Origin of the sequence: Actinoplanes cyaneus, assembly GCF_016862095.1 — a bacterium.
Classification (GTDB): domain Bacteria; phylum Actinomycetota; class Actinomycetes; order Mycobacteriales; family Micromonosporaceae; genus Actinoplanes; species Actinoplanes cyaneus.
This window is the reverse complement of record NZ_BOMH01000063.1, coordinates 1-56230: the sequence shown is the minus strand read 5'-3', so window position 1 is coordinate 56230 and position 56230 is coordinate 1. Positions and strand designations below refer to the sequence as shown.

The following is a 56230-nucleotide window of genomic DNA, read 5'->3' as shown; positions in this document are numbered from 1 at the left end:
CGACGGCGCTGGAAGCCGAAGCCGAGCGGTTGCGGCTCAGCGCCCGGACTGCCCGGCAGCAGCTGGCCGCAGGCCGCCCCGAGTTGGGCCCAGCTCTCGGCCGCACCGCCGCATTCCCGAAGCTCGGCAGGCTGGCATGAGCAACAACGACAGCGAGGAAGCCACGAACAGCACGGCCGCCCGGAAGCTGGAGCGGCGTTACCGGCGGGTGCTGCGGGTCTATCCCGCCGGCCGACGGCGGGAGGAACTGCTCGACACGCTGCTGGAGATGGCCCCGCCGAGCCGGGCGTGGCCGACCACGCGGGAGACCGCCGACCTGGTGCGCCGTGGACTCCGTGCCCGGCTGGGCCGACCCGCCAGCAGGGCGGTGGTCGTCGTGGCCGTCATGGTCGCTCTGGTCACCGGTTACCTCGCCGCCGCCTTCGCGGTGCGCGGGGCGTGGGAGGCCGTTCCCGATTACCCCAGCGGCGGGAAACTCGCCGAGATCACCGGCACGGTCTTCCCCGGCCTGCAGGTCGACGGATCCCGCGACGCCGGCGGGCTGTTCCACGACCTCGACGAGCCTTCCACGCTCGACGTCGTTCGCCATGGTCACGAGGAGGACTTCGGTTACGCCGAGTACAACTTCGCCCCGGCCGCCATGTACATCGCCGACGATTACCACACCTGGATGACGGAGACGGCCCGGCGGCTGACCGAGGCCGGCTGGACGGTGCAGGACGTGTCGCCGACCGGCGCGACCGTGATCGCCACCGGCAAGCTGGACGAGTCCGGGACGACACTCACGGCCGACCGCGGCAACCTTCACCTCTATGTCGGAGCGGAGACCGACGTCGTGGGCACACCAGTCGGCAGTTTCTATGCCGACGCCAACCTCACCCGGATGCCCGCCTGGTACGTTCCGGCAGCCGGCGCCCTCGGCTGGCTCGCCGGCGGCCTGATCGGCTGGCTGCTGACCGGCTGGGCCAGCCGCCGCACCGAACGCGCGGCGAGCAGCAGAGTGCGCGCGCTCACCACCGCGTTGACCGGTGTCGCTCTGTTCTTCCTGTTGCCGCTCGCCATTCTGGGTCTCCTCGGCTTCGTCGACGAGTTCTGGATTACGCGGTCGCCGGGCGCCGGGCCGTTCTGGTCGCTGGGCGTCACCTGGTTCTATGGCTGTCAGCAACTCGGCACCCTGCTCGGCCTGGTCGCGCTGGTCCTCGCGGCTTTCGCCCGGCCCCACCACAGCCTGCTGCCGGACGAGACCACCAAGACCACCAGCAAGATCAAGAACCAGTCCCCGGCACGGGAGTAGAGCGTGGCCCGCGCCGCAGGCGACACCGTGACCAGCAGCTCGGCGTCGCCGGCCGTGGCCTCGCCGAGCACCCGGCCGGTCGGGTCGGAGACGGTCAACCGGCCGAACCCCGCGGCGCGGACCACGGTCATCCCGTTCTCCACACCCCTGACCAGCGCCATCCTGCTGTGCAGCCATCCGTCCCCACGGAAGTCGAGCGCGGGCACGAGCAGCGTGGTCGCACCCTTCGACCGATATCGCCGGACCAGCCCCGGGAAGTCGAGGTCCTTGCAGATCGCCACCCCGTCCTGACCGCCGACGATCAGGTCATCGCGCCCCGGCAGCAGCCATTCCTCCAACCCCGGGATCAAATGCTGTTTCTCGTACGTCGTGAGCGCGCCGGACGGTTCCACGACCAGCGCGACGTTGTGCTTCCGCAGCACCGCCCCGACGACCACCCGCGCCCCGACCGGCCGGAAAGCGTCGACCAGCTGCGGCAGCGTCGCGTCACTGACACCGAACACCTTCTCCGGCAGCACGATGGTCCGCGCCCCTCGGCCGGCCAGTCCGATCGCCCGGGCGGCATACCGCAGGAGCAGCTCACGGCCTTCGGGCTGATCGATCGGCATACCGTCGTCGGGCTGTTCCAGCGCGACCAGGCCGACCGAGCCGAGGGGCTGGCTCCGGGCCGTGGGCGAGGTCGTCGCCACCGCTGACCAGGTGGCGACCGCCAGCGCGAAGGCGAGCAGGCAGGCGGCGGCGGGCCTCGGGAAGGTGGACACGGCGGCGAGAGCGATCGGCGCCGCGAGCAACAGGTAGGTGACACCCCAGACGCCGGTGAGCGCGGTCAGCTGGATGACCGGGCGCACACTCGCCTGGGTGTAGGCGAGACTCCACCAGGCGCCGTTCGGCAACAGGCGGGACACCGCATACTCCCCCAGCACCCACAGGGCGGGAGCGACCAGGACGGCGGTCATCACCCGGCCGCGGACAAGAAGGAAGCGGGCGCCCAGGACCGTGCCGGCTGCCAGCCCCGCGCCGAACGCCATCACGCCGCCGACCAGGGCGAGCGGCAGTTGCAGGGTCCCGTGGTAGTAAGAGATCACATTGAGCTGGCCGACGAGCCAGGCCGCCGTGACGGCGGCCAGCATCGTTCGCGGGCGCACGCGGGGCGCGATCAGGAGGAGAGGGAGCGGGGCGAGCCAGGTCAGCGCGGAGATCGGATGCAATCCCGTTCCGCCGAACCAGAGCGCCCCGCTCATGACGGCGGCGATGATTGTCCACATGCCGCAGAGCCTCCTCCCGGGGCGGGCCGGGCGGATCGCCGTACGGAACCACATCGATCTGGTCCTCTGGAGGGAGGCGCCGCGGCGGCGAACCGATCGATACTGCCGGGGTGAAACGGTTAGCCGATCCGCTCATCGCCCTCGCCGCGGTCGCCGCCACTGTGCTGCCCGCGCTGGCCGGCGGCCCCCACTCCTGGTGGGTGCTGCCGCTGGCGCTGGCCTCGTCGGTGCCGGTGCTGTGGCGCGACCGCGCGTTGCTGCCGGTCGGCCTGATCGTCGGCACGGCGACGACCGTTTCCGCGTCGCTCGGCGCGCCGCCACTGTTGCCGGTCGGCCCGATGGTGTGCCTCTATACCTTCGCGGCGCGCGCGTCGCTGCCGACGCGCCTGCTCGGCCTCGGGGTGACCGGTGCGGGCCTGCTCCTGTCGGTGCTTTACCCCCGTCCCGACCTGGAGGTTCTTCGCTATCTCGCGGTGGCGTACATCTTCGCGTATGCGTTGGGCACCAGCACCCGCGCGCGCCGCAACCAGGCAGCGGCGCTGGCCGAGCGGGATCGGCGGGTCGCCGGCGAGCGGGAGGCGGCCGTCCTGCGGGAACGCACCAGGATCTCCCGGGATCTGCACGACATCGTCACGCACGCGGTCGGCATCATGATCGTGCAGGCGGAGTCCGGGCCGTTGCTGGTCCGCAGCGATCCGGCGCGGGCTGACGCGGCGTTCGAGGCCATCGCGGCGACCGGCCGTGACGCGGTCGTCCAGCTGCGAAGGGCCGTCGGCGGTCTTCGCCTTCCGGACGACGATGCGTTGCTGCAGCCCGGCCTGGTGCAACTGCCCGATCTGGCCAGGCGGGTGCGGGCGACCGGCCTCGACGTCTCGCTGGAGCTGGCCGAGATGGCCGTGGCGGTGCCCGAGGACGTCGGCGTCGCGCTGTACCGGATCGTGCAGGAAGCGCTGACCAACGTGGTCCGGCACGCGGCGGCACGCTCGGTGCGGGTCATCGTGGATTGCACGGGCGAAGCGCTCACCGTGACTGTGATCGACGACGGGCGAGGCACTGCCACAGCCGACCCGCCGGGCTTCGGGATCGTCGGTATGCGTGAGCGCGCTCAGGCATGCGGTGGGACGTTACGGGCCGGGCCCGCGGCGGGAGGCGGTTTCGAGGTCACCGCGTTCTTGCCGATCCCGCTGGCGGCGATGGCGCTCTTCTCGCTCCCGGCGGTCGGTTCATGATGCGCGTGGTGATCGCCGACGATCAGGAGCTGTTCCGGGAGGGTTTCGCGACGATCCTCCGGGCGGAACCGGACATCGAGGTCGTCGCCGACGCTGCCGACGGCGCGGCTGCCGTGCGCGCCGCCGCTGCGCTCAGGCCGGACGTGGTGCTGATGGACATGCGCATGCCGGTCCTGGACGGTGTCGAAGCCACCCGCCAGGTGTGCGCGACCACTGACAGCCGGGTCCTCGCGCTCACGATGTTCGACCCGGACGAGTATCTGTATGAGGTGCTGCGCGCCGGGGCCAGCGGTTTCCTGCTCAAGGACGTTCCCCGGGCCGAGCTGGTGCACGCGGTCCGGGTGGTGGCCGCCGGCGACTCCCTGCTCGCCCCGGCGGTGACCACCAGGGTCATCGGCGAGCTGCACCGGCGGGGTCACCCCGATCACGCCATGGCCGCGGCCGTCAGTGCGCTCACCCCGCGCGAGACCGAGGTGCTCCGGTCAATCGCGGCCGGCCTCACCAACGCCGAGATCGCGGCCCACCATCACCTCAGTGAGCACACGATAAAGACCCACATCGGCAACCTGTTCACCAAACTCGCTCTGCGCGACCGGGCACAGGCCGTCATGGTCGCCTACGAGTCCGGCCTCGTCGTTCCCGGCTCATGACAAACTCCGGGTTCAAGGGGCCACGACCGATCAGATCGCTGATCACGGGGTCGCGGTTGACCGACTCGCTGTTCAGGCCGCTGCGATTGACCGAATCCCCGGTCAGGCCGCCGCGATTGACCGAATCCCTGGTCCGGCCGTCGCGGTTGACCAGATCGCTGCTCGGAGGTTCACGGGTGATCGGATCGCCGTTCGGAGGGCCTCCATCGCCGCATCATCGCAACGTGGAGGCCCGCCGGCCAGCGACTACTCGTCGGCCTGGTACTCCTCGACCTTCTCGACGGGCCAGCCGATGAACTCGGCGATCTCCTCCGGGTCGGCGTCGTCGGAGAGCACCCAGTCCTCCACCGCGTTCGCAAGGCCGTCCGGGATGCCGGGCGCCGACACGTACTCCAAATCCTCGTCCTCGAGGATCCGGTCGTGATGGATAAACTTGTCGTCCGGGTCGAGTTTGCCGGCGGCGGCCTCGTACTCGTCGAGGCCACCCTCGCCGGCCGCCAGGATCTCGTTGGTGCGCCAGTCGATGATGTCCCAGCCGTCCTGGCCGATCTGGCCGCCGGTGATGATCCGGTGGCCCTGGGCTTCGAGTTCCTCGATGCGGCGCCGGGTCTCGGTGACACCGGCGTAGTTGGCCTCGAGCACGTTCTTGACGTGCTCCTTGAGAAGGTCGCTCACGGGCGGGAGCATATTGCCCCTTTAGCCGTTGCGAGCGACCGCCCCGTAGGCGTCGATGAAGTCGCCCTGTGCACGCCACCGCGTGATCGGCACGAGTCCGGGTTCGATCAGGCTCAGCCCGTCGAAGAGGCCGACCAATTCGTCCGGACTGCGCAGAATGTACGGCACCCCGCCGTTCTCCGCGAGCCGCTTCGCCCCTTCGACGACGGAAGGTGTCGTGTTCGTGCCATCCCACAGCACCAGATGACTGCCGGGCGCGGCGACCTCGAACGTGCGACGCACGATCGAGCGCACCTCATCCAGCGACGCCTCGTAACCGAGCACCCCCATGAACATCACCGCGACCGGCTGCGAGAAGTCGAGGGTCTCCCCCGCAGCTGCGATGATCCGCTCCGGGTCGTGGTAATCGGCGTGCACATAGATCCCCGAACGAGAGGTCACCATCGGATCGTTGTCGACGTAGACCACCTTCGCGGCGGGGTCGACACCGGTCGCCACCTCGTGCGTGTTCTGCATGGTGGGCAGCCCGGTCCCGATGTCCAGGAACTGCCGGATCCCGGCCTCGGCCGCCAGGAAACGTACCACCCGGATCAGGAACTGCCGCGACTCGCGCGCCATCACGACGATCTCGGGGTAGACCTGCGCGACGGCGTCGCCGGCCGCGCGATCCGCGGGGAAGTTGTCGACCCCGCCCATCCAGTAGTTCCAGATCCGCGCCGCGTGCGGCACGTCCGTCCGGATCTCAGTCATGGACGGGATTCTATGTACTGGCGTAGGCGCGAAGGAATGCCCGGACCCCTTCGGTGACCAGGTGACGAACCCGCTCGTCGGCGGCCGGGATGACCGTCGACCCGTGCCGGTTCAGCACCACCGCGAACGTCAGCGCGATCAGATGATCCGCCGCCAGCCGCGGATCCGGCGCCTCGAGCAGCCCGGCCTCGGCAAGCACCGCGATCCGGGCTGCCACCGCATCCTCGGGTGCGTCCTTGAACGGCGCCTCGCTGAGATGCCCCTCCCCGCCGAGCAGCTTGAGCAGCGTCGCGTAATCCGCCGAGCCGAGCATGTCGGTGACGATCCGCAGCGAGAAGTCGACGAACGCACCCTCCAACTGATCAGGAGCGGTCACCGTGGCCAGCGTCCCGTCGAGGGTGCGCTGCACGGTGCCGACCAGCGAGTCGGAGATGTCGTTGACCACGGCCTGCAGCAGCGTGGTCTTGTCCCCGAAGTAGTCGTAGACGGTCCGCTTGGACACTCCGGCCCGGGCGGACACCGCATCCACGCTCGTCCGGTCGAAGCCGTCGTTCAGGAACAGGTCACGGGCGGCGGAGAGGATCGCTGCGCGCTTGGCCGCCGATCCTTCCCGGAGGGTCTTCGCAGTTGGCACATCGGCAGCTTACCGCGACTACACTGCACGGTGTAGTGTCGCCTTCATGAAGGCACTCATCTCCGGCGCCAGCATCGCCGGGCCCACGCTGGCCTACTGGTTGCACCGCCACGGATGGGAGGTCACGGTGGTCGAGAGGGCGCCGGCCATCCGCGGCGGCGGCTACCCGATCGACGTCCGCGGCGTCGCCCTCGACGTCCTCGACCGGATGGGCGTGCTGTCCCAGGTCCGCGCCGCACACATCGACACGCGGCGGCTCACGTTCATGACGCCCACCGGCAAGGTCGCCGGGCAGCTCCGGGCCGAGCAGCTCACCGGCGGCACCGAGGGCCGCGACCTGGAGCTGCCGCGCGGCAGGCTGACCACGATCCTGTTCGACGCGGCGCGCGACGACGTCGAGTGGATCTTCAACGACTCGATCGCCACCCTCGACGACCACGGCGACGGCGTCTCGGTCACGTTCGTCTCCGGGGCGACCGGCGAGTTCGACATCGTCATCGGTGCCGACGGCCTGCACTCCACCACCCGCCGGCTGGTCTTCGGCCCGGAGGACCAGTTCAACCGCTACCTCGGCTACTGCTTCGCCGGCTTCACCATCCCCAACGACCTCGGCCTGTCCCACGAGGGTCTGATCTGGTCGGCGCCGGGCCGGATGGCGGCGATCTACGCGCCCGGCTGCACCGGCACCCTGCACGGCTTGCTGATGACGAGCCGCCCGCAACCGCCGCTCGCCGAGCTCGGCGACGCCGACGCGCAGCGCACGCTGATGGCATCGGTCTTCGGCGGTGACGGCTGGCTCATCCCGGAGCTGCTGCACGGCATGCGCGCCGCCGACGACGTGTTCTTCGACGTCACCAGCCAGATCCACATGCCGTCGTGGTCGCGCGGTCGCGTCGTGCTCACCGGCGACGCCGCGCACGCGCCGTCGTTCTTCTCCGGCCAGGGCACGAGCATCGCGCTCGCCGGGGCGTACATGCTGGCTGACGAGCTGTCGACGGCGACCGACCCGGCCGCGGCCTTCGCCGCCTACGAGCAGAAGACCCGCGATTTTGTACGGATGAACCAGGCGCTCGCCGACTCCGGAGGCACCACCCTGGCCCCGGCGACGAGCCGCGCGCTGTGGGTGCGCAACCACCTGCTCCTCAAGCTCGCTCCGCTGCTCGCGCCCACCGGCCTGCTCGGCCGCGCGGGACGCAAGGCCGCGACCGGTCTCGCCCTGCCCCCGCTCCGCACATCGATGGACGCGGCCACCCGGGTGTAGAGGCTCCTGCATCGTCTCCGCACGGTGCCGCAGGCAAGTCAGCTGGTCCTCATGGGCGTTATCCGGGCCGGATAACGCCCATGAGGACCAGCTGGCAACAGCGCGCCGCGCCGCCTCCCCGACCCGCGCGAAGACCGCGCGACTCCGCACAAGGCGAACTCTCGGCGACCGCGCAGAGCTGGCCTGCCGCGAGGCCGCACGGGCAGGCCGGGCGCGCGGTTGTGCGGGGTAGGGCTGGCGCGAGGTTGTACGGGGTGGGCTGGCGCGAGGTTGTACGGGGTGGGTTTCGCGGGGTGGTGGGTCGGCGGGTTCAGGCTTGGCGGCGGTCCCAGGCGGTGGTGACCAGGGTGGCGGTGAGGACGAAGAGCGCGCCCGCCCACAACAGCCGGGTCTCCTGGTGATCCGCGGGAACGGCGAATCCGGCGACGGCCGCGAGCGCTCCGGTGACCGCGGCGAGCGCCAGCCCCAGCAGCCAGCGGCGGGTCGCGAGCGCTCGGCCGGCGAGCGGCAGACGGCCGTACACCTGGGAAAGCGCCGCAGCCGTGGCGGCGCCGATGACCAGGAGCCCGGCGGCGGCCGCGAAGAGGCGTGAGCCGAATCCGAGCTCGTAGCGGATGGCGAGCGCCGGCACCAGGAACAACGCCAGCCACCAGGAGAGTCCGCTGGTGAGCGTGTCGATGCCCGGCCCGGCCGAGGCTTCGCGGGCGCGCAGGCGGTTCGCGGCGATCCGGGACGCGACGAGCACGATCCCGGCGATCGTCGCGCCGAGCAGGTGCTGGCCGATTTTGCCCATGCTGTAGAGCAGTACGCTGTCGTAGAGCGACAGGATCAGGTATCCGAGCGCCGCGGTCGAGGCGGCGAACGCCAGCAGTTCCGCGGCGTCGCGCGGTGCTCCGGCCCCTGGTGGCGCGGACCGCTGACAGCAGACGCGACGCGCGACGAGCACGGTCAGCACTCCGCAGACGGCCCGCAAGGCAAGATCCTGATTGGTGTACGTCGTGTGCATCGCCCATTCGATCAGCCCGAAAGTGATCGTGTACGACGCGCTGACCGCGGCGAGGACCGGCGTGGTGGCGAGCCGCCGGTAGAGGCGCGGATCGAGCCAGTTGAGGACGGTCAGGTACGCGAAGATGCCGAGCGGCAGCTCCAGCAGCAGTGACGGCACCCGGAACACGCTGAGGGCGAGCAGTTCCGGGGCGGGCCAGCGGTCCGCGAGCCACGTCAGGTCGGCGAGCTGGAACCAGCCGTCCGGCACGTATCCACCGAGGTACGACATGTCACCGCCGTGCACCCGCAGCGCGTACACGGTGAAGAGCACCTGGTTGACGAAGAGCAGCACGACCACTCCGGCCAGCCACCAACCCGGCCCGACCGGGCGGCCGCCGGGCTCCGCCGTCGCCGGAGATCGGACCGCGCGCCACGTGACCGGCACTCCCACCAGGACCGATGCCGCCACCGTGGCGTGCAGGGCCAACGCCGTACCCGTCAATGATCTTCCTTAAGTTGCGAGAACGCCCGGTCGCGGCACTCGCGATCGGGCGGGTCACAGTAGATCAGGCGGGCAATCCCAGGATGATCGGGGCGACGGTGGCGCCGGGCTCGGAGCGGATGGTGTCGGGCATCGTCATGCCCCGCGCCGCGAGCGAGGAGTCACGTCACCCGGGAGCACAACCCGATCACGGCGGGTCCGAGGTCAGTCCGGCGCTGGTCCGCCGCCGAGGCCGAGTTCGTTGCCGTCGGGATCGAGGAAGATTGCTTTGCGTACGCCGTTGTCGTAGGTCTCGCGCTCGGCCGGCGTCAGCCCGCGTGCGGCGATGGCGGCGAGCCGCTCGTCGAAGTCGTCGCAGAACAGAGTGGTCAACGCGTGGCCGGCCGCCCGGGGCCGTAACTCGACGTAGACGTACCGGTGCTCGCCGACCTCCCACACGGCTTCCCGGTCGTTGGGCAGGAACGCGGGTTCCGCCCCGAGGAGAAGGTTGTACCAGGTGACGGCCCGGTCGTAGTCGCTGACCGGGATGCCGGCGAACAGGCCCATGGTCACGCGGTGACCTTGGAGACGATCTCGACGAGATTGCCGTCCGGGTCGCGGAGCAGCGCGTTGCGGTTGTTGTTGCCGGTGTCGTGCGGGGGCTTGACCGCGGTGACGCCGGCCGCGGTCAGCCGGGCGAACTCGGCGTCGACGTCACCGGCCCAGAAGACCAGGGCCATCGCCGGACGGCCGGGTTCGGCGTCGACGCCGTGCACGCGTGACGCGGCGTCGACGGTGCCGAGGCCGATGGTGAAGCTGCCGGCGCGGACCTCGACGTGGGACGGGGTGCCTTCGGCCGGGGTCCGGAACGTCTCGGTCAGCCCGAGCAGGTCCCGGTAGAAGCGGACGGCCGCCTCGATGTCCCGCGTGTACAGGTTCACAAGACCATCAGCGAACATGGATCTCACCCTATCCCGGCCAGTGCGCGGATCGCGGCTGCCACGGCATCGGGGTCGACGAGTTGGTGCAGGTGACGGCCGGGCACGTGGATGACGGGCCAGCCACGGGCGCGGGCCAGCGAGGCCTGCTGGTCGTAGGGCGGGCCGAACCACAGGTAGCCGCACGGCCGGTCGTCCCAGCCGGCCGGCACCGGGATCCGCTGGTCGTAGTAGGTGACCGGGAGGCGGGGCTGTTCCGCTTCGACGAGCGCGCGCGTCCGCTGGTCCGGGAAGAGCGGGTCCACCTCGTCCCACCAGGTCGTCCACGGCGGCAGCAGGCCGTCGACCGCCTCGACGGGCAGCGCGTTCTGCCGGGTCGGCGACGAGCCGGTGAGTGACGGCAGGCGAGTCTCGACGAGGACGCAACCGGCGACGGGGCGCGGTGAGGCGTCGACGATCACGGGGACGTGCAGGCCGGCGCTGCTGTGCGCGACCAGGTGGACCGGCTCGGCGGGCGGCAGCCGGTCGATGGCCGCGGCGACCCGCTCGACGACGGCGGGCCAGTGCGGCGGGTCGAGCCCGAGCAGGGACGGCACGACCGCACCGGGCAGCCGGGCCACGACCGGCGACCACGTTCGCGGGCCGAGCAGGAGGCTGTGCAGGAGGACGAACATGGCCTCCACGATCGGTGTCAGGGGGCGGGTGGCTGCGGCGGTGCGGGGCTCCGATCGTACGGGAAATCGGTGATCTTCTGTTTTTTCCTCGGGAGGCGACGCCTGTTTTGCCGGATTCGACAACTACTGATCGAGAGCGATTGCGTGCATTCTGTAACGGGAAGATAACGACCCCGCTCCGTCGGCACGGAAGGAGCTCCGGTGTCGCTCAGCTGGCCCTGGGCCCTGCTCGCCCTCGTGACCGTCCCCTTGCTGCCCGCCGCCCGGTGGTGGTTCGACCGTCGCCGCAGGCGCTCCGCGGTGACCGTTTCCAGCGTCGCCCTGATCCGCGCCGCGGTGCCCCGGCACAGCGCCTGGCGGCGGCGCGTCCCGGTGGCGCTCTTTCTCACCGGGCTGCTCGCGATCGCGGTCAGCACGGCCCGGCCGCAGGCGACGATCGCGGTGCCGCGCGCCGAGACGTCGATCCTGCTGGCCATCGACGTCTCCGGGTCGATGTGCTCGACCGACGTCTCCCCGAACCGGCTGGCCGCCGCGGTCGAGTCAGCCCGTGACTTCATCAGGCGGACCGACCGGGGGATCCGGATCGGGCTGATCGCGTTCTCCGGGACGGCCGGGCTCGCCGTCCCGCCGACGACCGATCGTGATCAGTTGCTCGACGCGGTCGGCACCTTCCGGACCGCGCTCGGGACGGCGATCGGTGAGGCGATCCTCACCTCGATCGACGCGATCGCCGAGTACAACCCGGGCGTCGCGCAGAGCGGGGTGGATCTCGTCCCCGCGTCGGACGGCGGGTTCGAGCCGGACACCATCGTGGTGCTGACCGACGGCTCGAACACCACCGGGGTCGATCCGCTGATCGCCGCCGGTCAGGCCGCCGCCCGTCATCTCCGGGTATTCACGATCGGGTTCGGGACGACGCATCCCGGGCCGATGGTGTGCGATCCCGGGCAGGTCACGGCGGGCTCGTTCGGCGCCGGACCGGATCCGGGCGGCGGTTACGGGCAGTCGCTGGAGATCGACGAGAGGTCGCTGACCGAGGTGGCCGAGACGACCGGCGGCCGCTACTTCCGGGCCCGGGACGCCGGCCAGCTCAACGACGCGCTCGCTGGCCTGCGCAGCGAGATCGGCCTGCACCGGGAGTCGACCGAGACCACCGTCTGGTGGCTGCTCGCCGGGTCGGTGCTGGTCGTCTCCGCGATCTTCCTGTCCCTGTGGTGGGGCCGGCAGCGAACCGCGGCTTCGTCATAGGCTGGGGGCGTGGTCAGGGACGAGTTGCTGCGGCTGCGGGCGAGCGCCGAGGACGAGGCCGCGATCCTGGCACGCGATCTGGAGGCCCTGTTCGCGGCGTCGCGGGACTCGAACGCCGACGACGAGCACGACCCGGAGGGTGCGACGATCGGGTTCGAGCGCGCCCAGCTGACGGCGCTGCTGGCCGCGGCGCGGGAGCGGATCGCCGAGGTCGACGACGCGCTGGGCCGGGTCGACGCGGGGACCTACGGCAGCTGTGCCGGGTGCGGCCGGGCGATCGCCGCGGAGCGCCTCGAGGTCCGCCCGTTCGCCCGCCTCTGCATGGCCTGCGCGTGACCCGGTCCGCGGGTTGCCGCCTCGGGGGCGGTCAGCCCTCGACCTGGGTGGGCGCCGGAGTCCTGGCGGCGCGGCGCGCGGCCCACACGATCAGCCCGGCGCACAGCGCGGCGAGGACCAGAGTCGCCGTCGTCACCGCGTTCTCGAAGGTGTGGATCCCGCCCGGGGTGGCGCCGACGCCGATCAGCGTCCCGCCGAGAGCGGCGGCCACGATCGTGCCGGTGACCGCGAGCCCGACGCTGCTCGCGACCTCCTGGCTGGTGTCGCTCATCGCGGCGCCGATCGAGGTCTGGTCCTCGGGCAGGCCGCGCATCACGGTGACGCCGGCGATCGTGGCGACGACCCGCATGCCGGCCGCGGTCAGGGCCAGGGCGATCGCGATCCAGATGTAGCTCTGCCGGCCGAGCAGGCCGTAGACGACCAGACCCGCCAGGAACGAGGAGGCCCCGAGGACGGCGGCGCGCTGCGTGCCGACCTTGTCGACGAACTTCTCGACGAGCGGGCCGGCCGCGAGCAGCACGATCACCTGCGGCAGGTTGCCGAGCGCGGCCTGCGCCGGGGACCAGCCCCAGACGAGTTGCAGCTGCAGCGTGACGGTGAAGCCGATGACCGCCATGCCGAGGCCGAGCGCCGCCTCGTAGGCCAGGCTCGCCGAGACGGCCGGGCGCTTGAGCAGGGCGAAGTCGAAGATCGGGTGGGCGGTGCGGCGCTCCTGGATCACGAACGCGGCGGCGGCGAGGACCGCGCCGGCGCCGGCCAGCCACGGGCTGCGGCTGTTCCAGCCCTGCTCGACGGCGAGGGTCGCGGTCCAGAGGGCCAGGATGATCGTGGCGGTGCCGAGCAGCGCGCCGGGCAGGTCGAGCGGCGAGCGGTTGCGCTTGGCGGGGTCGTCGGCCGGGATGCCGAAGCGGATGCACCCGATGGCGAGCAGGGCGATCGGCACGTTCATCACGAGCAGCGTCTGCCAGGGCAGGACAGCGAGGACCAGGCCGCCCACGGTGGGGCCGATCGCCATGCCGGTCAGGCCGACGGTCGCGATCAGCGAGGTCGCCCGCATCAGCAGGTTCTCCTGGTCGAACAGGCGGAAGCAGAGCGCCATGGTGCCGGGCGCGGTCATCGCGGCGGTGACGCCGATCGCGGCGCGCACGGCGATGAGCTGGCCGGGGGTGGTCACGGCGAGCACCATCAGGTTGGCCAGGGCGAACAGGCTCAGGCCGATCAGCATCATCCGGCGGGTGCCGTAGCGGTCGGCGATCGCGCCGAAGGCGACCATCAGGCCGCCGAAGAGCAGCGAGTATCCCGAGGTGATCCACTGCAGGGCCGACGCGGAGGCGCCGAGCTCGCGCCCGATGGTGGGCAGTGCCACGTTGAGCACGGAGTTGTCGAGCATCTCCACCAGGAAGACGACGGACAGCCCCAGGATGGCGGGCCAGACGGCCCGCAGTGAGGTGGCGTGCGCCGCCTTCTCCTCGCGCACCTCCACGACGTCGACGCTCATGACGGCCCCCTTCTGGAATGACGTTCCATTGCCTCCTCAGTCTGGAATGCCGTTCCAGTCCGTGTCAAGATGTAGTCATGTCACAGACACGTGGCAGAGGCCGTCGCGCCGATGCCCTCTCCAAGGACGTGGTGGTCCGGGCCGCCGTGGACCTGCTCGACGAGCACGGCGAGCGCGGCTTCACGTTCAAGCTGCTCACCGAGCGGCTGCAGACCGGGGCCGGCGCGGTCTACTGGCACGTGGCGAACAAGGACGAGCTGGTCCTGCTCGCCACCGACAAGGTGATCGGCGATGCCCTGGCCGCCCTGCGCCCCGAGCCCGGCGCGGACGCCGAGACCCGGCTCCGCACACTGCTGCTGACCATGTACGACGCCTTGGACCAGCACTTCTGGGCGGCGCCGCACGTCGTCGCGGGCTCCGCGATGCCCAACGCGATGCTGCTGCTGGAACGCGTCGGCAGCCTGATCGCCGAGACCGCGCTGCCCGCTCGACGGCACTTCGCCGCCGCGACCGCGCTCTTCCTCTACCTCGTCGGCGTCACCGCGCAGGACAGCGCCCACGCCAAGACGGTCGAGCCGGGCGTCAGCCGCGACGAGCTCCTCGGGCAGGAGGCCGCACGCTGGGCCGCCCTCGACCCGGCCACGTTCCCCTTCGTCACCCGCGTCGCCGCCGAGCTCGGCGACCACAGCGACCGCGACCAGTTCATCACCGGGGTCGACCTGTTCCTGGACGGCCTGCGGGCACACGGCTGAGCGATGGCCGGATCCGTGGGAAGGTTGTCCGCACGGACATGGCCGGGAACCGGCGGCGCGACGAGGCTGGGGGCATGACGATGATCGACGTGCCGGACACGAAGCTCGCCCGCGAGGCCACCGAGCTGATCCGCGACACCACCAGCGAGCTGGTCTACCACCACTCCCGCCGGGTCTACCTGTTCGGCGCGCGCCAGGGCCGCAACCGGGATCTGAGCTTCGACCCCGAGCTGCTGTACGTCGCCGCGATGTTCCACGACCTCGGGCTCGGCGAACGGTTCCGGGGCAGCGGCCGGCGCTTCGAGGTGGACGGCGCCGACGAGGCACGGCGGTTCCTGCGCGGACACGGGGTGCCCGACGACAGCGTGCGACGGGTGTGGCTGGCGATCGCGCTGCACACCACGCCGGGCATCCCGCAGTTCCTCGAACCCGAGGTCGCGCTGGTCACGGCGGGCGTGGAATACGACGTACTGGGAATCGAATTCGACCTGATCTCTCCGGAGGAGCGTGCGGAGATCACCGCTCTGCACCCCCGGCCGGCTTTCAAGCGGCGCATTCTGGCGGCGTTCACCGAAGGCATCCGGACCAGGCCGGAGACCACGTTCGGCAACGTGAAAGCCGATGTCCTGGGGCACTTCGTGCCCGATTTCCACCGAGCCGATTTCGTACGGACGATCCAGGACTCCCCATGGCCCGAATGACCCACGTCGTGGCGATCCTGGCCTTCGACGGCGTGCAACTGCTCGACGTCGCCGGGCCGGCCGAGGTGTTCACGACCGCGAACGCGTTCGGGGCGGCGTACGACGTACGCACCTTCTCCGCCGGCGGGACCGACGTGACCACCTCGTCCGGGGTCCGGCTCGGCGCCGGCCCCGTCCCCGACCAGCCCCGTCGTCTCGGCACCCTGGTCGTGCCGGGACGCCAGGACTGGCGCAACGCCGTCCGTGACGACGCGACGATGACCGCCGTGACCGGCCTCGCACCGCGCGCCCGCCGCATCGCCTCGGTGTGCGCGGGCGCGTTCCTGCTGGCCGAAGTGGGCCTGCTCGACGATCGGCGGGCGACGACCCACTGGCAGCTCGCCGGGGAACTGGCCCGGGCCTATCCGGCCGTCAAGGTCGACAGCGACCCGATCTTCGCCCGCGACGGCCGGGTCTTCACCTCGGCCGGGGTCACCGCCGGAATCGATCTGGCGCTGGCTCTGGTCGAGGCCGACCACGGCCCCGCGGTCGCGCGTGAGGTCGCCCGCCAGCTCGTCGTCTTCATGGCCCGGCCGGCCGGGCAGTCGCAGTTCAGCGCCCGCCTCAGCGTCCGCGAGTCCGACCACCCGGTGCTGCGCGCGGCGATGGACGCGGTCACCGGTGACCCCGGCGCCGACCACGCCACCGACCGCCTCGCGGCCCGCGCCGGCGTGAGCGCGCGGCACCTGACCAGGCTGTTCCGCACCCACACCGGGATGAGCCCGGGCCGATACGTCGAGACTGTCCGCGTCGAGGAGGCGCAGGCCCGGCTCGAGGGCGGCGCCGAGTCGGTGGAGGCGATCGCGGCGTCAGCCGGCTTCGGCTCGTCGGAGACCATGCGACGCGTGTTCCATCAGCACCTCGGCGTCTCCCCCACCACCTACCGCGCCCGTTTCCGCAGCACTACCGCCGGGTGAAGGTCAGGTGGGTGACGCCACTCGGGCTGGTCACCGACTCGACGGCGAAACGGTCCTCGAGGCTCTCCAGGCCGTCCCAGAGGCGCACGCCCCGGCCCAGCACGATCGGGACCAGAACGACATGCAAGTGGTCGACGAGGTCCGCGTCGAGGAACTGCCGGACCGTGGTGGGACCGCCGCCGATGCGTACGTCCAGGCCACCGGCCGCCTCACGCGCCTGCGCGAGCGCCTCCTCCGGGCTCGCGTCGATGAAGTGGAAGGTGTTACCGCCCTCCATCTTCAGGGTCGGCCGCGGATGCCGGGTCAGCACGAAGACCGGCGTGCGGAACGGCGGGTTGTCGCCCCACCAGCCCTTCCACTCCTCGTCCTGCCACGGGCCCCGCTGCGGCCCGAACTTGTTGCGCCCCATGATCTCGGCGCCGATGCCGGGGCCCCACGCCGCGGCGTACGCGTTGTCGACACCCTCGCTGCCGCCGTCCTTGCCGTTCATCGCCTGGAACGTGCTGGTCCCGACGAACCACTCGTGGAGCCGCCCGCCGGCGTGCCCGAACGGCGCTTCCAGGCTCTGACCCTCCCCCGTGGCGAAGCCGTCCAGCGAGACCGCGAAGTTGTGCACCCGAACCTTCGACATCGCCCCACTCTAAGCTCGCGTCCCTCCGCCCACTGCCCTCCAGCAGATCGTCCGCGCCCACCTCTCGCGATCCGCGGCGGAACGTGCTCCGGGCCTGGCCGGCTGCACAGCTTCCTCCAGCGGGCCCGGCGTCGAGTGACGATGACGGCCATAGCACGTCGAACTCGCTGAAGTCGGGCAGGACGACAACGGGGATCGATTCCGGTCACGGGTGGGTGAATCCGGGGCTGAGCTGGGGGATCCCCCAGTGGCGTGCGCGGGCCGGTAAGGCCATGATCTAGCGCATGATGGAGACCGAACTTCCGCGCGCCGGGGTGGACGACGTCGACTGGTCGCTGCTGGAGGACGGCTCCGCCGTACGGGAAATGCTGAAAACTCTTGCCGGTGGCGGCCCGGCGGCCCGGACCACCGCGTTGCGCGGTCTCTATCGGCTCGCGCCGGAAGGCGCCGACGTCCGGCCGTGGGTCGCGGCGGCCCTGCCGATCCTGCTGGGCATGGTCGCGACTCCGGAGCAGCCCGACCGGGGGCGGGTGCTGCGGCTGGCCGGTGATCTCGCCGGCGCGGACCGCACCTGGCAGATGTCCGGGGAGACGTTGCGGGCGAAGCGGATCCTCGCCGAGCACGACGGGCTCCTCGCTCTGCTAACCGACGAGGATCCGCAGGTCAGGGAGGCCGCGGCCTACACCGTGCGGGCGGTCTGCCGGCTGTCGGCCGAGCTGGTCGAGCTGCTCTGGGAACGCTACATCGAGGAGCCGGATTCGGCCGTGCGCCTGACCCTGGTCGGCAGCGGGGTGCTCGCCGGGGCGGTCGGCACCGGTTACGAGCCGACGAAAAGGCTGCTCGCCTGGGTTGCCGACACCGACAAGGATTTGCGCGTACGGACGATCGCGCTCGCCGAACTGGTGTCGATGACCAATCCCCCGCCGTTCGACGTGGAGACCGCGCGCGACACCGTGCTGGAGGCCTACCGCGCCGGCCTGAACCGGGAGCCCGCGCACGTGGACGACCTGGTCGCGCCGTTGCTGGCCGGGCAGTGGCTGGCCGCCCGGCAGTGGACGCCCGGATATCCACAGGTGGTGAGCGCTGTCCGCGCGGCGTACCGCAACGACGTCACCCCACAGCTGAACCTGCTCGAACGCATGCTGGAGCTGGACGGCTGGGACGCCCGGCAGGACGCGCTGTACGAGGCACGGTCCCTGATCCAGCGGTTCCGTGGGCCGTACCGGCCGCTCGTCGATCGGGCCGCCGAGCTGATGGGAGATCCCGATCCGCAGGTACGGGCGGCGTCGTTGAGCCTGCTCAGCAGCATCGGTGAACTGGCCCGCCCGGGCGCCGACGCGGTCTGGGCGGATCTGATCGACGGCGGCTACTGGATCAACGAGGGCGGGCAGGGCCCGGTGCTCGCGATGGCCGCGCGGCTGCTCGCCGAGCTGCGCGACGAACGGCTCCTGCCGACCCTGGAACGGATGCTCGACGAGGCCCCGGACACCGGTGACCTGCACAGCGCCATCGCCGGGTACGGGTTCGCGGCGCGCGGCCTCAGCCGGACCCTGCGACGGCGGCTGCGCGGCACCGAGGACGCGACGGAGTACGCGCGACTGCTGCGCGCGCTGACCGCGGTCGCCCCGGGTGAGGCCGCCGACCACCTCGCCGAGGAGCCGATCGACCTGGACACGCTCGGGCTGCTGGCGCGCGCCGGACGATCGGCGGCCGGCCGGGTCCCGGACATCCGGCCGCTGCTGACCTGCGGTGACCCGGCGCTGGAGTTGGCCGCGGCGCACACGATCTGGCGGGTCGCCGGGGACGCGGAGGCCGCCGCCGGCGTCTACGACATGTACTTCGACAACCGCAAGGCCGCGCCCGAGCACGCGGTCGCGGCCCTCGACGGCCTGCGCGAGCTGCGGATCCGCGTCAAGGACCGGGCCCGCCGGATGATCCGGCTGCGCCGCCGCCAGGCCAACGGCGCGGTGGTCGCCGCGGCGGCCGACGCGCTGTGGTGGGTGGCCGGCAACCAGGACGCGGCCCGCGCGCTCGGCCCGGTCTGGGAGGCGGCGCCGCGGGAACGGCCGCGGATCGCCCGGCTGTGGCTGGCCACCGGCGACGTGCGGTACGGCGCCCGCTACGCCCGGGCCGAGCTGGCCCTGCCGCTGCGGCACAACCTGCGGGGGCACGGCGCCCGGCCGGCCGAGATCACCGAGGACGAGCAGTTGCTGACACTGTGCCGGGAGATCGTCGCCCAGGCCGGCTGAGGGTCCGCCCGGCCGCACTACGATCGGGCGCGTGGACGACCGTGAACTCGTGCGATGCGCCCAGAACGGTGACGCGGCGGCGCTCGGGGTGCTGCTGGCGCGGCACGAGGCCGGAATGCGGGCGGTCGCGCTGAGCGTGCTCGGTCACGGGCCGGACGCCGAGGACGCGGTACAGGACGCGATGGTCACCGCCGTGCGGCGCATCGGGGACGTGCGCGATCCGGCGGCGGCCGGTGCGTGGTTGCGGGCCGCGGTCCGGAACCACTGCCGGATGCGGTTGCGGTCACGACCGGCGCTGCCGGTGGCCGACCCGGAGTGGTTCCTTCCCCACGCCGGAGGCCCCGACGAGCTGATCGAGCGGGCGGCGCTGCGGGACTGGGTGTGGCACGCGATCGGGGAACTGTCCGAAGGTGATCGCCTCGTGACGATGCTGCGGCACTTCAGCAGCGTGACGTCGTACGAGCAGATCGCCCTGGTCTGTGGTCTCCCGATCGGCACGGTGCGCAGCCGGCTCAGCCATGCGCACCGCAAACTCACCGGGCTGCTGCGGGCGGGCGCGGAGCAGGCGTACCCGGACAGCGGGGCGTACACGCGGGCGCGGCGGCGGGAGGCGTCGGACGCGCTGTCGGCGGCGATGCGCGGGGATTTCCGTGACGTCGTCGACGAGCTGTGGTGGCCGGACGCGGACATGACGGTGCCGGCGTCCGGGCAGGGCGGCGGCCGGGAGTTCGCGGTGCGCGGCATGGAGTGTGATCTGGCCTCCGGCGTGCGGCAGCGGCTGGTCAGCGTCGTGGCCGGTCAGGACGTGCTGATCTGGGAGACCGAGCTGATCGGCGGCCACTGCCCGCCGGGCGCGGTGTGGTTGCAGAGGATGGAGCAGGGTCGCGTCCGATCGCTCACCCTCTGTCACGCCCGAACTACTTCGGCGTAGGAGCGAACTTTTCCGCACCCGCGCGCATCTGGTCCGGTCATCGCACCATCGGATCGGAGATCTTCGTGAGCATCACCACCCATCGGATCAGCGTCGGCGGCGTCCCGCAGGCCTATCACGTCGCGGGCAGCGGACCGGTCTGCGTCGCGCACTCCGGCGGCCCCGGCATCGACTGGGCCTACCTGCGGATGCCGCTGCTGGAGCAGCGCTTCACCATGGTCTACCTGGAGCCGGTCGGCACCGGGGACTCCGGGCGCCTGCCCGCCTATCCCCTCTCCGCCTACGCCGAGTTCGTCGCCGCCGTCGTCGACCACCTCGGCTCCCCATCGGTGTACGTTCTCGGACACTCGCACGGCGGGTTCGTCATGCAGCAGTTCGCGCTCGACCACCCGTCGCGGGTCGCCGGGATCGTCCTCTACGACACGTCACCGGTGACCGGCGCGGCGTTCTGGGACTCCGCGACGGCCGGCGTGATGGCCTACGGCGCTGTCGACCCGGCGGTGCCGGCCGCGTTCGAGCAGGCGGTCACGGCGACGGACGACGACGCGCTGTCGGTCGCCCTGCGGCAGGCGGTCCCGGTCTACTTCGCCGACTTCCCGGGCCGCCGCGACGAGTTCGCGCCGTTCGTCGCCGGGGTCCGGGCATGGGCCGTCCCGCAGGACCCGGAGCCGTTCGACGTCCGCGCCCGCCTCGGCGAGATCAGCGCGCCCACGGTGATCATCGTCGGCGAGCACGACTTCATCTGCGGCCCGCGGTGGGCCGCGATGCTGCACGCCGGCATCCCCGGCTCACGCCTGGTCACGCTCCGATCGAGTGGCCACTTCGGCCACGTCGAGCAGCCGGTCCCGTTCGCCGAGGCGGTCAGCGCGCTGCTCGGCTGATCCTTTCCAGTCCCTTACGGTACGGCCGTGCGCAGCACTTCCACCGCGCACGGCCGCCCCGCTCGCTGCTTCCGGCTGGCGCCCAGGGGTGTATCGAGTCCTTGTTACACCCCTGGTCACCAGCCGTGATCCGGCGAATGGCCTCCCGTGCCGCCGGGCACGCACGCCCGTTCCACGGGCTGGCCAGGGTTCAGGCGGACGGGTCGGGGGCGGTGCTCGATGCCGTACCGGGGAACAGTTGTTGTCCTAGGAGCAGGGCGCAGAAGGCGGTTCCGAGCAGCACGAACAGCCCGGTGTCCCCGGCCAGGTACTCGTTGGCGACGATCGGGTGCGTGGTGCTGATCGCGTAGGTGCCGATCCAGGCGAAGGTCGCGTTGTGCGCGAAGTGCCCCAGCACGGCCGGCCACAGGCTGTCCGACCGGAGCCGGAGCCGGCCGAGGAGCGCCGAGAACGCCAGCACGCTGCCGGTGAACAGCGCGAGCACGAGCGCCCGGTTCCCGTCGTGATGGTAGTTCGGCGTGAACAGGATGTACGGCAGGTGCCAGCCGGCCCAGACCACGCCGCCGACCAGCAGCGCCGCCCCTTCGCCGAGCCAGAGCAGCCGCGGCAGCAGGTAACCGCGCCAGCCAGCCTCCTCGGCGAACGCCAGCACGGGCCCGGTGACGCACAGGACCAGCGCGTCGCTGAGCCACGCGCCGCCCGGCGTCACGAAACGCGCCAGTCCGCACACCACGACACCGGCCGCGGCCAGCACACTCACGCCCGCCGTGGTGACCAGCGTGACCGGCCAGTCGCGCAGGCCGAGCCGTCCCGTTCCGAGCCGCCGCCAGCCGTCCCGCGTCCAGCCCTCACGGGTCACCACCAGCAGCATGACCAGGGTCACCAGCAGCGGGGACACGGCCAGCACCAGACCGTCGAGCACCCGGGCGGTGCCGAGCGAGACGCCGAGCACCAGGATGACGAAGATCAGCGCCGCCGCGCGGTCGGGGAGTCGTCGGAACACCCGCCCAGTCTTCAAAACCGGGCACGCCCGGCCATCCGTCCAAAGTAGGAGTCCGGGCCGCCGCCCTCGGCCACAAGGAGGACCCGGGTCAGCCGGTGACAATCCGGCAGCGGAGGATGCGGCCGTCGCTGGTGCCGAGGAGCAGCCGGTCCGGAAATCGTGGGCGTGCGAGCGGGGCGGTGTGGCAGAGTGCGGGCCATGACGAAGACCCGAAAGGCGTATGGGGCGTAGGTCGCCGCGCGCGGTTCGCGCGCAGTCGTACATGCCGCTGGCGCAGCCGGTCGAAGGGCTGTCGAGCAGGGCGAACGCCGAGGTCGCGCGGTTGCAGCATCGGCGACCGGACATCGACGTGCGGCAGGCGCTGGCCGGCTATCGCCGTACGGCGCGGCAGCCCCGGCGATGGCTCGATTTCGGCGACCACTACGGCCTCGCCGACGATCTGTGCGAGCAACGGGACATGCTGGAGGCCGCGATCCGGATGCTGCCGGGGCCGGCCAAGGGCGAGTTGCAGCGCCTGGTCGCGCCGCTGGACGAGATGTTCCTCCGCCGGACCGTGCCGGATCCGTGCCTCGGCCAGGCGGGCGGCTGGCACGCGGAGGCCTGGTGGCGCCGGCGGATCGCGGTGTGACCGGGCACGATCCGCCGGCGTCGGCGTTCAGGCCGTGCCGGAGACGATTCCGGGACGGGCGGTCGTGTTGCCGGCGGGGATGGCGAACACTGCCACCGCGGCGGCGACCATCAGGATGGTGACCCCACCGATCGGTTGAGTGCCGCTCTCCACCCCGTGCCCGGGAGATCGGGCGACCCTGGGAGGGCGCCCGCGCTGGGAGGGTCGATCCCGTGAACAACGACGGGAGGCGCCGGGTGAACGCGGTGATCGAGGTGGAACATCTCCACAAGAGGTATGGCGAGACGGTGGCCGTCGACGACGTGTCGTTCACCGTCGGGCGGGGCGAGATCTTCGGCATCCTGGGGCGCAACGGTGCCGGCAAGACCACCACTGTCGAGTGCCTCGTCGGGCTGCGGGCGCCGGACGGCGGGACGATCCGGGTGCTGGGGCGGGACCCGCTGCGTGACCACGCCGAGGTGACTCGCCGGGTCGGCGTGCAGCTGCAGGACGGCCAACTGCAGGATCGGCTGCGGGTCGGCGAGGCGATGCGGCTCTACGCGTCGTTCTATCCGGAGCCGGCCGACGGCACGGCGCTGCTGGAGCAACTCGGGCTCGAGGGCAAGGAACGGATGCCGTACGGCAGGTTGTCCGGTGGTCAGAAACAGCGGCTCTCCATCGCCCTGGCACTGATCGGCCGCCCCCGCATCGCCGTGCTCGACGAGCTCACCACCGGGCTCGACCCGCACGCGCGCCGCGACACGTGGGACCTGATCGAGGCGGTCCGCGCCGCCGGCGTGACGATCGTGCTGGTCACCCACTTCATGCCGGAGGCCGAACGCCTCTGCGACCGGGTCGCGCTGATCGACGCGGGCCGGGTCGTGCACACCGGCACGCCCGCCGAGCTCGTGGAGCGCAGCGGCGAGCCGACCCTCGAGGACGCCTATGTGACGCTGACCAGGAGGACTCCGTGACCGCTCTCGCGTCGACCGAGCTGCGACTGTTCCTGCGGGAGAGGTCCGGGCCCGCGTTCGGGGTGGGGCTGCCGATCCTGCTGCTGATCATCTTCGGCAACCTGCCCTTCTACCACGAGCGCCGGGACGATCTCGGCGGGCGGACGCTGCTGGACACGTACGTGCCGATTCTCGTCGCTTTCAGCCTTGCCATGCTCGCGCTGAACGTCCTGCCGCCGGTCCTCGCCGGATATCGCGAGAAGGGGGTGCTGCGGCGGCTGCGGACCACCCCGGTCGGGCCGGTCCGGGTGCTCGGCGCACAACTGGTGATCACGCTGGTCACGGCCCTGGTCGCGGTGACCGCGCTGCTGCTGGTCGCCCGGTTCGCGTTCGGGGTGGGGCTGCCGCGGCAACCGGCCGGCTTCCTGATCGCGACGCTGCTGGCCACGCTGGCGCTGACCGCTCTGGGACTGCTCGTGGCGGCGGCCGCGCCCGGCGGACGGGCCGCGAACGCGATCGGCGCCGCGGTCTTCTACCCGCTGGTGTTCTTCGGCGGCCTGTTCCTGCCGGTCGAGACGATGCCGCCGGCCCTGGCCCGGATCAGTCACGCCACTCCCCTGGGCGCCGCCGTGACCGCGATGACCGACGCCACGAACGGTCACTGGCCACACTGGATCGCCCTCCTGACCCTGCTCGCCTGGGCGGGCGGCGCGGCGGCCGCGGCCGCTAAGTTGTTCCGTTGGGAGTAGGTGACGTGATGACCGATTGGCAGTCGGCCGGACCGCCGGGGTGGGAACGACGGCTCGCCCCGCTGGTGACCGTGGTGCCCTACGTGCTGCTCACCGGCCTGACCGTGCTGACCGTGCTACTTACCCACGGCAAGGGGATCGCCCTCGACCTGGCGTTGTGCGCGGCGGCAGCAGTGTGGAACCTGGTGTTCTTCACCGTCAGGCCGGCGTGGCGCGGACGGCCCCGGATCATGGGAGTGTTCCTGGCCGGGCTGATCCTTCTCGGACTGATTCTGGCGGCGCGGCATCCGTGGTTCGGGTTCTACACCCCGGCGCTGTACTTCTTCGCGTTCCGGATCATCGGGTGGCCGCGTGAGCTGTTCTACATCGCCGGCGTCGCGGTGGTCGCCGCCACCGCGCAGGCCACCGGCGTGGAGTACACCACCTGGGAGGGCCTGGTCACCTGGCTGGCCGTGGTGGCCGCCAACGTCGTGCCGATGTGTCTGCTCGCCTGGCTCGGGCAGGTCGGCGCCCGCTATTACGAGGGCCGGGAACAGGCGATGCGCGAGACGCAGGAGGCCAACGACCGGCTCGCCGCCGCGCTCGCCGAGAACGCGTCCCTGCAGAGCCGGCTCGTCGAGCAGGCTCGCCTGGCCGGGGTGCTGGACGAGCGGTCCCGGATGGCGCGGGAGATCCACGACACTATCGCGCAGGGGCTGACCGGCATCGTCACCCAGCTCCAGGCGGCCGGGCACGCGGCCGGTGACGCGGCGGCGTGGCTGCGGCATCACGAGGCGGCGACCGCGCTGGCCCGGGAGAGCCTGACCGAGGCCCGGCGTTCGGTGAACGAGCTGCGGCCGGAGCCGCTGGACGGCGGGCGGCTGGCCGACGCGGTCACCGACGTGGCCGCCCGGTGGTCGGCGCGGCAGGGCATCCCGGCGCAGGTCACGGTCACCGGCGACACCCGGGTGATGCGCCCCGAGGCGGAGGTGGCGCTGCTGCGGACCGCCCAGGAGGCGCTGGCCAACGTGTCGAAGCACGCCGCAGGCGCGAGCCGGGTCGGGCTCACCCTCTCCTACATGGACTCGCAGGTTGCGCTCGACGTGCGCGACGACGGTCCCGGCTTCGACCTGGCGGAGCACACCGCCGGGTTCGGCCTGGTCGCGATGCGTCAGCGGATCGAGGCGCTGTCCGGGACGTTGCAGATCGAATCCGAGGCGGGTGGCGGGACCGGAATCTCCGCCTGCCTGCCCACCGAACCTTCGGAGGCACGCGCGTGACCGGCCCGATCAAGCTGCTGATCGTCGACGACCATCCCGTGGTACGCGACGGGCTGAGCGCCATGTTCGCCCGCGACCCGGAGTTCACCGTGGTCGGCGAGGCCTCCGACGGCGCCGAGGCGGTGCGGATGGCGCAGACCCTGGCGCCCGACGTGATCCTGATGGACCTGCGAATGGCCGGGATGGACGGGGTGACCGCGATCGGCGAGCTGGCGCGGCGGGAGGTTCCGGCGCGGGTGCTGGTGCTGACGACGTACGACACCGACAGTCACGTCCTGCCGGCGATCGAGGCGGGGGCCACTGGCTACCTGCTCAAGGACGCGCCCCGCGAGGAGCTGCTGCGGGCGGTACGGTCGGCGGCCCGGGGCGAGGTGACGCTCGCGCCGTCGGTGGCGGCCCGGCTGATGAGCCGGCTGCGCGCGCCCGCGCCGACGACCGGGCCGCTCAGCCAGCGTGAGCTGGAGGTGTTGCGGCTGGTCGCGGCGGGGAACACGAATCGGGAGGCGGCGGCGCGCCTGTTCATCACCGAGGCGACGGTCAAGACGCACCTGATCAACATCTACGCGAAGCTGGACGTGAACGACCGCGCGGCGGCGGTCGCCGCCGGTTACGACCGAGGACTCCTAGGATCGTGAGACCTGGCCGGAGACGTCGCCGTGGGCGCTGCGGATCCAGTCCTTCTGGGCCAGCTTGAAGTGCAGTTCGTGCAGGCGGGCGGTCCGCCGGTGACCGTCGGCGGGCTGCACGTGCCCGGCGATGGCCCGCAACGGGCTCGCGTCGTCGAGATCACCGGGGACCGGGCAGCGCCCCTCCTGGCGGGCCCGGCGCAGGCCCGGCTGCGTGGCCAGCACGGTGAGCGGCTCGGCTTCCAGGGCCCGGCGCAGGTAGTCCACGTCGACGTCGTCCACCACCTTGTTGCCGACGAGGAACAGCAGGTCGTCGACCCCGGCGGCGGTCGCCAGCTCGCGGTAGCGCCGGGCCACGGTCGTCGACTCCGGGGTCGGCTCGACGACCACGACGATCGCGTCGAACTGGGCGTGCAGCGAGTTCGCGAACGCGTCGGTGCCGGCCACCATGTCGCAGACCACCCAGTCGTCCTGGGCCGGGCGCAGGTGGGAGAGCAGGTTCTCCAGGATCGCGAGGTGGCCGTGGTAGCAGCCGCCGCCGATGTCCTCCGGCTCGTAGGTGCCGACGTGCATGACGTGCGTGCGCTCGTCCAGCGCGACCCCGTGACCGGACAGGATCGGGTCGCCCGGGTCGAGCGTCACCAGGTGTGAGCCGGGGCCGGGCGGGGTGGTGGCGACGAACCGGTCGACGCCGCCGACCAGGGTGTTCGTGCCGAGCAGGTGGCGGCGTACCGCTGTGGTGTTGGCCGGGTGCGACAGCGCGGCGTCCCGGTCGGCGGTCACGCCGAGCAGTGGTGCGAGGTGCACGTTGACGTCCGCGTCGATCGCCAGGACGCGGCGGCCGGTGGCACGCAGGTGCCCGACGAAGAGCGCGGCCAGGGTGCTCTTCCCACTGCCACCCTTGCCAGTGAAAGCGATTTTCATTACCAGGACGGTAGAGACAGCTCCGCCCCCTGACAAGCGGAACACGCCAATTCGCTATGAAAACCGTTTTCAGGAAGGCCCGGCGTTCCCGGGTGTAGAACCGTCGGCACAGGCCACGGCGAGCGTCTCACCCAGCAGCGGGGCGAACTTCATCAGGTTCTCGCCGTACATCGCGAGGATCCTTCCCCGGCGTACGAACCGCAGACCGTCACCGAGGTCCGGGTGGTGCGCGCAGTAGACCGTCGCGACCGGGCGCGGCTCGACGAACGGCAGATGCTCGGCGACGTACGCCGTGAGGACCTCCAGCGACGCGCGTTCCGCGGCCTGCCGCCCGCCCTCCCAGCCGACCAGCGCCGCGCCGATCTCGCCGCCGACCGCCCACGAGCCTTCGGCGGCCCGGTGCTGGTAGGTCCCGAGGACCCCGGCCGACTCGCCGGTGATCCAGCACTGCAACGGCTCGGGCGCGCCCGGGCGGATCGGGAAGCTGACCCGCAGGTGGTGCTCCAGCGCGGACGGGGTGTCGATCCCCACGCCGGCCGCGAGGGCCGAGGTGCCGGCACCCGCACAGATCAGCGCGGTGTCGAACGTGTCGGCGTCGGGGCCGGACACGACCCGTACCCCCGCAATCGTCTCTTCCAGAGCATCGACCCGAGCCTGCCGCAGGCGGTTGCCGGCCCCCGCGACCAGGAAGGATCGGATCCGGTCGACGCGGATCACGCCACCGGCCGGGTCCACCAGCGCCGGCCCGGCGAAGGTCGTGGCCGGCAGCCTCAGCAGCGACGAGCCGGGCTCGACCAGCTCGTGGGCCGCGCCGGCAGCGGCCATCGCGGCCGCCCACTCCCGCGCGCCGGCGCCGCTGACCACCGTGCCGGTCTCGTCGACGAGCGCGGCGCCGGCCAGCTCGCTCCACTCGCTGAACAGCGTGCGGGCCCGCGCGGCAAGCTCCACCATGTCCGGGTACGCGTGGGCCAGCCGGAAGATCCGGGTGTCCCCCACCGAGCGTTCGCCCATCGGGATGCCCGGCTCGTAGCACCGCACGTCGATGCCCCGCCGGAGCAGCGCCACGGTCGCCGACAGGCCGACGACCCCTCCACCGATCACCGCAACCCTCATCCCTGGACGCTAGCAGCGTCGCTCAGGCATCGTCGGGGCAGCGCTCGTCCGCCGAGGACGGCGGCGGGAAGAAGTCCAGGAGACCGGGCCGCTCGAGCGGCAGCGCCGAGTCGACCTCCGGAGCGCGCTCGGGCACCGGCGCGGCGAGATGCTCGGCGAACCAGTCGCCGGCCTGGATCGCGACCTGCCGCAACGCTTCCGGGTCGCTGAAGAATCGGTCTCCGTCCGGGATGACGCACAGGTCCGCACGGGACCGCATCACCCGGCGGGCCTCCTCGTTCAGGGTGCGCAGCCGCGGGTCGCGCTCCCCGACGATCAGCAGCGTCGGCGCCTGCAACTGGGCGAGCGCGCCACCGGCCAGGTCGGCGCGGCCACCGCGGGTGACGACCGCCTGCACGTCACCGGGCCGGGCCGCGGCCGCCACCAGCGCGGCGGCGGCGTTCACGCCCGCCCCGAACAGGCCGATCGGCAGACGCGCGGTCACCGGCTGGGCGCGCAGCTTGCGGAGCACCCCGATCACCCGGTCGGCGAGCAGGTCGACGTCGAAGCGCCGCCCCTCGTCGGCCCGTTCCGGCGGGGTCAGCGGCTCGATCAGCAGCGTCGCCATGCCACGATCGTGCAGCACCCCGGCGACGGCGTCGTCCCGCGGGCTGCTCTGGGTGAACAGGACCAGCGCCGGGGCGGCCGCAGGGGTGGTCAGGTGCCCGTCGAGCAGAGCGCCCGCCGCATGAATCCGCATGGTTGCCACTGATACCCAGCGGCGACTGACCGAATCCGGCAGGTCAGAGAGGTTCACCGGGATTCGCCCCGGAGAGCCACGCCCGTACGCGATCGGTGTGCTCGCCCAGCCGCGGCGGCCGGCCCGGCGACGTGGTGGTCGCGGCGGCATACCGCACCGGATGCCGGATCTGGCCGCCGATCAGCGGCTCCAGGCCGAGCGCATCGGCCCGATCGATCGCCTGGCCGATGTCGCGCACCACCCCGGCGGCAACGCCCGCCGCGGTCAGCCGCCGCTCCCAGACCGCCGCGGGCTCGGCCGCCAGGGCCGCTTCCAGCTCGGCGGCGAGCTCCTCGCGGTGCGCGACCCGGGACGGGTTGCCGGCGAACCGGGCGTCCCCGGCGAGCGCCGGCCTGCCCAGCACCGCGCAGAGCCGCTCGAACTGCCGATCGTTGCCGCAGGCCACCGCGATGGGGACGTCGGCGCAGCGCAGCGTCTCGTAGGGCGCGATCGACGGATGCCGGTTGCCCATCCGCCTCGGTGCCACCCCGGTGGCCAGGTAACCGGACGCCTGGTTGACGAGCCCGCCGAGCAGACTCGACAGCAGATCGACCCGCACGTGATCGCCGAGGCCGGTCTCCCGCCGCCGATGCAGCGCGGCCAGGATCCCGATCGTCGCGTCCTTGGCGGTCAGCACGTCCACCAGCGCCACCCCGACCTTGAGCGGCGCACCGTCCGCCTCGCCGGTGATGCTCATCAGCCCGCCGACGGCCTGCACCACGAAGTCGTACCCGGGCAGGCCCATGTCCGGCCCGAACCCGGTGACCTCGCAGTAGACGACACCGGGATTCATGGCCCGCACGTGCTCGTAGCCCAGACCGAAACCGGTCAGGTCGAGATTCTGCACCAGCACGTCGGCGCGCTCCGCCAGCTGCACGGCGGTCCGCCGGTCGGCGGGATCGGCGAGGTCGAGCGCGATGCTGTGCTTGCTCCGGTTCAGCCCCTCGAAGTAGGACGACGAGGTCGCACCCCACGGCGGCCCCCAAGCGCGGGTGTCGTCACCCGTGCCGGGCCGCTCGACCTTGATCACCGTCGCTCCGAGGTCGGCGAGGGTCATGGTGGCGAGCGGCCCGGCGAGCACCCGGCTGAAATCCGCCACGACCAGTCCCGCCAGCGGCGCGGTCACGATGCGTCCTCCCGAGGAGCTGAGAGCAGACCCGATTGCGGTACGCCGCTCCGGCCGGCGCTCAGTCTGTCTCGGCCTGAGTGAGCTGGGCGGTCCACCAGGTGGTCTCGTCGACCGACTCCGGGTCGCGGTGCTCCAGGTCGGAGTACATGTCAGCGACGAAACGCCCGCCGATCTCCTCGGTCGGCTCCGGGCGCTCCCAGAAACGGGTCACGAAGACGCCGAGGAAGTAGACGAACAGGGCCGGGTGCGCGTTGACGTACTGGTCGAACTCGGGGTCGGCGGCCAGGTAGACGACCCGGTCGGTGTCCGGGTCGACGCCGAGGCGGTACCGGTCGTTGGTGCTCACGAGCAACGGCACGTACGGCCGGGCGTCGTGCTCGGTCGTCGTCCCCAGCCGCTCGTCGCGGACCGGGACCAGGTCGCGCACCTTCAGCGTCGGCAGACCCACCGTGGTCAGGAAGTCCCGCACCGACTCGGAGAGACCGGGGTGGAGCAGCGCCGCGTCGACCGGCTCGAGCCGGTCACCCCACACCGCGCGGATCTCCTCCGCGGTGACCCGTTCCCGCCAGTCCGTTCGCGTCGTTGCCACGCCGTCGTCCCCTCCGCCGAAAACCCGATCTGCAGCACAGTGTCATACGTCCATGCCGGATTCGACCTCCGACACGGGAACGGGCGGGCGATCGAGTCCCGGTTCACCGGACCCGCATCAGGCTTTGCGCAGATCGGCGGCGGTCGGGGCCATCACGATCCGCGGGTGCTGGGCCGGGCTCATCCATTTGAGCAGGGCGGCGACGTTGGCGCGGCTGACCGACACGCAGCCCGCGGTCGAGCCCTTGCCGCTGGCATGCAGGAACACCGCGGAGCCCCGGCCGACGTGCGACGGGGTGCTGGTGACGTACTCCCCGCGCCGGGCGTCCCAGTGGACACCGGCCGGACGGTTGAAGTCGATCACCGCGGCGTAGGCGTACTGCGTCGGGTACGCCGCGAGACGCTCGGCCTCGGCGACGCGCCAGGTGCGGTTCTTCGACGCGGAAGGCTCGAAGAGGTTGTACGTCCGGGGGTCGCGCTTGTCACCGACCCAGTAGTCGTTGCCGTCCACCTTGCGGTACGGCAGTTTCGTCCCCGGATTGGCTCGCACCCCGAACGCCTGCGTGATCGTGAACGTGCCGGCCGGCGTCGTCCCGGTGTCCTGAACCCGGCGGGACGCCCAGGCCCAGCCGTGGTAACCGACCCGGGCCGGCATGGTCGCGAACACCTGCCGCCACGTGCCGGCGGCGTTGCGCTGGTAGGCCCGCACGGTGGCGCCGGTCGACTTCCACCCGTGCCCGGTCACCACGATCAACTGCCGGGCGTTGCCGACGTGTTTGAGCCCGCTCGGCAGCGCGGCGGCCGCCGGGGTCGCGGGGGCCAGGATTGCCGCTGTCACCAGGGTCAGCACTGCCATAAGCCTGCGCACAACCACCCACCTTAGGGTCTACCCGGCGAATCAACCAGGTCCCTTTCGCACGCCCGAACACCCTGACCGCCGCCGAACGACGCAGGGTGCCGCCCTGGCGGGCGTGGTCGTAGCGGATCGAAGGCGGACTCCGCGGCCGGACAACCAGCGCGCGAGGTTGCGCTTCCGGCTGGCGCTCACCGTGGTGATGCCGCCGCCGAAACCACCGTGGCGGCCGGCCCACGGCCCGCAGTTGGTCCTCACCGTGGCTGTTCGTCCTGCATGACCACGGTCAGAGCCAGCGCGCTTCCGGCTGGTGCTCACCGTGGTTCTGGCGGCGGCGTCACCACGGTGAGGACCAGCCCGCAGCCCAAGGCCGGCCGCCACCGTGGTTACCGCGGCCGGACGTGTCCTAGTGACCCGTCGTGTCGAGTTGGGGGAAGGTGCGCCGCAGATCGGCGTGCAATCGGTGGACGCGGCCGGCGTCAAGGGCAGCAGCTGCGGCCAGCGCGTCACACGCTGCGGCGAGCGGATGGGTGTTGCCTCGGTTGTGCAGCATCTCCAGGAAGAGCGAGTGCCGGCTTCCGCGGTCCAGCCGGCCGTCGGCCTCTCGGGTTGGCATCATCGGCCGTGGATCCAGGTGCCGGGAGACTTGGAAGATCAGCAGATCTGGGACGTCATCGCCGGAACGAAGAGCGGCGAGAACCTCCTCGGCGTGTGGTCGCCCGGCGACCTCGGCCTCGTCGAACGCCCATTCTTCGGCCCACCGGGCGATCTCCTGGCATACCGCGTCCCCTGCCTGGAACAGCGCGCGCAGTAGAGGCAGGTCCGTGCCAGCCAGGTCCGCGCCGCTGGTGCCGGCGGCCCGCATCCGGTCGTCGGGCAAGCTGACACCATCCCAAACATCCTCCGGCTCGTCCTCGGGTGCCTCGACCGGCACCAGTTCCTCCGGGAACTTGACTCCGGTCACCTGCTCGGCGAGGGCGAATGCTCGCAGTACCGCGTCCTCGTCGTAGACCCATGCCGGGTCGTCCGGCTCGTCGGCCGCGCTGAAGTTGAACCCAAGCTCGCGCATCGGGCCGAGCAGCGCGTCGGGGTCACTGCCCGATCTCCAGTTCACCGCGTAGGGATCACACTCCAGCCGAAGGTCACCGTCATGCAGCCACTGCAACTGCGCGTCGCTGTGTTCGCTGTCGAAGACCACGACCACGTCGGTGCCGGCGGACAAGGGTTCGCTGATCCGGCTATCGGTTCCCAGAGCGCCGTAACGCTCCAGCATCAGCGTTCCGCCAGGAACCTCCCTCACGGTCGTGTCGCTGAGTTCGACGTTTCCGAGCCGACCGGTCGCTTCACCAGCCGTAAGCCCTTTGATGAAGGACAGGCAAAAACCCAGCGTGAGTTCATTGTCATCGCGCTGGAACCATCGGTAGTCCTCCGCTGTCACCACACCAAGATCATGCCTGACCAATCGGTGACCCGGCCCGAGGTTCCTCCGACGACACTTACTCTCAGGCCGCCGATCGTGCGCGCCTGTGCCGAGAAGCGCGGGAGTAGCAGAGTTTGCCGCCTGTAAAGTGCCACCGTGCGCCCGCTGACGGATCTGATCGACGTGCATGATTCGGCATGGCCGGAGATCGAGGCCGCTGTCGCCGGGGCACCGTATCCGGCCCTCGTGCTTGCCGCTGACCCGCAACGCGCCGACGAGGAACTGCTGCGGGCGCAGGTGACGACGCGGTCATGGCTGGGTGCGGTGGTGCATCGCAGCGGTGGTCTCGTACTCGATCACGGTTGGCTGCGGATCTTGGGTTCCGGCAACGACGAGCATCATCTGGCCAGCCTGGGTGAGGTCAATGACAACGTCGCCGGCGGTGTCATCGTGGCCCAGGCGTCTTGGGTGGGCAGTTCGCCTGGATGCCGGACGCCACCGGTAAGCCGACCATCTGGTATCTCGCCCCGGACACCCTGGGCTGGGAGGACTGCGAGCAAGGCTACGGCGACTGGCTCGCTGCCATGATCAGCGGCGCGGCGGCAGCGTTCTACCGGGACCTGCGATGGCCGGGATGGGAACCTGAAGTCCAGGCGTGTCGACTCGATCAAGCCATCAGCACGTGGCCTCCGCCGTGGACCGAGGAGGGTAAGGACATCAGCGCTGCGTCCCGCCGCCCGGTGCCGATGTCCGAAGCGATGTCGCTGATCGGTGTCACTCAAGACCACCAGGGCGGCAGTTGAGACCCGACACCCTGCGAGCTGAAGCGCTCAGGACCGCGTGTACCACGTGGCGATGGCGACGGTGCGGAAGCCCAGCGACTCGTAGAGCGGGAGACCGGCCTCCGTCGCCGTGAGGGTGAACGGCTGCTCCGGGTAGACCTCGAAAGCGCGGTTCAGGATCGCCCGCCCGAGACCACGGGACCGGAACTCCGCAAGGGTGGCCAGCCAGTACAGCCCGACGGCCGCGCCGTCGTCGAAGGTGTAGGCGGCGGCGGCCGGCTCACCATCGGAGTACGCGAGCCAGAAGCGCCAGCCGGGCAGGCCCAGCAGCCGCGGCGGCAGCGCGTGACCGCGGACCACCGGCTGGTACCGCGGGAACGGGAAACCGTCGATCATCACCCGCTCGGCGACGGCGAGTCCGTCCTCGTCGCGCACCTGCACGACGCCGGGCGGCGGGGCCTGCGCGGGCGGGCCGGCGGGGCGGACCATGGTCGGCAGGCGCAGGACGGTCGCCGACGGGGCCGGCTCCTCCGGGCCGAAGACGTCCTCGATCGTCACCGGGCCGGGCACACCGTCCAGCAGCGGGCCGATCGGGGCCGGGCGGCGCAGCAGGATCCGGGTCACGGCGGGCAGCTCGGCGCGCACGTGGTCGCCGTGATCACGGGCTTCGCGGGCGATCCCGGACAGCATGGCGGCCGCGTTGGTCACGTAGACATCAGCGTCGTCGATGATCACGAACGCGACTGTATCGCGTACCGGAAAATGATTTGACAGCACAGATAGTCTGATCCTCCGTGCTCGCGGCGTGAGTCGGGAGGGGCCCCTGCCCTTCTCGTGACTCAGGAGCCATCGATGCGCCGGGCACCCGCCCTCTCCTTTCTGCTGATCACCGTCTTCGTCGACATGCTCGGGCTCGGCCTGGTCGTGCCGATTCTGCCGGCCCTGCTGACCTCGGTCACCGCGAACGCGGCGCTGTGGTCGGGGCTGCTCGGGTCGGTCTTCGGCCTGCTGCAGTTCGCCGTCGCGCCGCTGCTCGGGCGACTCTCCGACCGGTACGGACGCCGGCCCGTCCTGCTGGTGTCCCTCACCTGCCTCGGGTTCGACTGGCTCGCGCACGCGGCCACCTCCAGCCCGTGGCCGCTTCTGATCGTGCACGCCGTGGCCGGTGCGTGTGCGGGGACGAACACCGTCGTCAACGCGTACGTCGCGGACGTCTGCACCCCCGGGGAGCGGCCACGGGCGTACGGGATGATCGGCTCTGCCTTTGCCCTGGGTTTCGTCGCCGGGCCGATCATGGGCGGGCTGCTCGGCACCGTCGACGTGCGGCTGCCCTTTCTCGCCGCGGCCGGGCTGTCGTTCGCGAACGTCGCCTACGGCCGGCTGGTCCTGCCCGAGTCCCGCCCCGGCGACCGGACCACGCCGTTGACCCCAGGGCTGGTCAACCCGGTCACCGCGATCGCCGCGATCCTGGGACGGCCGGTCCTGGGACGGCTCGCGCACGCCCGTCTGCACGCCGACCTGGCTCGCATGATCCAGCAGTCGACGTGGGCGTTCTTCCTGACCTACCAGTTCGCGTGGGGAACCGCGCAGGTGGGCGTCGTGATGGCGGCCGGCGCGCTGGCCGGGGCGCTCTTCCAGGCACGGGCGACCGGCCCGGTGGTCAGCGCGCTGGGCGAGAAGCCGGCCGCGGTCGCCGGGACGGCACTCAGCGCCCTGGTCTTCGCGGGGTTCGCGTTCGTCACCGTCCCGTGGATGTTCTACCTGCTGCAGGCGGTGGCGGTGCTGTCCTCGACGGCCGGCGCGGCGGCGAGCTCCTGGCTGTCCCGCAGCATCGGCGCGGACGAGCAGGGAACCGTGCAGGGCGGACTGACCAGCCTCGCCGCGGTCGCCGAGACCGTGGTGCCGCTGGCCGCCGGCGCGGTCTTCGCGTGGACCTCGCCCGGGCTGGTGTACCTGGGCGCGGCGTTCTTCGCGGCCCTGTCGGCGTTGCTGCTCTCGCTCACACCCGGCCGGAATGCTGACCCCACCGGCCCTACGCTATGAACATGATCGATCCCAGCGCTGCGATCCGCATCGCCCGCCCTAGCCGTGACCTGATCGCCGCCGAGCGCTTCTACGCCGGCGGCCTGGGCCTGCGAGTGCTGTTCCGCGCGGAGGCGAACGGTCCCGGCGAGCATGACCTGATCATGCTCGGGCTGCCCGGCGCGGCCTGGCACCTGGAGCTCGTCGGCGGTCCAAATCTGATCGTCGAGCCGACGCCGACCACCGAGGACCTGTTCGTCATCTACCTCGACGGCCCGGTGGACGAGAGGCTGATCGCCCGGCTGGTCGAGGCCGGTGGACGGCGGGTCGAGCAGTCCGCTTACTGGGACCGGTGGGGCGTCACCGTCGCCGACCCCGACGGGTATCGCCTGGTCCTGTCCACGAGAAGCTGGCGGAACGGCTGAGGACAGGGGGACCCGCTCGCACCGGCGCGTTCCCGGGCAGGCGGGTCCTCCCGGCATCAGGAACCTCAGCGATCGATCAGGGCGTCACCCACGGGTCGCGCCAGCCGCCGGATCGGAACCGGCGGACTGTGGGCCACCTTCACCGTGGTGTTCGACCGAGTACCGGGCCGCGGCTGGCCGCTGCTGACCCTCGGCGTGCTGGCGCTGGCGGCGACTTCCTGGCTCGCGGGCTTCGTGCTGGACCAGCGCGACCGGATGGGCGAGGACCGGCGACCTCCCGCGAGCCCACGGTCAGCTCGCCGAGCTGAGCAGGCCCGGAGATGTCGTACCCGTCCGCTAGTTTCTGGTCCGGGCGTGATCGACGCGCCCACCCAGCACCTATGACGAGGAGTCCGGCTCGTGAACGGGTCCGTCCTGGAGAAACAGCTGCTCGTGGCGATCGACGAGGCCGACGAGGAGACCGTCGTCGCGCTGCTGGGCTCCCTGTCCGAGCCGGAGCGGGCCACGCTCGAGCCCGCCGTGGCGGCCCGGGCCGACGAGTTGCACCGGCTCGACAAGGAACTGGTCTACGACTTCGGCCCGCGACGCGACGGGCTGCGCCGGGTTCGCCGGCAGTTGACGGCAGCGCACCTGGCCTGGCTCGGCACCGGTGCTCCCGGGTCGTGGCCACCGGCGATCGACATCCACGACGATCAGGACGGGTGGTACCGGCGAGGCCATCTGGAGCGCGTCTTCGCGTCCGACGCCGGGCATCGGGTCCTCACCGAGCGCCGCCCGGCCTGGCTGGAGCGGCTCGTCGAGGAGTATCTGGACTACGGGAACTGGCTGTGGCAGCCGGCCTGGCGTCTGATCGTCGAAGGGTTCACCGGCCGGCCCACCGACGACCGCTGGCTGCACGGCGTCGCCCGGTACGCCGGGCAGACCGTCGACGAGCTCGCCGAGCTGGTGCGCCGCGACCCGGCCCTGATCGACACGGACCTACCGGCTCTGCTCGCCCGTCCCGGCGGGCTCGGCGTGCTCGTGCGGGGCGAGCAGCGCACCCGCCGGGAGGCGGACCACAGCCTCACCCGGCACCGGGTGTGGTCGCCGCTGCTCGGCGGTCTGCTGCCGACCGGCGATCCGCTGCGGGAACGCCTGATCAGCGACGTCCTCGACGCGATGGGCGGGGACATCGGCGCCGACGCGCCGGCCTACAAGCAGTTCCTGACCGAGCTGAAACCGTCCGTCGCCGAGTTCGCCGCCCGGCGGCAGCGGCTGCTGCGGCTGGCCGGTCACCAGATTCCGGGGCTGGCCGGTTACGCCGTGCAGACCCTGCTGAAACTGGACCGGGCCGGCTCGCTCGACCCGGCCGACGTGGTGGCGCACCTCGGCCCGGCCACCGGCGCCGCCTCCGCCGGGACCGCACGCAAGGCGGTGCGGCTGATCGTCTCGGCGCTGCGCCGCGACGCCACCCTGCTCCGCGGGCCGCCGCGGCACTGGCGCCGGCGCTCGCCCACACCCGGCCCGACGTGCAGCAGGACGCGGTGCAGGGGCTGCTCCCGCACCTCGCCGACCCGGCGGTCCGGCAGACGCTGACCGGGGCGGCGCCCGGCCTGGCCCCGTCGGTCGCCGCGCTCCTGCCCCTTCCCGGCGCGCCGGCCAGGCCCGGCCCCGACCTCGCCGGCCTGCTGACCCGGGCCGCATCCCTCGGGGACGTCGGCGATCTCGGTACGGCAGTGGCCGCCACCCGGGACGGCGTCGAACCACCCCCGGTCACCCCGCGCCCGTGGCTCGACGCCCGGCCCGGCTCCGACCCCATTCTGCCGATCGGCGATCTCGACGAGCTGATCGAGGCACTGCTGCTCGTGCTGGACAGGACCAATCGGTGGGCGCACGACCTCGATCGGGCGCTCGACGGACTGGCCGCGCTGCACCTGGCGCGTCCCGGCGACTTCGGTCTGCGGGTCGGACCGGTGATCGACCGGGTCAACCGGTGCTTCGAGAGGGACGCTCCGCAATGGGGTGAGCAGATCGGCGGAGACTTCTGCCATCTGCTCGCGCACTGGCTCGACCCCGGCCGGGAGCTGCCCGCCGCGGTGCCGCTCGACACGCCCCGGGGCTGGCTGCTCGGCCGGCTCCGCGAGGTGCTCGTGATGGTGCGTGACGGGGTGGCGAGCCGGCTCCTGGCCTATCCCACCGACCGGGAGGGCTGGATCGATCCGGTCGTGCTGGCCGAGCGCGTGATCGAGACCGGGGACCAGGCTCTGCAACGGCCGCTCGACACCGCGATCGCGGTCACCCGGCTCGCGCCGTGGGGCCGCGCCGCTGCCCTCGAGCGGCTGTCCGGCGTCCCGGGCGTCCTGGCGGCGGTGGTGCGAGCCGCCTGCGGCGCCGGCCCGGAGACGGGTGACGGTGGCGCGGCGGTCGGCACCGCTCCGGAGACGGTGCGCCGGGCGGTCGCCTGGCAGCTCGGGCAGCCGCACGCCGGGCCGCCCTACCTCTTCGGCGAGCCCGCCGCCGCGCCGCCCGCCGAGATCGAGATCCTGCCGAACAGTGCGTACGACCAGGCCCGCCACGTGCCGATGCCCGGCGGTGGCATCTATCTGGAGATGACCCACCTGCCGGAGTTCCAGGCGTGGCAGCGGTGGCACGAGTTCGCCGGCGATGCTCGCTACAGCACCGCCTGGGCGAGCACCCACTGGCCCGGAGACACCGGCTGGGTCTGGACCGTCGGCCTGCACGCCCGCCGGGCCCTGCGCTGGCTGCTCGAGCCCGGCCAGCCGTTGCCCGCCGAGGCGATGTCCCGGCTGCTGCGCGAGGCCGCCGGCGACAGCGCGGAGCGACGGGCTCTCGCGGCCGACCTGTTCGTCCAACTCATCGACGACGGCCGCCTGACCAGTCCGCAGCTGGGCGCCGCGCTGTCCGCCCCGGCGCCGTCCGGCCTGAGCTGGGTCTGGGCGGGACCGGCGGGGTACCGCACGGTCGAGGCGCTCCGCCGGGTCTCCGCGGTCTCGCCACTGCACGCGACGGTGGTGCGGCGGGCTCTCACCGCGAGCGCTCCGGCGTGGTGTGCCCTTCCGGCGCGCGCGCTCTGCGCGCTGCTCACCCTGCTCGACCAGCTCTGTACGGCCGATGGGATCGGGCCGGTCGACGACGCGGCCCGCGCCGTGCTGACCTCGCTCGCCACGGGCCGCGGCAAGTCGGCCGGTCTGGCCCGCCGGGTGCTCGCTCATCCGGTCAGCGGCGTCGACTGGCCACCCGCCGCGGCGGCCGCCGCCCTGGCCGCCCGCCTGGAACGTGCTTCGCCCGTGTGCGCCGCGTCCGGCGCCTGAGCCGGGCCGGGCGCCGGCCCCTGCTCGCCGCGGGGAACTCCAACGGCGAGATCGACATGCTCGCCTTCACCCAGCATCCCGGCAAGCCGTACCTGCGCCTGCTCGTCGAGCACGACGACGGCATGCGGGAGTTCGACTACGTCGCCGGGTCCGCGCAGGCGCTGAAGGAGCCGGAGACCCAGGGCTGGACGGTCGTCGGCATGCGCGACGACTGGCTGACGGTCTTCTGAGCGGCTGGGCCGGCCGCCGCCGGGCGGCCGGCCCAGCCGGTCACTTCTGCCGGTCCTGGACCGAGGCCTTGTGGAACACCCCGGTCATCCCGTTGTCGAGCAGGTCCTGGCCGGTCAAGCCGGCGAACAGGTTGGGGAAGACCGCGACCAGCCCGGTCCAGCCGGTCTGGTGCGCGGCGCCGATCCCGGCCCCGTTGTCGCCGTGGAAGTATTCGGAGAACAGCATCAGGTCGCGCCAGTGCTCGCCCGCGAAGACCTGGTTACCGCCGTAGCACGGCCGGTGCCCCTGGTCGTCGGGCAGGAAGATCCTGGTGAGCCGGTCGGAGATCTCCCGGGCCACCTCGAAGAGCGTCATCTGCCGGCCGGAGCCGGTCGGGCACTCCACGGTGAAGCCGTCGCCGTACCCCACGTACAGGTTGAGCAGGGCCCGGATCATCAGAGCGTTGACCGGGAACCAGATCGGGCCACGCCAGTTCGAGTTCCCGCCGAACATCCCGTTCTCCGACTCGGCCGGTTGATACGAGACGCTGTACCTCTCATCACCGACATAGAACTCGAACGGGTGCTCCGCGTGGTGGCGAGAGACCGCCCGGATCCCGTACGGGCTGAGGAACTCGTCCTCGTCGAGCATCCGGGCCAGGATCCGCCGCAACCGCTGCTCGTCGAAGAGGGCGAGCAGACGGCCGTGCCGGCCACCCATGTCGATGTGCTCGTTCCGGTCCAGGAACGCCTTCGCCTCCTGGATGACCTGCGGATGTTTGTCGATCAGAGCCTTGTCGTAGACGGTGGCGGCGGCCAGCGGCAGCAGGCCCACCATGGAACGCACCCGCAGCGGCTGCGCCGACCCGTCCGGCGCGCGCAGCAGATCGTAGAAGAACCCGTCCTCCTCGTCCCACATCGTGGCGCCACCGCCGGCGTCGTTCACCGCGGCCGCGATCCAGGCGAAGTGCTCCAGGTAGGTCTGCGCCTCCTCCAGGTAGACCGGATCACCGTCGCCCAGCTCCAGCGCGATCTGCAGCATGTTCTGGCAGTACAGCGCCATCCACGCGGTGCCGTCGGCCTGATCGAGGTGCCCGCCGGTGGGCAGCGGCGCGCTGCGGTCGAAGACACCGATGTTGTCCAGCCCCAGGAACCCGCCCTGGAAGACGTTGCGCCCGTCCATGTCCTTGCGGTTCACCCACCAGGTGAAGTTCTTCGACAGCTTGTGGAACACGCGCTCGAGGAAGGCCCGGTCGCCCGTGCCGGTCCGGGCCTTCTCCAGCTCGTAGACCAGGTAGGCGGCCCAGGCGTGCACGGGCGGGTTGACGTCGCTGAAGTTCCACTCGTACGCCGGGATCTGCCCGTTCGGATGCAGGTACCGGCGGGTCAGCAGCAGTTCCAGCTGCGACTTGGCGAACGCGACGTCGACCAGGCTGAACGCGACCGCGTGGTAGGCCAGGTCCCAGGCCGCGAACCACGGGTACTCCCAGGTGTCGGGCATCGAGATGATGTCGTGCGCGTCCAGGTGGAACCACTCGCCGTTACGGATGCCCGGCGCGTTCAACGGGTTTCGGCCGTGCTCGCGCAGCCAGCGCTCCACGTCGTACCCGAAGTACTGTTTGCTCCAGATCATTCCGGCCAGAGCCTGCCGGGCCACCTGGCGTTCCGGTTCGCTCAGGGACGGGGCGAACAGGCCGGCGTAGAACTCGTCCGCCTCCGCGCGGCGCGCCTCGACAACCTCGTCGAAGGCCCGCTCGTCCTGGTCGGTCCCGGCCGGCGCCCGGTCACTGAGCCTGGCGCGTACGACGGAGGTCCCGCCGGCCGGCAGCGTCAGCGTGACCACCGCGGCGGCCTTGGTCCCGGTCCCGTCGGCGTTGACGGCCTCCTTCTCGCCCTCGATCAGATAGCGCCCGAACGCGTCCTTGCGCCCGTCCGCGTTCTCGGTGAACAGCAGCTGGTGCTCGCCGAGACAGGACCACCAGCGCGTGCCGAGCCCGTCGTGCTCGGCCTGCACGACCGTCGCGCCGGTGGACCGCAGCCGCGCCTCGGCGCCGGTGGCGCGGAACCAGACCGTGGGCAGCAGGTGCACCGTCGCTTCCTCGGGCCCCCGGTTGTGCACGGTGATCCGGGTCAGGACCTCCTCCGGGCCGGCCTTGGCGTACTCGACCTCGACGTCGAAGTACCGATCCTCGGCGAAGATCCCGGTGTCGACCAGCTCGTACTCGAAGTCGCTGAAGTTCCGCTCCCGATTGGTGGTGACCAGGTCGTAGTACGGGAACTCGCGTTGCGGATACTTGTAGACCATCCGCATGTACGAGTGGGTCGGCGTGCCGTCGACGTAGAAGTAGTACTCCTTGACGTCCTCACCGTGGTTGCCCTCACCGTTGGTCAGCCCGAAGAACCGCTCCTTGAGGATCGGGTCCCGCCCGTTCCACATCGCCAGCGCCAGGCACAGTTGCTGCCGGTCGTCGCTGAACCCGGCGATCCCGTCCTCACCCCACCGGTAGGCTCGCGACCGGGACTGGTCGTGAGTCAGGTAGTCCCACGCGTCCCCGCCCTGGCTGTAGTCCTCGCGAACCGTCCCCCACTGGCGCTCGCTCAGATAAGGTCCCCAGCGCCGCCAGTCCACGGCGGCGGTGTCGGCGTCCCGCAGGCGCCTCTGCTCGGCGTTCATGCTTGCGCTCATGCCGTCAGCCTGAGCACCTCCCGGCCGGAGAGCTTCCTCCCGCAGGGATGACAGCGCGTCCCGCGTCTTCTGTCCCCGGCGGCAACCTACTTTCCCGGCGTCGTTCTTTCCTGGCGTCGTTCGCCGCCGCGCTCTGCCGGTATCGTGTCGCCGTGGATGATCGGCCGGAGGATTGGCTGCCGCAGGAGGTGGCGCGGGCGCTCTTGGAGCACGGCCACTCCGAGGTGGCCCGACGACATGCCGCGGACGGCGACTGGCACTGCGCACTGGCACTGGCACTGGCCGAGCAGGCCGATGCGCAGGCGGCACTGACCATCCTGCGCCCGTTCTCCGAGCACGGGCACTGGGCGGCCGTCGACATGGCAGCCGATCTACTTCCGGCCGACGAGGCAATCGCGCTGGTCAAGCAGCATCTCAACGCCGGCGGGCCGTACGCGGCGAGGCGGCTGGCGACGTTGGTGGCACGCCACGGGCGGATCGAGGAAATGATCGCGCTGCTCACGCCGTACGCCGGACAATTCGTTTTTGCGCAAGCCCTGGTGACCTTGACAGCCGGCACCGGGCATGACGACCTAGTCGCCGGGCTGCTGCGGGACCGCATGGCGGCGGAGCGGCACGAGCCCGGTTCCTGGCCCTACCAGCCACCGGAGACCGCCGTGCTGCTGGCCATGGTCCTGGAGCGGCAGGGACGGGTGGACGACGCGGTGGCGCTGTTACGCGGTGGCGACCACCAGGATCAGCTCACGCGCCTGCTGCTCCGCCACGGCCGGGAGGCCGAGGTCCGCGCCATGGACGGGTGGTCCGCGGCCTGCCACCTCGCCCGCTGGCTGGAGCGGCAGGGCCGGATCGACGAGGCAGTCGCCGTGCTGGAACCCCTCACCGGTGACTGGAACGTGGCTGCCGAGCTGGCCATGCTGCTCGCCCGGCGCAACCGGCCGGACGCGGCCTTCTCGGTGCTGCTTCCCATCACGGCACAGCCGCACGCCGAGTGGGTCGTCGACCTGCTGTGTGACCTGCTGTGCCGGCACGGCCGGCCGGACGAGGCGCTGACCGTTCTCGACGAGTTCGCCGCTCGCGCCGGCGGCTTGGACACCGGGCTCAGGTTCCGGCGGAGCCGCGTGCTCGCCGAGTCCGGCCGAGTCGAGGAGGCGATGGCCGACATGCACGACGATCCTTCGGAGGTCGCCCGGCTCCTGGTGGAGGCCGGACGCCTCGAGGAGGCCGTCGCGCTGCTGCGATCCCGCCCGGGCAGCGATCCCGTCCGGTTGGCGACGGTGCTCATCGAGCAGGGTCACGTCGACGAGGCCGTCGAGTCGTTCCGGGTGGAGGCAGCGGCGAAACGGGCCGCGAAGGCTGCGGACGAGCAGGCGTTCTGGCGCCGGTTCTCGTCACCGCGAGACGATTGACCTGCCGTACCAGACCTCGTTGTAGGGGCCGGTGCAGTAGGCCGGGATCTCGGCGTAACCGGACCGGCTGTAGAGGGCCCGCGCCTCGACCAGGTCCAGGCGGGTGTTGAGGACCATCTCGGTCGCGCCCATCGCCGCGGCCAGCTCCTCCAGCGCTGCCAGCAGGAGGCGGGCGCCGCCGCGGCGGGCGTCCGGGGCGACGTAGACACGGGTCAGCTCGGCCCGGCCGGCGCCCAACAGCAGGAAACCGCCGCAGGCCGCGGGCCGGCCGGCCCACCGGCCGATCACGAACTGGCCGGTGGGCGGGACGAGCAGCTCGGCGCCGTCCCCGGCCAGCCCTTCGTCGACCTCGGAGGCGGTCGCCGGTCGGCCCAGGTAGCGACCGGCGACCTCGACGTAATAGTCGCGGCGGAGGGCGTACGCGTCCGGCGAGCAGACCGGCTCGACCGTCATGATCCAGGAGGGCATGAGCTCTTGTACCGAACCGCCGTGACCGCCGCCACCCGATTACGACGAAGGAAACTGCGGCCGGCCGGATCGGGCCATGCACCTGCCGGTGCCGGTGGACGCGCCCGCCGGGGATCGAGCGGGAACTGCTCGCCGGGTGGTCAGCGGTAGATGCTGGCGATCGCGCGGATGTCCGGGTGCGGGCCGGTTCGCGGGCGGTCGGCGAGCAGGGCGCCGGCGCGGCGCCGCTGGCGGCGCGGGACGCCACCGTTGATGCCCAGGTACTCCAGGGTGGGATGACCGGAGGCGATCGCGTCCACCAGCAGCCGGGCACCACGCCCGCGGATGCCGGTCAGGCGCAGGTCCAGACGGCGCAGCCGGGCCGCAGGCAGGACCTCGGCGAACGCCGCCGCGCCCGCGTCGCCCAGATCGTTGGGGTGGGCGCCGAGAACCCGCTCGGACGGCGGGCGGGCCAGGTCCAGAATCTGCCAGGCTGCGCAGTGCCGGGCCAGGTGAGCGGTACCGTCCGCGGTCACGCCGTTGCCGCCGAGACCGAGGATCATCGGCACGCCGGCGGCCACCGTCGCCAGCGCCGCCGCACCCTGGTCACCCAGGTGATTGGCCGCCAGGTAGAGCTCGTGGACGCCGGCCTCGTGGATCAGCCGGGCCAGGACCGGCACCGCGTCCGGGCCGAGACCGTTGCCGCCGAGGAAGAGGCGCCGCACCCGGGAACCGCCGGCGACGAGGGCGTCGGCCAGGGTGGTCAAGCCGGTCACGGTGATCCCGGTGTTGACCAGATCGAGGGTACGCAGGTGCGGGTTCGCCGCCAGCGCCACCGCCAGCCGGGCCAGACCGTCGTCGCCGACCGGGTTGCGCTTGAGCCACAGCGCCCGGACGGTGTCGTCGCCGGCGAGCCGCTCGGCGAGGATCGCCACGCCGTCCGGGCCGATCCGGTTGCAGCCCAGGTACAGCGTCTCGATCCCGTGACCGGGTCGCAGCGCGGCGGCGACGGCAGTCAGGCCCTCGCTGCCGAGCGCGTTCGTGCCCAGCAGCAGGTGACGCACGTGCGGGTTGCCGGCGGCGGCGGCCGTGATCCGCCCGGCCTCGACCGGGCCGACGCCCTGCTTGCACAGGTCGAGGCGGCCGTCGGGCTGCACCGCGCCGCGCGGGAACACGGCGGGAGCACGACCGCCGTCACCCGGGGCGGGCGCGTCACCCGGCGGGGCGGGCTCATCGCCGTACCCGGGAAGGGTGTTGATCGGACGTTGTCCGGAGGCGTCGGTGAGCCAGGAGATCAGCGGATCAAAATCGGACGGCTGCGCGAGGCCGGCTTCCGGGTTCTGGATCACCGGGCAGCGGATCGGCATGGTCACCAGGGCACACTCCGGTAGTCCTTGAGGAATCGGCCGCTGATCGGCTCGCCGCGGCCGGCGGCGACGATCGGGTGGTAGACGCGGGCCGCGCCGTCGACGACGTCGAGCGGTGGGCGGAACCCGGCGGCGCGCTGGTCCTGTTTGTGCGGATGCGGGCGTTCGTCGGTGACCCAGCCGGTGTCGACGGCGTTCATCAGGATCCCGTCCCTGGCGTAGTCCGGCGCCGACGTGCGAACCAGCATGTTCAGCGACGCCTTCGCCATGTTGGTGTGCGGGTGCCGGACGGTCTTGGTGCCCCGGGAGAAGCTTCCCTCCATGGCGGAGACCTGCACGACGTGGCGGTGCCGGCGCGGTCCGGCGGTGAGCAGCGGGCGCAGGCGGGAGGTGAGCAGGAACGGGGCGAAGGCGTTGACGACGTGCGCGGAGAGCCACTCGTGCGGGGTTACGTCGGTGTCGCGCAGCATCCAGGAGTTGACCGGGCGCAGGTCGAGCTGCTGACCGGTCTCGTCCACGAGCCCCGGCGGGAAGAAGTGCCCCCACCCGGCGGGGACGACCTCGGCGCGAGGGCTTCGGCCCGTGACGGCAAGCGTCGCCGCCGGCCCGTCGAGACCGGCCGCCTCCCCCGCTGACAGCCGCCGGTAGTACTCGGGCGGCCGGTACAACGTCTGCGCCGCGTTGTTGATCAGGATGTCGAGGCTGGTGAAGTGGCTGGTGGCGAAGCCGATGAACTCGTGGACGGCCGCGAGGTCGAGCAGGTCCAGGCCGTACACCCGGAGCCGTTCCGACCATGCGCCGAAATCCGGCAGCTCGGCGAACAGCCGGGCGGCGTCGTGGGGAAACCGCGTCGTCACGACCACGTCCGCGCCGTCGCGCAGCAGCTTCAGCACCACCCGGAACCCGATCTTGACCCGTCCGCCGGTGACGATCGCGGTGCGCCCGGTCAGGTCGGTCCGCGCCGACCGCCACGTCCGGTTCTCCTCGGCACAGCCCGGGCACATCAGGTGGTAGTCGGCGTCGACCTCCCGGTACTCCTGTTTGCACACGTAGCAGAGCCGGGTGCGGCGCAGCGTGCCGAGCGGCTCCGGCACGCCGGCCGGCTCGGGGATCACCGGCGGGATCTCGGTGTGGAAGCGGACCGCGCCGGCGAGCAGCTCCCGATCCGCCGCCCGGGTCTGCGCGGCCCGCCGCGCCTTGGCCCGCTGCTTGATCCGCCGGGCCGCGGCCGTCACCGCCCGTTCGAGGGTCAGACGGTCCGCCGGGTCCAGGTCCGGGTCGTCGAGCCGATTCAGGACGGCCAGACAGCCCGCCAGCGCTTCCTGATCCATGTCAGCCCCGTCCCTCCTCGCTCCTGCTGATCGTTCTCGGACAGATTGGCGATCCGCCTCGTGCACCAGCGGATGCAGCTGGTCCGGGGTGAGCGTGCCCCATCGCAGCAACGCCGCGTCCCCGGGTGGGTCGACCCCCGGGTCGCCGGGGACGGACACGCCCTCCGCGGAACGCCACGGCTCCCGCCCCGCGAACGGCCCGTACGCCCAGCGCCGCTCCTCCACCGCACCGGCCTGCCACGTCCACGGCGCCAGCCACAGCCGCGGATTGGGCAGGTCTCCCGCGTCCATGACCCGGAACACCAGCCGCTGCGGCGCGTCCTCGGTGCAGGGCAGTCGCACGACCGGCACCGGCACGCCGCGCCGCATCCGGACGGCTTCCCGGGCGAGCACCACGAGCATGCCCGGCCGGAGCGCCCCGGTCCGCATTCGCGGCAGATGCCGACGAAGGAAATCCGGCGCGAACCCGGCCAACTCGGCCTCGAGCATCGCGGCGCGCTCGGCGCCGAACCGGGCGGGCACCTCCAGCGGATCGACCCGCACGTCCACCGCCGCGGCGGCGCACGCGGCCCGCCAGTCGCCGGCCAGCCGCGCGGCCGTGGCCTCCAGGATCATGCCGGCCGGTGACGCGTACTCCATGATCTGCGCATACCGCTCACGGTCGCGCTGCCGCTCGAGATCCACCCGCTGCCTCCCCGTGGGTGGTGTGCCGGCCGGAATCGAACCGGCGTCCTCCGCCCTGAGAAGGCGACGCGACGACCTCTGCGCTACGGCACACCAGCGCGCAGTCTAGTGATCCACTTGCGGCGGGTGCAGCACATATCCGGGCGACGGGGCCGAGCCGGAATCGAACCGGCGTCCTTACGGATGCGAACCGTATGCGTCGACCTCTGCGCTACCGGCCCCGCCGCGCAACGAGCGTACCGAGCCGCACCGGCGCGGCGGCAAGGCATGCCGCGGACCGTCCGGTGGGCTGCGCTCGCCTTCGTCACGAGTCGGATCGGCTATGGCCGTCGTGCCGTGCCCTCGGGGTTCGTCCCGACTGATGCGTCGCCGCGGGTCAGACGGGTTCGAGGATGGACCAGCCGGGGCCGGGGACGAACGTGCCGTTGCCAGCGGTGTCGTGACTGAGCAGAGGGCGCAGCGGGCCGGTCTCCAGCGTGAACTCGTGGCCGTGGTCGGCGGCGTTGAGCAGCACGATCAGGCGGTGGCCGCCGGCCGACACCTCGTACGCGAGCTGCTTGTTCGCCACGTGCAGCGGGCGGGTCACCGCCCGGTGCAGCCACGGGTGGCGCCGCCGCAGGCCGATCAGCTGCTGGTAGAGGCGGTAGGTGGGCCAGCCGTCCGGCGCGAGACCGGCCGGGGTGGACGGGAACGCGGGGCGGATGTCGTCGTCACCGTTCTCCTCGTCGCGTTTGACGCCCTGGAAGGCCTGCTCGTCGCCGGCGTAGATGCTCGGCACGCCACCGGTCGTGAACAGCACGGCCAGTGCCAGGCCCACGTGCCGGCGGTCGGTGAGGATGCTGGCCAGGCGGGTCACGTCGTGGTTGCCGACGAACGTCATCGGGGCGAAGTCCGCCGAGAACGTGTCGTGCCGCTCGATCGCCCACGCCAGCTCGAAGAAGTTCAGGTCGTTGAGGCTGCTCCAGATTGCCTTCCACAGCTCGTACTGCGTGACCGAGTCCAGGCCGCCGTCGCGCACCCAGGCCGGATAGTCACCGTGGATGACCTCGCCCACGAACCACCCGCCGTCGATGGCGCCCGCGGTCCTCTTCCAGAAGGGCAGGGGCACCGCGTACGCCGCGTCGAGGCGCCACCCGTCCACGCCGAAGTCCAGCCAGTGCCGCATCACGCCGGTCACGTAGTCGGCGACCGCCGGCTCGTCGTGGTTCAACGCGACCAGATGCCGATGCCCCTCGAAGGTCGCGAAGTCGTCGCCGTCCTTACGGAACCATGTCTCGTACGCCGGGTCGCCGAACCGCACGAACCCGCGCCCCACGTGGTTGAACACCCCGTCGAGCAGCACCCGGATCCCCTTGGCGCGACACTCGTCGACCAGCCACCGGAGATCTTCCTCGGTGCCGAGGCGACGGTCGACGCGGTAGTGGTTGACCGTGTCGTACCCATGGGTCTCGGATTCGAAGATCGGCCCGAGCGCCAGCCCGTTGCACCCGAGCTCCAGCAGGTAGTCGAGCCACGGCCCGAGCTTGCGCAGCCGTGGCTCGGCCGGCGCCCCCGGCGGCAGCGCCTGGCGGGGTGCGCCCAGGAACGTCAGGGGGTGGAGGTGCCACCAGATCACGTGCTCGGCCCAGTCGGTCATCGCCGCCCACCCTACTGAATCCCCGGTGGCGTGGCCTCCGGCAGGGGCTACGCCACCGGCGGTTATAAAGGGGCATGCAGAGCGAACCGGTGATCGTGGAAGTCGACGGGGCGATCGGGCGGCTGACGCTGAACCGGCCGAGGGCGATCAACGCGCTGACGCCCGAGATGGTGGCGATCATGCGACGGGCCCTCGCCGACTGGGCCGGCTCGACGACCGTCGGCACCGTCGTTATCAGCGGGAACGGGGAGCGCGGGCTCTGTGCGGGCGGCGACATCCGGGAGATCCACGCCGACGCGGTCTCCGGCGGGACGGCGTCGGTCGGGTTCTGGGCCGACGAGTACCGGTTGAACGCGACCATCGCGGCGTACCCGAAACCGATCGTCGCGATCATGGACGGGCTGGTCATGGGCGGGGGGATCGGGATCTCCGCGCACGCGTCGGTCCGGGTGGTTACCGAGCGGTCGCGGCTGGCGATGCCCGAGGTCGGCATCGGCATGCACCCCGACGTGGGCGGGTCGTGGCTGCTCTCGCACGCGCCCGGCGAGCTGGGCACGCACCTGGCGCTGACCGGGTCGCCGATCGGCGCCGCGGACGGGATCGCGGCCGGGCTCGCCGACCACTTCGTCGCCGCCGAGCTGCTGCCCCGGCTGATCGCGGAGCCGGGCCGGGTCGCCGAGCTCGCCACGACGCCGCCGCCGGGTGACCTCGCGGGCGCCCGGGAGTGGATCGACGCCTGCTACACCGGGGACGACGTCGCCACGATCATCGGCCGGCTCGCGGCGCACCCCGCGGCCGGGGCGCAGACGGCCGCCAAGGAGATCGCCACCCGGTCGCCGACCGCGTTGACGATCACGTTGCGGTCGCTGCGGTCTGCCGCCGTACTGCCGGATCTCGAATCTGCTCTGGAGCAGGAACTGCGGCTCTCCGCGGCGATGCTGCGGCTGCCGGACCTGGCCGAGGGCATCCGCGCGCAGATCATCGACAAGGACCGCAACCCGCGCTGGCAGCCGGCAACCCTGGCCGAGGTGTCACCTGAGGTGATCGACGCCTGCTTCGCGCGGTGACGGAGCCCAGACCTGTCCGCGCCGCAACCCGGCACCCCGGCGGCAACTGAAAGCGAACTCGCCGACACTCGTCGTCACGGAAAATACTGGCCATGGCCACCTCGAAGCAGGCCCGCCGGGCCGCCGCACTGACCGTCGCGACCGCTGCCGTCGTCACGCTCGCCTCCTCCCCCGCCACCGCGGTCACCGGGCGGGCGGACGCCGGATCGTCCTCCGCGTCCGTGGGCGTGCGCGCCGACAAGCCGGCCGCGAAGATCCCCACGGTGTCCTCCGTCTCCGCGAAGTCAGGCACGACCGAGGGCGGGACGACGGTCACGATCACCGGCAGTGGGTTCTCCGGCCTGGAGGCGGGCAACGCGGCGGCCGTGAAGTTCGGCGACGTCAACGCGAAGTCGTTCACCGTCGTCTCGGACACCAAGCTGACCGCGGTCACCCCGGCCGGCACCGCCGGCGCGGTGGTCGTGAAGGTCACCAACAGCACCGGGACCAGCACCGGGACGGCCACGTTCACCTACCGTGCGCCGCTGGGCGCGACGTTCAAGGACGTCACCGGCGCCAAGCCGACCGGCGGGACGCCCGTCGAGGTGACAGTGACCGGCGGCACCGTGGGCACCACGGCGAAGGAGTTCGCCGCCGAGAAGGTCACCGCGAAGGTCGGCGACGCGAGCGCGACAGTGGCCTGGGTCGACGCGACGCACGTCAAGGTGACCGCGCCCGCCTCCACGAAGACCACCGCGCAGAAGCTCACCCTGATCCACGACGGCGTGGCCGGGCCCGCCTCCGAGGCGACGATCCGCTACGCGCCGGGGATCACCGGCGTCATGCCCGCGAAGGTGTCGACCGCGGGCGGCGAGACCGTCACGATCACCGGTGTCGGCTTCTCCGACGAGGTCACCGGGGTCAGCTTCGGAGAGAAGAAGGCGACCAGCTTCACGGTGAAGTCGGCGACCCAGATCACGGCGGTCGTCCCGGCCGGCGAGAACGGCGCCGCGGCGGTCACCGTCACCTCCCCCGGCGGCACCGGGTCCGGGCTGGTCACCTACCGGGCGCCGCTCGGCCTCAAGGTCGCGGAGGGCACGGTGGCCCGCGCGTCCGGCGGCAGCGTCACCCTCGAGGTCACCGGCGGCACGGTCGGGACGACCGCGAAGGAGTTCTCCGCCGAGCGGATCACCGCCACCGTCGGCACCAGCAAGGTCACGCCCGCCTGGGTCGACGCGACCCACGTCAAGCTGACGATGCCGGCCTCCCCGGCCGCGTCGGGCAGCGTCATCCTGCTGCACGACGGGGTCGCCGGGACCGCGGCCACGGTGAACTACGTCCCCGTCGTCGTCAGCATCTCCGCGACCAGCGACAAGGTCGCCGGCGGCGCCAAGGTGACCGTGAAGATCGCCGGCGGGGAGCCGACCGGCGCGAAGGACTTCAAGTTCGGCGGCGCCGCGGCCCTGTGCACCTCGATGGCGGCCAACGCGTACTCCTGCGTGGTCCCGAAGGCGGACAAGGCGGGGCCGACCTGGGTGTCGTTCACCGCGAGCACCGGCACGGCGAGCCGTTTCACCCCGTCGGCCACGTTCAACTACACCGACCTGGACTGAACCGCCCGCCTGGTTTCCGCCAACCTCGTGGGTCTCTGTCCCGCTCCACGGACGGCAGGTTCACTGCTACCCAGCCCTCGACACCGCGTTGTGCGATGTTGAGGGCTGTGTTCCGCCCCGGGTTCGATGGAGGCATCGAAGCCTGGAAGGGGATTCAGCCATGCCGGTACCCGGGCCGCTGCAGGAGCGTGCGACCCGGCTGACGGTCGAGGCTGGCGATTCGGCCAGAGCATCCGTCGTCGACGGGCCATCGTCACTAGCCAGCCGCGCGGATCGCGGCAGAAGAGGATGTCGAGCGACGAAAGCCGCCGCGCCATCGTTCGTGTTTAAGGCGTCGGCCCTCCGAGGTGCGCAAACACGCCCTAGTTCCACCCGTTCACCGCTAGCGTGCGCGTGTGGGCACAAGCTGGTGGCGCCGTCCGCCTGCGGTGAAGCAGTCACCGGCAGCCGAGCCGGCCCAGAAGATTTTTGCCGCATTTGTGAATGATTGGCTGAGTCCAGCGTTACGAGAACGGGGGTTCGCCGGCTCCAGGGGAAGTTATGGACTCAGATGCCATCGGTGCTGGGCTCTACTCTCGCTGCAGAAGTCGGTGTCCGGCACTGCCGCTGAGGTTAAGTTCACGGTCAACCTTGCGGTCATCAACAAGAACACTTGGACCAAAGCACGGGAAGAATGGCCACACCTGCCAGAACGACCGTCCTCGGCGAATCTCAGTTACGGCATCGGGGCGCCGACGGAACGCCTGGGCAAGCTCACACCGCAAGCAGCCGACAAGTGGTGGCTTGTCGGATCAGGCGTTGAACTGGAGGCCGTGGCCGAAGAAATTGCTTCCCTGATCGACCGCTTCGGATTGCCCTGGCTTTCACACCAGATGGATCAACAAGGATGCAACGAGAGCCAGGCCGGGTAGCCCCCGGGGCCTCAGGCGGCCCTCCACCTTCATCGATTTGTGATCGACCTTCAGCGGTATGTCCCAAACGGGTAGGCGCACGGACGGCGGCAGTTGAGCGCGACCGATCTGGGGTGACGTCTTCGCTCCAGGCGGCCCGGGCGTTGTGACGGGGTGGAGGAGAATGCGGCAATGACCTCGCGCGTGGAGAAGTACCTCGCTCATTTGGATCGGCTCAGCGGTGGTGTGGAGCCGCGATTCCTCCCGGTCGACTCGACGCACGAGGACCTCAAAGGTGTCACCGTCATCGCCTACGAGAATCTGCCAGAGGGGCTCAACACGGCCCTGACCTACGGACTTTCACTTGCGGACCACCCAGAATGGCAGCACGGCCGTCCGGAGCTGTGCATCAGCGTCCGCTCGGACGACGAGCGGTGGGCACGCGTAGTAGGGCATCTCGCCGAAATTCTTCGTGGTTCATGCCCGTTCTCCTACGGCAACACCATTCGCTTCGGTCAACCGGTAACCCCGCAGTCACCGCTGACCGCGTTCGTTGTCTTCGCTCCGGCCGTCCTGGACCGTGGCGACTGCCGCATCGACGTCAGCCCTATCGGTCACGACGGTCACGACATCATCCAGATCATGGGGATTTACCCCATTCACGAGAGCGAACGGCAGTACATCACTGATCATGGACTCGAAGCGTTCTGGGCTCTCGATCGAGATCTCTACGACACCACCCGACCTCCAGCCGTCTAAATACGCCCAGAAGAGCACACACCCGGTCGCCGAACCCGCTCCACGCGAGGCGGCAGCCGCTACGGCGTGCGACGCGGGGAGTTTAGGCTGAGGCGCACATCGCGGCATGAGAACGCGTACGACAACGGAGGTGGAATGCCCGTACGAATGGCCTTCAGGCAGCGCCGTAGGGATCACGAACTGCGAGCATGTCCGTAATGGGAACACCGCGACGTACCGCCAGGCGACGACGCTGCCGCACCTGTGCACTGGTACGCGGCCGGGATTTAGGTTCGCGTCCGCAACCGCAGGTCTCGAACCCTTCGTAGCGCAGTCCAGCGGCGAGCACCGCTGCTACGGCGGCCCAGGCGGAGGCGTCCCGCCGTCTGGGAGCAGCGAAGTCATGGCCAGCAAGCACCATTGGCACACGGCAACGCGTACACGGATGAGGCACTCCATCCCATGGCTGCTTGCTGCTGCTGCGACACGGCACGCACACGTAGTGAACCTTGTAGGGCGTCTCGGCGTACCGGCACATACGGTCAGGATAGCGGGTTAGCTTTCACGATTCAGTCACGAATTCCTGCCGCCGGACGGCCGCCTCAGAGCGAAACACGGCTGGCCAGAGAACGTCCTCAACTCGGCACGCCAGCACGCCGGTCCGCGTCGGGTGACGACCGGGGTGATGGCGGGTCGGCCCGAGCGCGGACAGCGGCAGATCCGGATGTCCGCAGCGCACCTGGGTCCAGCACACCGGCAATGTAATGCTTCGACGTCATCCGAGCCGAGCGGGTCATTCACGCTGCCGGAGTCGGGGGTCAACTTGGTTCCTGCCGGGGTGGCGCTGATCATCAAGAAGGCGGTTCCCCGGTGACCTCCTGCCCGATTTCCATGGCTTGCCTCTGCCACCGTTCGTCTTCCGCGGCCTGCCGTAGCAGTATCCGGACCCACGGGTCGGTCTCGGTTTCGTTCATGGCCTGCAGGTGCCGGGCGAACTGGTCACACCCGTCCGCCGCGAAGACCGCGTGCGCCCGAACCAGCCGGTCCTCATCACCGAGCAGAGCCATAACCACATCGTGGGAAACGTCGCCGGTAACTCTCCACCCCAGCAGACGCGTCGCCGTTCGCCGACGCGCAACGTCTGCCTGGACCAGCTCCGGGAGCAGGATCTCAACCGTTAGCGTGCCCAGCCACTCCAACGTCTCCAGCCCAGCGGCGCCAGCGTCCCTCACCAACTCGGCATACTCCTGCTTCGTCGGTTTTGGAAAGCGGTTGTGCTGCACCAAAGCGCTCGCCAGACCGACCCGGACCAAAGGATCGGGATCGTGGTCCAGTGCCGCTTCGAAGGCCATCCAGACGCTCTCGCCGATCACGGGCAACCGCAACAACGACCCCAGGGCACGCAACCGCCGATTCGCCGACGGATCGCCGGCCAGAATGCCAAGGAGATCCGCTTCCTCGACCGGCAGTCGTTCGCCCGCACCCCAGGTACCGGAATCGCCGGAATCAGGCCCTGCGATCGCCTCATCCAGCCAGCGTTCGTACCATGCGAGAAAGTCGAGTTCCTCAACGATCTGCGGCGCGTTGCTCCTCGTCGGGAGGCCGCCGCTGTCGACGTCGAACAACCGCCCCCGCGCCGGCCCGGTGGTCGTCAAACGCGTGTTGAGCGAGCAGCCGTGATCAGCGACGTTCAACGTACCCGGCAGGAACACGCTGTCGACTCCCCAGGGCTCTTCGTATCGGATCACCCAGTCGCACTCGTAGTCCCGCCCCGGCAGATAAGGACTTGGCCTGCTCAGATGGCCCGGCAGGCATCTGCCACAGGCTTCCTCCAACGGCGTCAGACCGTATCCCGGCCCCGCACCGCCGTTTCCCAGCTCGACAAGGAAGCGGCGGTACGCGGCCGGCAACTCGACCTCGTGCCGCTCCTCGAACTCAGCCACGACGATCTCCGGCAGGCGAGCTCCGAGCCGGAACTGATGGTTGGTAGCCCCGAAGACCTGCGCCGCCACCGGGGACTCACGCGCGACCGCCAGCTTCCCGCTAATCCGAGCCACCTGATCATCCATCCCCGCACACTAGAAGCACGCTATGACAGTCTTGCGGGCCGACCGGCTGCCGCTGAAGCAGCGGCACGGACGCGGCTGGGCTGCACATCGCTGACATACCGGCGCCACCGTAGGACGGCGGATACCTCCGCCCCCAGCCCAGGTCTGGAACGAGCATTGTCGGCGGCATGAGAGTTCATCTCGCGATTACGGTGGGGCGGTGCTGCTGCGGGACATCCCCTCCCCACTCAGCCGGAGCGCCGAACCTTGCGCATGAGCATCGCCCAGACCCCGTAGCCGGACCCGACATCACCGGTGATCGAACCTGCAGCCGAGCCCATGAACAAGGCGTTCGCGCAATCCGGGCACACCTCGCGCCCAGTAATCGTCTTCTCGAACGGCTCGCGGACACTGCGACCACAGTCGGGGCACTCTCGGCCTGATAATCCCATTCTTGCCTCCTGCGATCGGACTACTGAGGGTACGACCATGCCGCACCCTCAGTAGGGCAATCATCGGCAGTGCCTAACTTGGCTATAGCGTGGAGGCCAGCCGGAGCGCGGACA

54 protein-coding genes, 2 tRNA genes and 1 pseudogene (1 of these 57 cut by a window edge) are annotated in these 56230 nt (G+C 71.3%); 29 read left to right on the top strand and 28 right to left on the bottom strand.

All coding sequences use genetic code 11. From position 1 onward, the window contains the following. Positions 1-140, top strand: the end of a protein-coding gene (locus tag Acy02nite_RS36965; RefSeq protein WP_239175525.1) for a PadR family transcriptional regulator. It extends 241 nt beyond the left edge of the window; only the last 140 of its 381 coding nucleotides appear in the window; its start codon lies beyond the left edge, outside the window; it ends in the stop codon at positions 138-140. 1018 nt (positions 141-1158) lie between these two features. Here Acy02nite_RS36965 and Acy02nite_RS36960 read toward each other — a convergent pair. Beyond that, positions 1159-2559 (bottom strand): nitrilase-related carbon-nitrogen hydrolase, encoded by a 1401-nt coding sequence (locus tag Acy02nite_RS36960; protein WP_203752156.1) that lies wholly within the window; start codon positions 2557-2559, stop codon positions 1159-1161. Between the two features lie 110 nt (positions 2560-2669). Between Acy02nite_RS36960 and Acy02nite_RS36955 the strand changes: the two genes are divergently transcribed. Next, positions 2670-3788, top strand: a complete 1119-nt coding sequence (locus Acy02nite_RS36955) for a sensor histidine kinase (RefSeq protein ID WP_239175524.1) — start codon at positions 2670-2672, stop codon at positions 3786-3788. Further along, entirely contained in the window at positions 3785-4438 is a 654-nt protein-coding gene (locus tag Acy02nite_RS36950) for a response regulator transcription factor (protein WP_203752151.1), read from the top strand. Before Acy02nite_RS36955 ends, Acy02nite_RS36950 begins: the two co-directional genes overlap by 4 nt. 246 nt (positions 4439-4684) lie before the next feature. On the opposite strand, the gene Acy02nite_RS36945 is transcribed toward Acy02nite_RS36950, so the two are convergent. The 3 genes from Acy02nite_RS36945 to Acy02nite_RS36935 are packed head-to-tail and all read right to left on the bottom strand — an operon-like array spanning position 4685 to position 6497. Next, entirely contained in the window at positions 4685-5113 is a 429-nt protein-coding gene (locus tag Acy02nite_RS36945) for a helix-turn-helix domain-containing protein (RefSeq protein WP_203752149.1), read from the bottom strand. Positions 5114-5134: 21 nt separating this feature from the next. After that, complete coding sequence (locus Acy02nite_RS36940) at positions 5135-5863, bottom strand: SAM-dependent methyltransferase (RefSeq protein WP_203752147.1); 729 nt, start codon at positions 5861-5863, stop codon at positions 5135-5137. 10 nt (positions 5864-5873) lie between these two features. After that, complete coding sequence (locus Acy02nite_RS36935; RefSeq protein ID WP_203752145.1) at positions 5874-6497, bottom strand: TetR/AcrR family transcriptional regulator; 624 nt, start codon at positions 6495-6497, stop codon at positions 5874-5876. A 46-nt stretch (positions 6498-6543) separates the two neighbouring features. On the opposite strand from Acy02nite_RS36935, the gene Acy02nite_RS36930 reads away from it, so the two are divergent. Continuing rightward, on the top strand, positions 6544-7758 hold the full coding sequence (locus tag Acy02nite_RS36930) for an FAD-dependent monooxygenase (protein ID WP_203752143.1): 1215 nt from the start codon (positions 6544-6546) through the stop codon (positions 7756-7758). A gap of 310 nt (positions 7759-8068) precedes the next feature. On the opposite strand, the gene Acy02nite_RS36925 is transcribed toward Acy02nite_RS36930, so the two are convergent. From Acy02nite_RS36925 to Acy02nite_RS36910, 4 genes are all read right to left on the bottom strand, one after another. Continuing rightward, positions 8069-9247: a hypothetical protein gene (locus Acy02nite_RS36925; protein WP_203752140.1), complete on the bottom strand. Its 1179-nt coding sequence runs from the start codon at positions 9245-9247 to the stop codon at positions 8069-8071. 204 nt (positions 9248-9451) lie between these two features. Further along, positions 9452-9793, bottom strand: coding sequence for a VOC family protein (locus Acy02nite_RS36920; RefSeq protein WP_239175537.1), 342 nt, complete (start codon positions 9791-9793; stop codon positions 9452-9454). A gap of 2 nt (positions 9794-9795) precedes the next feature. Beyond that, positions 9796-10185, bottom strand: coding sequence for a VOC family protein (locus Acy02nite_RS36915; RefSeq protein ID WP_203752134.1), 390 nt, complete (start codon positions 10183-10185; stop codon positions 9796-9798). 5 nt (positions 10186-10190) lie between these two features. Beyond that, complete coding sequence (locus Acy02nite_RS36910; protein ID WP_239175523.1) at positions 10191-10838, bottom strand: alpha/beta hydrolase; 648 nt, start codon at positions 10836-10838, stop codon at positions 10191-10193. Positions 10839-11039: 201 nt separating this feature from the next. Here Acy02nite_RS36910 and Acy02nite_RS36905 point away from each other — a divergent pair, with 201 nt between their 5' ends. Both Acy02nite_RS36905 and Acy02nite_RS36900 read left to right on the top strand, forming a co-directional pair. Beyond that, the gene (locus Acy02nite_RS36905; protein ID WP_203752129.1) at positions 11040-12086 is read left to right on the top strand and encodes a VWA domain-containing protein; all 1047 of its coding nucleotides are present in this window, start codon (positions 11040-11042) and stop codon (positions 12084-12086) included. A gap of 9 nt (positions 12087-12095) precedes the next feature. Beyond that, positions 12096-12422: a TraR/DksA family transcriptional regulator gene (locus Acy02nite_RS36900; RefSeq protein ID WP_203752125.1), complete on the top strand. Its 327-nt coding sequence runs from the start codon at positions 12096-12098 to the stop codon at positions 12420-12422. 31 nt (positions 12423-12453) lie between these two features. Here the strand turns inward: Acy02nite_RS36900 and Acy02nite_RS36895 are convergent, their stop codons facing one another. Next, positions 12454-13920: an MFS transporter gene (locus Acy02nite_RS36895; RefSeq protein ID WP_203752122.1), complete on the bottom strand. Its 1467-nt coding sequence runs from the start codon at positions 13918-13920 to the stop codon at positions 12454-12456. A gap of 77 nt (positions 13921-13997) precedes the next feature. Here Acy02nite_RS36895 and Acy02nite_RS36890 point away from each other — a divergent pair, with 77 nt between their 5' ends. The 3 genes from Acy02nite_RS36890 (at position 13998) to Acy02nite_RS36880 (ending at position 16329) form a co-directional block, all read left to right on the top strand. Further along, entirely contained in the window at positions 13998-14672 is a 675-nt protein-coding gene (locus Acy02nite_RS36890) for a TetR/AcrR family transcriptional regulator (protein WP_203752119.1), read from the top strand. A 74-nt stretch (positions 14673-14746) separates the two neighbouring features. Next, complete coding sequence (locus Acy02nite_RS36885) at positions 14747-15373, top strand: HD domain-containing protein (RefSeq protein WP_203752117.1); 627 nt, start codon at positions 14747-14749, stop codon at positions 15371-15373. Further along, complete coding sequence (locus Acy02nite_RS36880) at positions 15361-16329, top strand: GlxA family transcriptional regulator (protein ID WP_239175522.1); 969 nt, start codon at positions 15361-15363, stop codon at positions 16327-16329. Before Acy02nite_RS36885 ends, Acy02nite_RS36880 begins: the two co-directional genes overlap by 13 nt. On the opposite strand, the gene Acy02nite_RS36875 is transcribed toward Acy02nite_RS36880, so the two are convergent. Beyond that, complete coding sequence (locus Acy02nite_RS36875) at positions 16316-16960, bottom strand: dihydrofolate reductase family protein (RefSeq protein ID WP_203752115.1); 645 nt, start codon at positions 16958-16960, stop codon at positions 16316-16318. The genes Acy02nite_RS36880 and Acy02nite_RS36875 overlap by 14 nt on opposite strands. Positions 16961-17244: 284 nt before the next feature. Here Acy02nite_RS36875 and Acy02nite_RS36870 point away from each other — a divergent pair, with 284 nt between their 5' ends. From Acy02nite_RS36870 to Acy02nite_RS36860, 3 genes are all read left to right on the top strand, one after another. After that, positions 17245-19209 carry a hypothetical protein gene (locus tag Acy02nite_RS36870; RefSeq protein ID WP_203752113.1) on the top strand — a complete coding sequence of 655 codons (1965 nt, stop codon included), beginning with the start codon at positions 17245-17247 and terminating at the stop codon, positions 19207-19209. Positions 19210-19240: 31 nt separating this feature from the next. Further along, positions 19241-20140 carry an RNA polymerase sigma factor gene (locus Acy02nite_RS36865; RefSeq protein ID WP_239175521.1) on the top strand — a complete coding sequence of 300 codons (900 nt, stop codon included), beginning with the start codon at positions 19241-19243 and terminating at the stop codon, positions 20138-20140. A 65-nt stretch (positions 20141-20205) separates the two neighbouring features. Continuing rightward, the gene (locus tag Acy02nite_RS36860) at positions 20206-21021 is read left to right on the top strand and encodes an alpha/beta fold hydrolase (RefSeq protein WP_239175520.1); all 816 of its coding nucleotides are present in this window, start codon (positions 20206-20208) and stop codon (positions 21019-21021) included. Between the two features lie 190 nt (positions 21022-21211). On the opposite strand, the gene Acy02nite_RS36855 is transcribed toward Acy02nite_RS36860, so the two are convergent. Continuing rightward, positions 21212-22024: a CPBP family intramembrane glutamic endopeptidase gene (locus tag Acy02nite_RS36855; RefSeq protein WP_203752112.1), complete on the bottom strand. Its 813-nt coding sequence runs from the start codon at positions 22022-22024 to the stop codon at positions 21212-21214. A 262-nt stretch (positions 22025-22286) separates the two neighbouring features. Here Acy02nite_RS36855 and Acy02nite_RS36850 point away from each other — a divergent pair, with 262 nt between their 5' ends. Continuing rightward, entirely contained in the window at positions 22287-22652 is a 366-nt protein-coding gene (locus tag Acy02nite_RS36850; protein ID WP_239175518.1) for a hypothetical protein, read from the top strand. Positions 22653-22679: 27 nt separating this feature from the next. Here Acy02nite_RS36850 and Acy02nite_RS47330 read toward each other — a convergent pair whose 3' ends face one another. Further along, positions 22680-22805: a hypothetical protein gene (locus Acy02nite_RS47330; RefSeq protein ID WP_264653384.1), complete on the bottom strand. Its 126-nt coding sequence runs from the start codon at positions 22803-22805 to the stop codon at positions 22680-22682. An 83-nt stretch (positions 22806-22888) separates the two neighbouring features. Between Acy02nite_RS47330 and Acy02nite_RS36845 the strand changes: the two are divergent. The 4 genes and pseudogenes from Acy02nite_RS36845 to Acy02nite_RS36830 form a co-directional block, all read left to right on the top strand. Beyond that, a pseudogene (locus Acy02nite_RS36845) lies at positions 22889-23551 on the top strand (ABC transporter ATP-binding protein); the annotation flags it as partial. Between the two features lie 50 nt (positions 23552-23601). Continuing rightward, positions 23602-24333, top strand: a complete 732-nt coding sequence (locus Acy02nite_RS36840) for an ABC transporter permease (protein ID WP_203752108.1) — start codon at positions 23602-23604, stop codon at positions 24331-24333. A gap of 8 nt (positions 24334-24341) precedes the next feature. Continuing rightward, on the top strand, positions 24342-25592 hold the full coding sequence (locus tag Acy02nite_RS36835) for a sensor histidine kinase (protein ID WP_203752105.1): 1251 nt from the start codon (positions 24342-24344) through the stop codon (positions 25590-25592). Further along, positions 25589-26227 carry a response regulator gene (locus Acy02nite_RS36830; protein ID WP_203752102.1) on the top strand — a complete coding sequence of 213 codons (639 nt, stop codon included), beginning with the start codon at positions 25589-25591 and terminating at the stop codon, positions 26225-26227. The genes Acy02nite_RS36835 and Acy02nite_RS36830 overlap by 4 nt, the downstream gene beginning before the upstream one ends. Here the strand turns inward: Acy02nite_RS36830 and Acy02nite_RS36825 are convergent. The 7 genes from Acy02nite_RS36825 to Acy02nite_RS36795 all read right to left on the bottom strand — a co-directional run bounded on the left by Acy02nite_RS36825 (position 26216) and on the right by Acy02nite_RS36795 (position 33044). Next, complete coding sequence (locus tag Acy02nite_RS36825; RefSeq protein WP_203752100.1) at positions 26216-27142, bottom strand: ATP-binding protein; 927 nt, start codon at positions 27140-27142, stop codon at positions 26216-26218. The genes Acy02nite_RS36830 and Acy02nite_RS36825 overlap by 12 nt on opposite strands. A 69-nt stretch (positions 27143-27211) precedes the next feature. Then, complete coding sequence (locus Acy02nite_RS36820; RefSeq protein ID WP_203752097.1) at positions 27212-28255, bottom strand: FAD-dependent oxidoreductase; 1044 nt, start codon at positions 28253-28255, stop codon at positions 27212-27214. A 22-nt stretch (positions 28256-28277) separates the two neighbouring features. Then, entirely contained in the window at positions 28278-28994 is a 717-nt protein-coding gene (locus tag Acy02nite_RS36815) for a dienelactone hydrolase family protein (RefSeq protein ID WP_203752094.1), read from the bottom strand. A gap of 43 nt (positions 28995-29037) precedes the next feature. Continuing rightward, complete coding sequence (locus tag Acy02nite_RS36810) at positions 29038-30159, bottom strand: CaiB/BaiF CoA transferase family protein (protein WP_203752091.1); 1122 nt, start codon at positions 30157-30159, stop codon at positions 29038-29040. Positions 30160-30220: 61 nt separating this feature from the next. Then, complete coding sequence (locus tag Acy02nite_RS36805; RefSeq protein ID WP_203752089.1) at positions 30221-30751, bottom strand: SUKH-4 family immunity protein; 531 nt, start codon at positions 30749-30751, stop codon at positions 30221-30223. A gap of 117 nt (positions 30752-30868) precedes the next feature. Then, positions 30869-31618 carry a L,D-transpeptidase family protein gene (locus Acy02nite_RS36800; protein WP_239175516.1) on the bottom strand — a complete coding sequence of 250 codons (750 nt, stop codon included), beginning with the start codon at positions 31616-31618 and terminating at the stop codon, positions 30869-30871. Positions 31619-32009: 391 nt separating this feature from the next. Further along, positions 32010-33044 carry a DUF6461 domain-containing protein gene (locus Acy02nite_RS36795; protein WP_203752087.1) on the bottom strand — a complete coding sequence of 345 codons (1035 nt, stop codon included), beginning with the start codon at positions 33042-33044 and terminating at the stop codon, positions 32010-32012. A gap of 135 nt (positions 33045-33179) precedes the next feature. On the opposite strand from Acy02nite_RS36795, the gene Acy02nite_RS47325 reads away from it, so the two are divergent. Further along, the gene (locus Acy02nite_RS47325) at positions 33180-33611 is read left to right on the top strand and encodes a DUF2625 family protein (RefSeq protein ID WP_267548611.1); all 432 of its coding nucleotides are present in this window, start codon (positions 33180-33182) and stop codon (positions 33609-33611) included. Then, the gene (locus tag Acy02nite_RS47320) at positions 33509-33826 is read left to right on the top strand and encodes a DUF2625 family protein (RefSeq protein ID WP_264653385.1); all 318 of its coding nucleotides are present in this window, start codon (positions 33509-33511) and stop codon (positions 33824-33826) included. The genes Acy02nite_RS47325 and Acy02nite_RS47320 overlap by 103 nt, the downstream gene beginning before the upstream one ends. Positions 33827-33853: 27 nt before the next feature. Here the strand turns inward: Acy02nite_RS47320 and Acy02nite_RS36785 are convergent, their stop codons facing one another. Beyond that, a complete protein-coding gene (locus Acy02nite_RS36785; RefSeq protein WP_203752084.1) occupies positions 33854-34540 on the bottom strand; it encodes a GNAT family N-acetyltransferase in 687 nt (228 codons plus the stop codon). Positions 34541-34657: 117 nt separating this feature from the next. Between Acy02nite_RS36785 and Acy02nite_RS36780 the strand changes: the two genes are divergently transcribed. The 5 genes from Acy02nite_RS36780 (at position 34658) to Acy02nite_RS36760 (ending at position 39793) form a co-directional block, all read left to right on the top strand. Then, positions 34658-35848 (top strand): MFS transporter, encoded by a 1191-nt coding sequence (locus Acy02nite_RS36780; RefSeq protein ID WP_203752082.1) that lies wholly within the window; start codon positions 34658-34660, stop codon positions 35846-35848. Positions 35849-35850: 2 nt separating this feature from the next. After that, positions 35851-36252: a VOC family protein gene (locus Acy02nite_RS36775; protein ID WP_203752079.1), complete on the top strand. Its 402-nt coding sequence runs from the start codon at positions 35851-35853 to the stop codon at positions 36250-36252. Positions 36253-36651: 399 nt separating this feature from the next. Next, on the top strand, positions 36652-37827 hold the full coding sequence (locus Acy02nite_RS36770) for a hypothetical protein (RefSeq protein ID WP_203752077.1): 1176 nt from the start codon (positions 36652-36654) through the stop codon (positions 37825-37827). Continuing rightward, entirely contained in the window at positions 37761-39563 is a 1803-nt protein-coding gene (locus Acy02nite_RS36765; protein ID WP_203752075.1) for a hypothetical protein, read from the top strand. Before Acy02nite_RS36770 ends, Acy02nite_RS36765 begins: the two co-directional genes overlap by 67 nt. Further along, positions 39542-39793, top strand: a complete 252-nt coding sequence (locus Acy02nite_RS36760) for a hypothetical protein (protein ID WP_203752073.1) — start codon at positions 39542-39544, stop codon at positions 39791-39793. Before Acy02nite_RS36765 ends, Acy02nite_RS36760 begins: the two co-directional genes overlap by 22 nt. Before the next feature lie 40 nt (positions 39794-39833). Here Acy02nite_RS36760 and Acy02nite_RS36755 read toward each other — a convergent pair whose 3' ends face one another. After that, complete coding sequence (locus Acy02nite_RS36755) at positions 39834-42458, bottom strand: MGH1-like glycoside hydrolase domain-containing protein (protein WP_203752071.1); 2625 nt, start codon at positions 42456-42458, stop codon at positions 39834-39836. 152 nt (positions 42459-42610) lie between these two features. Between Acy02nite_RS36755 and Acy02nite_RS36750 the strand changes: the two genes are divergently transcribed. After that, positions 42611-43864 carry a tetratricopeptide repeat protein gene (locus Acy02nite_RS36750; RefSeq protein WP_203752069.1) on the top strand — a complete coding sequence of 418 codons (1254 nt, stop codon included), beginning with the start codon at positions 42611-42613 and terminating at the stop codon, positions 43862-43864. Here Acy02nite_RS36750 and Acy02nite_RS36745 read toward each other — a convergent pair. The 6 genes from Acy02nite_RS36745 to Acy02nite_RS36720 all read right to left on the bottom strand — a co-directional run bounded on the left by Acy02nite_RS36745 (position 43847) and on the right by Acy02nite_RS36720 (position 49329). Further along, positions 43847-44332, bottom strand: coding sequence for a GNAT family N-acetyltransferase (locus tag Acy02nite_RS36745; RefSeq protein ID WP_203752067.1), 486 nt, complete (start codon positions 44330-44332; stop codon positions 43847-43849). The two genes, Acy02nite_RS36750 and Acy02nite_RS36745, sit on opposite strands and share 18 nt — an antisense overlap. Before the next feature lie 140 nt (positions 44333-44472). Next, complete coding sequence (locus Acy02nite_RS36740; RefSeq protein WP_239175535.1) at positions 44473-45678, bottom strand: leucine-rich repeat domain-containing protein; 1206 nt, start codon at positions 45676-45678, stop codon at positions 44473-44475. Between the two features lie 2 nt (positions 45679-45680). After that, positions 45681-47693, bottom strand: coding sequence for an SDR family NAD(P)-dependent oxidoreductase (locus tag Acy02nite_RS36735; RefSeq protein WP_239175514.1), 2013 nt, complete (start codon positions 47691-47693; stop codon positions 45681-45683). Positions 47694-47713: 20 nt separating this feature from the next. Further along, a tRNA-Glu gene (locus Acy02nite_RS36730) sits at positions 47714-47786 on the bottom strand. 55 nt (positions 47787-47841) lie between these two features. Beyond that, positions 47842-47914 (bottom strand) — tRNA-Ala (locus tag Acy02nite_RS36725). A 155-nt stretch (positions 47915-48069) separates the two neighbouring features. Then, the gene (locus tag Acy02nite_RS36720) at positions 48070-49329 is read right to left on the bottom strand and encodes an alpha-amylase family glycosyl hydrolase (protein WP_203752063.1); all 1260 of its coding nucleotides are present in this window, start codon (positions 49327-49329) and stop codon (positions 48070-48072) included. A gap of 74 nt (positions 49330-49403) precedes the next feature. Between Acy02nite_RS36720 and Acy02nite_RS36715 the strand changes: the two genes are divergently transcribed. From Acy02nite_RS36715 to Acy02nite_RS36700, 4 genes are all read left to right on the top strand, one after another. Continuing rightward, positions 49404-50396 (top strand): enoyl-CoA hydratase/isomerase family protein, encoded by a 993-nt coding sequence (locus tag Acy02nite_RS36715; RefSeq protein ID WP_203752060.1) that lies wholly within the window; start codon positions 49404-49406, stop codon positions 50394-50396. Positions 50397-50488: 92 nt separating this feature from the next. Next, positions 50489-51988, top strand: coding sequence for an IPT/TIG domain-containing protein (locus Acy02nite_RS36710; RefSeq protein ID WP_203752057.1), 1500 nt, complete (start codon positions 50489-50491; stop codon positions 51986-51988). A gap of 395 nt (positions 51989-52383) precedes the next feature. Further along, positions 52384-52899, top strand: a complete 516-nt coding sequence (locus Acy02nite_RS36705; protein WP_203752054.1) for a DUF4304 domain-containing protein — start codon at positions 52384-52386, stop codon at positions 52897-52899. A 171-nt stretch (positions 52900-53070) separates the two neighbouring features. Then, complete coding sequence (locus Acy02nite_RS36700) at positions 53071-53637, top strand: suppressor of fused domain protein (protein ID WP_203752051.1); 567 nt, start codon at positions 53071-53073, stop codon at positions 53635-53637. An 830-nt stretch (positions 53638-54467) separates the two neighbouring features. Here the strand turns inward: Acy02nite_RS36700 and Acy02nite_RS36695 are convergent. After that, entirely contained in the window at positions 54468-55685 is a 1218-nt protein-coding gene (locus tag Acy02nite_RS36695; protein ID WP_203752047.1) for a hypothetical protein, read from the bottom strand. Positions 55686-56230 lie beyond the last annotated feature (545 nt).

Bases quoted from the DNA above. Each gene is read 5' to 3' on its own strand.
- Acy02nite_RS36850 (WP_239175518.1), top strand. From the start codon at position 22,287: ATGCCGCTGGCGCAGCCGGTCGAAGGGCTGTCGAGCAGGGCGAACGCC.
- Acy02nite_RS36890 (WP_203752119.1), top strand. From the start codon at position 13,998: ATGTCACAGACACGTGGCAGAGGCCGTCGCGCCGATGCCCTCTCCAAG.
- Acy02nite_RS36910 (WP_239175523.1), bottom strand. From the start codon at position 10,838: ATGTTCGTCCTCCTGCACAGCCTCCTGCTCGGCCCGCGAACGTGGTCG.
- Acy02nite_RS36815 (WP_203752094.1), bottom strand. From the start codon at position 28,994: ATGCGGATTCATGCGGCGGGCGCTCTGCTCGACGGGCACCTGACCACC.
- Acy02nite_RS36775 (WP_203752079.1), top strand. From the start codon at position 35,851: ATGATCGATCCCAGCGCTGCGATCCGCATCGCCCGCCCTAGCCGTGAC.
- Acy02nite_RS36710 (WP_203752057.1), top strand. From the start codon at position 50,489: ATGGCCACCTCGAAGCAGGCCCGCCGGGCCGCCGCACTGACCGTCGCG.
- Acy02nite_RS36700 (WP_203752051.1), top strand. From the start codon at position 53,071: ATGACCTCGCGCGTGGAGAAGTACCTCGCTCATTTGGATCGGCTCAGC.
- Acy02nite_RS36825 (WP_203752100.1), bottom strand. From the start codon at position 27,142: ATGAAAATCGCTTTCACTGGCAAGGGTGGCAGTGGGAAGAGCACCCTG.
- Acy02nite_RS36880 (WP_239175522.1), top strand. From the start codon at position 15,361: ATGGCCCGAATGACCCACGTCGTGGCGATCCTGGCCTTCGACGGCGTG.
- Acy02nite_RS36820 (WP_203752097.1), bottom strand. From the start codon at position 28,255: ATGAGGGTTGCGGTGATCGGTGGAGGGGTCGTCGGCCTGTCGGCGACC.
- Acy02nite_RS36895 (WP_203752122.1), bottom strand. From the start codon at position 13,920: ATGAGCGTCGACGTCGTGGAGGTGCGCGAGGAGAAGGCGGCGCACGCC.
- Acy02nite_RS36920 (WP_239175537.1), bottom strand. From the start codon at position 9,793: ATGGGCCTGTTCGCCGGCATCCCGGTCAGCGACTACGACCGGGCCGTC.
- Acy02nite_RS36835 (WP_203752105.1), top strand. From the start codon at position 24,342: ATGACCGATTGGCAGTCGGCCGGACCGCCGGGGTGGGAACGACGGCTC.
- Acy02nite_RS36875 (WP_203752115.1), bottom strand. From the start codon at position 16,960: ATGTCGAAGGTTCGGGTGCACAACTTCGCGGTCTCGCTGGACGGCTTC.
- Acy02nite_RS36930 (WP_203752143.1), top strand. From the start codon at position 6,544: ATGAAGGCACTCATCTCCGGCGCCAGCATCGCCGGGCCCACGCTGGCC.
- Acy02nite_RS36915 (WP_203752134.1), bottom strand. From the start codon at position 10,185: ATGTTCGCTGATGGTCTTGTGAACCTGTACACGCGGGACATCGAGGCG.
- Acy02nite_RS36695 (WP_203752047.1), bottom strand. From the start codon at position 55,685: ATGGATGATCAGGTGGCTCGGATTAGCGGGAAGCTGGCGGTCGCGCGT.
- Acy02nite_RS36940 (WP_203752147.1), bottom strand. From the start codon at position 5,863: ATGACTGAGATCCGGACGGACGTGCCGCACGCGGCGCGGATCTGGAAC.
- Acy02nite_RS47320 (WP_264653385.1), top strand. From the start codon at position 33,509: ATGCCGGACGCCACCGGTAAGCCGACCATCTGGTATCTCGCCCCGGAC.
- Acy02nite_RS36885 (WP_203752117.1), top strand. From the start codon at position 14,747: ATGACGATGATCGACGTGCCGGACACGAAGCTCGCCCGCGAGGCCACC.
- Acy02nite_RS36720 (WP_203752063.1), bottom strand. From the start codon at position 49,329: ATGACCGACTGGGCCGAGCACGTGATCTGGTGGCACCTCCACCCCCTG.
- Acy02nite_RS36740 (WP_239175535.1), bottom strand. From the start codon at position 45,678: ATGCCGATCCGCTGCCCGGTGATCCAGAACCCGGAAGCCGGCCTCGCG.
- Acy02nite_RS36715 (WP_203752060.1), top strand. From the start codon at position 49,404: ATGCAGAGCGAACCGGTGATCGTGGAAGTCGACGGGGCGATCGGGCGG.
- Acy02nite_RS36950 (WP_203752151.1), top strand. From the start codon at position 3,785: ATGATGCGCGTGGTGATCGCCGACGATCAGGAGCTGTTCCGGGAGGGT.
- Acy02nite_RS36780 (WP_203752082.1), top strand. From the start codon at position 34,658: ATGCGCCGGGCACCCGCCCTCTCCTTTCTGCTGATCACCGTCTTCGTC.
- Acy02nite_RS36960 (WP_203752156.1), bottom strand. From the start codon at position 2,559: ATGTGGACAATCATCGCCGCCGTCATGAGCGGGGCGCTCTGGTTCGGC.
- Acy02nite_RS36870 (WP_203752113.1), top strand. From the start codon at position 17,245: ATGATGGAGACCGAACTTCCGCGCGCCGGGGTGGACGACGTCGACTGG.
- Acy02nite_RS36745 (WP_203752067.1), bottom strand. From the start codon at position 44,332: ATGCCCTCCTGGATCATGACGGTCGAGCCGGTCTGCTCGCCGGACGCG.
- Acy02nite_RS36755 (WP_203752071.1), bottom strand. From the start codon at position 42,458: ATGAGCGCAAGCATGAACGCCGAGCAGAGGCGCCTGCGGGACGCCGAC.